Source organism: Skermanella rosea, assembly GCF_016806835.2.
GTDB classification, from domain to species: domain Bacteria; phylum Pseudomonadota; class Alphaproteobacteria; order Azospirillales; family Azospirillaceae; genus Skermanella; species Skermanella rosea.
On sequence record NZ_CP086113.1, the window covers coordinates 285,484 to 343,154 of the forward strand.

Annotated in this window: 45 protein-coding genes and 6 pseudogenes (1 of these 51 running past the window's edge); 30 read left to right on the plus strand and 21 right to left on the minus strand. The window is 66.3% G+C overall.

Annotation, left to right across the window (positions count from 1 at the left end):
- Nucleotides 1-484 precede the first annotated feature (484 nt).
- On the plus strand, nt 485-1,459 hold the full coding sequence (locus tag JL101_RS32695; RefSeq protein WP_203103412.1) for a recombinase family protein: 975 nt from the start codon (nt 485-487) through the stop codon (nt 1,457-1,459).
- A gap of 72 nt (nt 1,460-1,531) precedes the next feature.
- Here JL101_RS32695 and JL101_RS32700 read toward each other — a convergent pair whose 3' ends face one another.
- From JL101_RS32700 to JL101_RS32710, 3 genes are read right to left on the minus strand one after another with little or no spacing between them, the layout of a single operon-like run.
- Nucleotides 1,532-2,989, minus strand: a complete 1,458-nt coding sequence (locus JL101_RS32700) for a TniQ family protein (RefSeq protein WP_203103410.1) — start codon at nt 2,987-2,989, stop codon at nt 1,532-1,534.
- The gene (locus JL101_RS32705; RefSeq protein ID WP_203103408.1) at nt 2,986-3,858 is read right to left on the minus strand and encodes a TniB family NTP-binding protein; all 873 of its coding nucleotides are present in this window, start codon (nt 3,856-3,858) and stop codon (nt 2,986-2,988) included. Before JL101_RS32705 ends, JL101_RS32700 begins: the two co-directional genes overlap by 4 nt.
- The gene (locus JL101_RS32710; protein ID WP_203103407.1) at nt 3,851-5,449 is read right to left on the minus strand and encodes a Mu transposase C-terminal domain-containing protein; all 1,599 of its coding nucleotides are present in this window, start codon (nt 5,447-5,449) and stop codon (nt 3,851-3,853) included. Before JL101_RS32710 ends, JL101_RS32705 begins: the two co-directional genes overlap by 8 nt.
- Nucleotides 5,450-5,948: 499 nt before the next feature.
- On the opposite strand from JL101_RS32710, the gene JL101_RS32715 reads away from it, so the two are divergent.
- Nucleotides 5,949-6,860: a recombinase family protein gene (locus tag JL101_RS32715; protein WP_203103405.1), complete on the plus strand. Its 912-nt coding sequence runs from the start codon at nt 5,949-5,951 to the stop codon at nt 6,858-6,860.
- A gap of 208 nt (nt 6,861-7,068) precedes the next feature.
- Here JL101_RS32715 and JL101_RS32720 read toward each other — a convergent pair whose 3' ends face one another.
- Nucleotides 7,069-8,745, minus strand: coding sequence for an extracellular solute-binding protein (locus JL101_RS32720; RefSeq protein ID WP_203103403.1), 1,677 nt, complete (start codon nt 8,743-8,745; stop codon nt 7,069-7,071).
- Between the two features lie 436 nt (nt 8,746-9,181).
- On the opposite strand from JL101_RS32720, the gene JL101_RS32725 reads away from it, so the two are divergent.
- The 12 genes from JL101_RS32725 (at nt 9,182) to JL101_RS32780 (ending at nt 21,267) form a co-directional block, all read left to right on the plus strand.
- A complete protein-coding gene (locus JL101_RS32725; RefSeq protein WP_228435636.1) occupies nt 9,182-10,117 on the plus strand; it encodes a sugar ABC transporter substrate-binding protein in 936 nt (311 codons plus the stop codon).
- A gap of 123 nt (nt 10,118-10,240) precedes the next feature.
- Nucleotides 10,241-11,029: an SDR family oxidoreductase gene (locus tag JL101_RS32730; protein ID WP_228435601.1), complete on the plus strand. Its 789-nt coding sequence runs from the start codon at nt 10,241-10,243 to the stop codon at nt 11,027-11,029.
- Nucleotides 11,030-11,224: 195 nt separating this feature from the next.
- Entirely contained in the window at nt 11,225-12,163 is a 939-nt protein-coding gene (locus JL101_RS32735) for an ABC transporter permease (protein WP_203103399.1), read from the plus strand.
- Between the two features lie 55 nt (nt 12,164-12,218).
- Nucleotides 12,219-13,178 carry an ABC transporter permease gene (locus JL101_RS32740; RefSeq protein WP_203103397.1) on the plus strand — a complete coding sequence of 320 codons (960 nt, stop codon included), beginning with the start codon at nt 12,219-12,221 and terminating at the stop codon, nt 13,176-13,178.
- A complete protein-coding gene (locus tag JL101_RS32745) occupies nt 13,175-14,755 on the plus strand; it encodes a sugar ABC transporter ATP-binding protein (protein WP_203103395.1) in 1,581 nt (526 codons plus the stop codon). Before JL101_RS32740 ends, JL101_RS32745 begins: the two co-directional genes overlap by 4 nt.
- A complete protein-coding gene (locus JL101_RS32750; RefSeq protein ID WP_203103393.1) occupies nt 14,752-15,480 on the plus strand; it encodes a ThuA domain-containing protein in 729 nt (242 codons plus the stop codon). Before JL101_RS32745 ends, JL101_RS32750 begins: the two co-directional genes overlap by 4 nt.
- Nucleotides 15,477-16,838, plus strand: coding sequence for an amidohydrolase family protein (locus tag JL101_RS32755; protein ID WP_203103391.1), 1,362 nt, complete (start codon nt 15,477-15,479; stop codon nt 16,836-16,838). Before JL101_RS32750 ends, JL101_RS32755 begins: the two co-directional genes overlap by 4 nt.
- Nucleotides 16,839-16,843: 5 nt before the next feature.
- Nucleotides 16,844-17,764 (plus strand): NAD(P)-dependent oxidoreductase, encoded by a 921-nt coding sequence (locus JL101_RS32760; protein ID WP_203103389.1) that lies wholly within the window; start codon nt 16,844-16,846, stop codon nt 17,762-17,764.
- A 19-nt stretch (nt 17,765-17,783) separates the two neighbouring features.
- Nucleotides 17,784-18,644 (plus strand): intradiol ring-cleavage dioxygenase, encoded by an 861-nt coding sequence (locus tag JL101_RS32765; RefSeq protein ID WP_203103387.1) that lies wholly within the window; start codon nt 17,784-17,786, stop codon nt 18,642-18,644.
- A 42-nt stretch (nt 18,645-18,686) separates the two neighbouring features.
- Nucleotides 18,687-19,277: a malonic semialdehyde reductase gene (locus JL101_RS32770; RefSeq protein ID WP_203103385.1), complete on the plus strand. Its 591-nt coding sequence runs from the start codon at nt 18,687-18,689 to the stop codon at nt 19,275-19,277.
- Nucleotides 19,278-19,295: 18 nt separating this feature from the next.
- Nucleotides 19,296-20,384 (plus strand): maleylacetate reductase, encoded by a 1,089-nt coding sequence (locus JL101_RS32775; protein ID WP_203103383.1) that lies wholly within the window; start codon nt 19,296-19,298, stop codon nt 20,382-20,384.
- A 52-nt stretch (nt 20,385-20,436) separates the two neighbouring features.
- On the plus strand, nt 20,437-21,267 hold the full coding sequence (locus JL101_RS32780; protein ID WP_203103381.1) for a BKACE family enzyme: 831 nt from the start codon (nt 20,437-20,439) through the stop codon (nt 21,265-21,267).
- Nucleotides 21,268-21,360: 93 nt separating this feature from the next.
- Here the strand turns inward: JL101_RS32780 and JL101_RS32785 are convergent.
- From JL101_RS32785 to JL101_RS32795, 3 pseudogenes are all read right to left on the minus strand, one after another.
- Nucleotides 21,361-21,681, minus strand: a pseudogene (locus tag JL101_RS32785) (integrase core domain-containing protein); the annotation flags it as partial.
- Between the two features lie 162 nt (nt 21,682-21,843).
- Nucleotides 21,844-22,188, minus strand: a pseudogene (locus JL101_RS32790) (FAD binding domain-containing protein); the annotation flags it as partial.
- 4 nt (nt 22,189-22,192) lie between these two features.
- Nucleotides 22,193-22,429: pseudogene (locus JL101_RS32795) on the minus strand (2Fe-2S iron-sulfur cluster-binding protein); the annotation flags it as partial.
- A 186-nt stretch (nt 22,430-22,615) separates the two neighbouring features.
- Between JL101_RS32795 and JL101_RS32800 the strand changes: the two are divergent.
- Nucleotides 22,616-22,936 (plus strand): MmyB family transcriptional regulator, encoded by a 321-nt coding sequence (locus JL101_RS32800; RefSeq protein WP_203103379.1) that lies wholly within the window; start codon nt 22,616-22,618, stop codon nt 22,934-22,936.
- Between the two features lie 30 nt (nt 22,937-22,966).
- Here the strand turns inward: JL101_RS32800 and JL101_RS32805 are convergent, their stop codons facing one another.
- Together JL101_RS32805 and JL101_RS32810 are read right to left on the minus strand one after the other, a co-directional pair.
- Nucleotides 22,967-25,594 carry an MHYT domain-containing protein gene (locus JL101_RS32805; protein ID WP_203103377.1) on the minus strand — a complete coding sequence of 876 codons (2,628 nt, stop codon included), beginning with the start codon at nt 25,592-25,594 and terminating at the stop codon, nt 22,967-22,969.
- 385 nt (nt 25,595-25,979) lie between these two features.
- Nucleotides 25,980-26,822: a PQQ-dependent sugar dehydrogenase gene (locus JL101_RS32810; RefSeq protein ID WP_323374753.1), complete on the minus strand. Its 843-nt coding sequence runs from the start codon at nt 26,820-26,822 to the stop codon at nt 25,980-25,982.
- Between JL101_RS32810 and JL101_RS32815 the strand changes: the two genes are divergently transcribed.
- Entirely contained in the window at nt 26,815-27,282 is a 468-nt protein-coding gene (locus JL101_RS32815) for a histidine phosphatase family protein (RefSeq protein ID WP_228435602.1), read from the plus strand. The genes JL101_RS32810 and JL101_RS32815 overlap by 8 nt on opposite strands.
- Here the strand turns inward: JL101_RS32815 and JL101_RS32820 are convergent.
- On the minus strand, nt 27,270-28,835 hold the full coding sequence (locus JL101_RS32820; RefSeq protein WP_203103371.1) for a hypothetical protein: 1,566 nt from the start codon (nt 28,833-28,835) through the stop codon (nt 27,270-27,272). The two genes, JL101_RS32815 and JL101_RS32820, sit on opposite strands and share 13 nt — an antisense overlap.
- A 66-nt stretch (nt 28,836-28,901) precedes the next feature.
- A pseudogene (tnpA, locus tag JL101_RS32825) lies at nt 28,902-29,181 on the minus strand (IS200/IS605 family transposase).
- Nucleotides 29,182-29,418: 237 nt separating this feature from the next.
- On the opposite strand from tnpA (JL101_RS32825), the gene JL101_RS32830 reads away from it, so the two are divergent.
- Nucleotides 29,419-29,589, plus strand: coding sequence for a hypothetical protein (locus JL101_RS32830; protein ID WP_203103367.1), 171 nt, complete (start codon nt 29,419-29,421; stop codon nt 29,587-29,589).
- A gap of 152 nt (nt 29,590-29,741) precedes the next feature.
- Here the strand turns inward: JL101_RS32830 and JL101_RS32835 are convergent, their stop codons facing one another.
- From JL101_RS32835 to JL101_RS37060, 4 genes and pseudogenes are all read right to left on the minus strand, one after another.
- Nucleotides 29,742-31,106 (minus strand): Na/Pi cotransporter family protein, encoded by a 1,365-nt coding sequence (locus tag JL101_RS32835; RefSeq protein WP_203103428.1) that lies wholly within the window; start codon nt 31,104-31,106, stop codon nt 29,742-29,744.
- A gap of 70 nt (nt 31,107-31,176) precedes the next feature.
- Nucleotides 31,177-31,443 (minus strand): annotated as a pseudogene (locus tag JL101_RS36670) (Na/Pi symporter); the annotation flags it as partial.
- Nucleotides 31,444-31,487: 44 nt separating this feature from the next.
- Nucleotides 31,488-32,570, minus strand: coding sequence for a phosphate ABC transporter substrate-binding protein PstS (pstS, locus tag JL101_RS32840; protein WP_203103365.1), 1,083 nt, complete (start codon nt 32,568-32,570; stop codon nt 31,488-31,490).
- 260 nt (nt 32,571-32,830) lie between these two features.
- Nucleotides 32,831-33,944 (minus strand): annotated as a pseudogene (locus JL101_RS37060) (ISAs1 family transposase).
- A gap of 433 nt (nt 33,945-34,377) precedes the next feature.
- Between JL101_RS37060 and JL101_RS32850 the strand changes: the two are divergent.
- The 6 genes from JL101_RS32850 to JL101_RS32875 all read left to right on the plus strand — a co-directional run bounded on the left by JL101_RS32850 (nt 34,378) and on the right by JL101_RS32875 (nt 41,857).
- A complete protein-coding gene (locus JL101_RS32850; protein WP_203104457.1) occupies nt 34,378-35,664 on the plus strand; it encodes a nucleoside hydrolase-like domain-containing protein in 1,287 nt (428 codons plus the stop codon).
- A 177-nt stretch (nt 35,665-35,841) separates the two neighbouring features.
- Nucleotides 35,842-37,689: a glycoside hydrolase family 15 protein gene (locus JL101_RS32855; protein WP_228435603.1), complete on the plus strand. Its 1,848-nt coding sequence runs from the start codon at nt 35,842-35,844 to the stop codon at nt 37,687-37,689.
- Nucleotides 37,690-38,080: 391 nt separating this feature from the next.
- The gene (locus JL101_RS32860) at nt 38,081-38,422 is read left to right on the plus strand and encodes a hypothetical protein (protein ID WP_203104461.1); all 342 of its coding nucleotides are present in this window, start codon (nt 38,081-38,083) and stop codon (nt 38,420-38,422) included.
- A gap of 22 nt (nt 38,423-38,444) precedes the next feature.
- On the plus strand, nt 38,445-38,795 hold the full coding sequence (locus JL101_RS32865; protein ID WP_203104463.1) for a BLUF domain-containing protein: 351 nt from the start codon (nt 38,445-38,447) through the stop codon (nt 38,793-38,795).
- Between the two features lie 210 nt (nt 38,796-39,005).
- Nucleotides 39,006-40,733 (plus strand): IlvD/Edd family dehydratase, encoded by a 1,728-nt coding sequence (locus JL101_RS32870; RefSeq protein ID WP_203104466.1) that lies wholly within the window; start codon nt 39,006-39,008, stop codon nt 40,731-40,733.
- Between the two features lie 89 nt (nt 40,734-40,822).
- Nucleotides 40,823-41,857, plus strand: a complete 1,035-nt coding sequence (locus JL101_RS32875) for an alpha/beta hydrolase (protein WP_203104468.1) — start codon at nt 40,823-40,825, stop codon at nt 41,855-41,857.
- A 45-nt stretch (nt 41,858-41,902) separates the two neighbouring features.
- On the opposite strand, the gene JL101_RS32880 is transcribed toward JL101_RS32875, so the two are convergent.
- The 3 genes from JL101_RS32880 to tnpA (JL101_RS32890) form a co-directional block, all read right to left on the minus strand.
- Nucleotides 41,903-42,298, minus strand: a complete 396-nt coding sequence (locus JL101_RS32880) for a PRC-barrel domain-containing protein (RefSeq protein ID WP_203104470.1) — start codon at nt 42,296-42,298, stop codon at nt 41,903-41,905.
- Nucleotides 42,299-42,580: 282 nt separating this feature from the next.
- Nucleotides 42,581-43,330, minus strand: a complete 750-nt coding sequence (locus JL101_RS32885; protein WP_203104472.1) for a FadR/GntR family transcriptional regulator — start codon at nt 43,328-43,330, stop codon at nt 42,581-42,583.
- Nucleotides 43,331-43,891: 561 nt separating this feature from the next.
- Nucleotides 43,892-44,296: an IS200/IS605 family transposase gene (tnpA, locus tag JL101_RS32890; protein WP_228435604.1), complete on the minus strand. Its 405-nt coding sequence runs from the start codon at nt 44,294-44,296 to the stop codon at nt 43,892-43,894.
- Nucleotides 44,297-44,335: 39 nt separating this feature from the next.
- Here tnpA (JL101_RS32890) and JL101_RS32895 point away from each other — a divergent pair, with 39 nt between their 5' ends.
- The 3 genes from JL101_RS32895 (at nt 44,336) to JL101_RS32905 (ending at nt 49,173) form a co-directional block, all read left to right on the plus strand.
- Nucleotides 44,336-45,553 carry an RNA-guided endonuclease InsQ/TnpB family protein gene (locus tag JL101_RS32895; RefSeq protein ID WP_228435605.1) on the plus strand — a complete coding sequence of 406 codons (1,218 nt, stop codon included), beginning with the start codon at nt 44,336-44,338 and terminating at the stop codon, nt 45,551-45,553.
- A gap of 19 nt (nt 45,554-45,572) precedes the next feature.
- Nucleotides 45,573-46,973 (plus strand): glycoside hydrolase family 28 protein, encoded by a 1,401-nt coding sequence (locus JL101_RS32900; RefSeq protein ID WP_203100644.1) that lies wholly within the window; start codon nt 45,573-45,575, stop codon nt 46,971-46,973.
- A gap of 256 nt (nt 46,974-47,229) precedes the next feature.
- Nucleotides 47,230-49,173 carry a hypothetical protein gene (locus JL101_RS32905; RefSeq protein WP_203100646.1) on the plus strand — a complete coding sequence of 648 codons (1,944 nt, stop codon included), beginning with the start codon at nt 47,230-47,232 and terminating at the stop codon, nt 49,171-49,173.
- 94 nt (nt 49,174-49,267) lie between these two features.
- On the opposite strand, the gene JL101_RS32910 is transcribed toward JL101_RS32905, so the two are convergent.
- Both JL101_RS32910 and JL101_RS32915 read right to left on the minus strand, forming a co-directional pair.
- The gene (locus JL101_RS32910) at nt 49,268-50,137 is read right to left on the minus strand and encodes an urea carboxylase-associated family protein (RefSeq protein ID WP_203100648.1); all 870 of its coding nucleotides are present in this window, start codon (nt 50,135-50,137) and stop codon (nt 49,268-49,270) included.
- Between the two features lie 106 nt (nt 50,138-50,243).
- Nucleotides 50,244-51,896 (minus strand): right-handed parallel beta-helix repeat-containing protein, encoded by a 1,653-nt coding sequence (locus JL101_RS32915; RefSeq protein WP_203100650.1) that lies wholly within the window; start codon nt 51,894-51,896, stop codon nt 50,244-50,246.
- A 509-nt stretch (nt 51,897-52,405) separates the two neighbouring features.
- Here JL101_RS32915 and JL101_RS32920 point away from each other — a divergent pair.
- From JL101_RS32920 to JL101_RS32930, 3 genes are read left to right on the plus strand one after another with little or no spacing between them, the layout of a single operon-like run.
- On the plus strand, nt 52,406-53,257 hold the full coding sequence (locus JL101_RS32920) for a class I SAM-dependent methyltransferase (protein WP_203100652.1): 852 nt from the start codon (nt 52,406-52,408) through the stop codon (nt 53,255-53,257).
- A gap of 43 nt (nt 53,258-53,300) precedes the next feature.
- A complete protein-coding gene (locus JL101_RS32925) occupies nt 53,301-54,509 on the plus strand; it encodes a glycosyltransferase family 4 protein (protein WP_203100654.1) in 1,209 nt (402 codons plus the stop codon).
- Nucleotides 54,510-55,973 (plus strand): lipopolysaccharide biosynthesis protein, encoded by a 1,464-nt coding sequence (locus JL101_RS32930; RefSeq protein WP_203100656.1) that lies wholly within the window; start codon nt 54,510-54,512, stop codon nt 55,971-55,973.
- A 36-nt stretch (nt 55,974-56,009) separates the two neighbouring features.
- Here the strand turns inward: JL101_RS32930 and JL101_RS32935 are convergent, their stop codons facing one another.
- A complete protein-coding gene (locus JL101_RS32935) occupies nt 56,010-56,891 on the minus strand; it encodes a LysR family transcriptional regulator (RefSeq protein ID WP_203100817.1) in 882 nt (293 codons plus the stop codon).
- A gap of 115 nt (nt 56,892-57,006) precedes the next feature.
- On the opposite strand from JL101_RS32935, the gene JL101_RS32940 reads away from it, so the two are divergent.
- Nucleotides 57,007-57,671 carry the 5' portion of an MFS transporter gene (locus JL101_RS32940; protein ID WP_203100658.1) on the plus strand. The gene runs 529 nt beyond the window's last position, so only the first 665 of its 1,194 coding nucleotides appear in the window; it begins with the start codon at nt 57,007-57,009; its stop codon lies off the right edge, out of view.

Genomic DNA, 57,671 nt, shown 5'->3' on the forward strand with positions numbered 1-57,671 from the left:
GGTACCATCGCGCCGACTGCCGTCTCCTGTGATGCCTGCGTCCGCCGGTGTCGTTGTCGGGTAGTTCGTGTGAAAAGCCTGATTCTGGTGGGTTGAGCACCCTGTCACGTCCCATTTTGAAGCCCGGATCATGCGAAATCTTCAGGCCGTTCATGCTAAAAGCTCGCCATCCGGATGTGGGGCATCACCGCACGTTGTTGAAAAACAAGCTTTTTTCAAGAAGAGAGGTTCGGGACGCGGCCCGGTCAGGGACCTGACCGTTGCCCGACATCCCGCCGCGTCCGGACGCCGAAACGCCCTCGCGGTTCATCTCGTTCCAATCGGCAATCCCAACCGGCAGCACGGAGCGCAGCCGCCCTCACCACCGCCAGGGCACTTACGTATTTTACCAAACGACCGGTTGCTGGCGGCTGCCAGTTTGGTAAAATAGCCTGACAGGGGGCTTTTCCGGTTCGAAAAGCTCCCATCACCGGAGACTTCCATCATGGCGCTGATCGGTTACGCCCGCGTATCCACCGACGAGCAAACGACCGATCCGCAGATCGACGCCCTGAAGGCTGCAGGTTGCGCCGCCATCCACCGCGAACACGGCTCTGGCGGCGACCGCGCGCGCCCGGAGCTGAAGCGCGCCATCGAGCGCTGCGCTGGAGGCGATGTCCTGGTCGTGGTCCGCATCGACCGGCTGGCCCGCTCGCTCGCCCACCTGCTCGAGATCATCGAGACGCTCGATGCCCGGGGGGCGGGGTTCCGTTCGCTCGGCGACCCGATCGACACCACCAGCCCGCAAGGCCGCTTCACCTTGCAGATCCTCGGCGCCGTCGCCGAGTTCGAGCGCGCCCTGATCCGGGAACGCACGAAGGCCGGCCTGAAGGCGGCCCGCGAGCGCGGCCGTATTGGCGGCAACCCAGGCCTCCGGCTTCGCTCAGACGCGGCCGTGCGTGCTGTTCATAGCGCTCGCGAGGCCCGGCGCGACGCTGACGTGCTGCGGGTCGCCGATGACATCCTGCACCACGTCCGGGAAATGCGCCCGGCCTATCCCTGGGAAACCGTGGCCCGCAGCCTCGACAGGGCAGGGGCGCGCCGCCCGGATGGTGGTCGCTGGACCGGTCCGGCCCTGGGGCGTGCGGTGCGCCGACTGGTCCGCGATGGCTTCGTGGACGCGAGCGTTCTGGAACGTACCCCGCGCCGCCGCGACACCGACGACCTGGTAACACTGGTCGCCATGGCGGTCAGGACGCTGAAGCCACCAACCCTGGCCAACATCGCCCGCCATCTCGAGGGACTTCACTGCCGCACGCCGCGCGGCGAAACCCGCTGGTCGGTGTCGTCGGTGCAGAATCTGCTGGGCCAGGCGGTCGCACAGGGCCTTCTTGAAGACCGGCCGCTTCCCGCACCAGAGGCTCCCCGCCGGCGCGGCCGCCCGCCCAGATCGCTCAAATCCAGCGTGACGCAGGGCTGACCCGTTGCCGGGCGGGAAGCCCTCAGCGCTCCATACCGCGGTCGCTGAGAGAGACCCAGGCGCTGCCAGCGGTTATGTCCCGCCATGCCCCTGGTTCAGACCTTTGATCGCCGTTGCCGAGAGTTTGCGAAGCAGCGCACGCCGTTGGCGGGCACGGAGTCTTTTGGTGGGTAGGGGCCCGTGGGCCTCCAAGGCAAGCCGAACGGACTGGGCGATATGGTCTTCCACCGAAGCCGTTCTCTCTGGCGCTCGCCTTCCTGGCGTTGGATCCGGTTTCGCCATGAACCGCCACAAGCCGGCCCGTGTGCTCCAGGTGCGGCGTCGCCATGCGTCCCGGCGCGCTTGTCCGATCAATCCCGCGGCTTTCGTGCCGGCGGCCACATGCCGGTAGCGAAACGGCCCGGCAATTGGGAACTGGGACATACGTTGAGGATGGCGTTTCCTGATCGCGGCGGAAAACAGGATGCCGGTCCAGGCAGCGTGATTCCAATGCGCCTCGGCCAGTCGCTCCGCGTGGCTTGGATCGTTGCTCCAATGCTTGGTCAGGGCAATGGCGAGTGCGGAGCGGACGCCATCGCTTCCCCAGTCCCGACGCGACAGGGCCTTCCCCGTTAACAGTTGGGCCAGCATCTCCCCCGGCCAGAATTCAAGAAGCAGGTGGATCAGGGCTGTGAATTGCTCAGCATCCTGCGCGGTTTTCTGGTCGACCGGGTTGATGGTGTGCAGACCGGCAAGGAGCGTGTGGAGCGGATTTGCGACGAGGTGCCACGCCAGAACCAGGGAAACGGCCGGATCGTTCCGCGCGTCCGGTGGCAGAGGCAGCGGTTCACCGTCCCCATTCCGGGCGAACGCACGCACGATGCGGAACCCAGCCTGATCGCGCAGCGCATCAAACTCGGCGACACGGACGCTGAGATAGGCATTCAGCAGATGGACGAAACGCACGAAAGCGCCAACGGTGATGGCGGGAGCCAGACGTTTGCCAACGATGCTCGCAAAGGCCGTCGGATCGAAGGCAGCACGGTCGAGAAACGTGATGATTTCCCGCACTTGGCCGTAGAAAGGCGCCAGGGGAACGTCAGCCCCCACCTCCACTGGTTTGAGGCATGGGGGGTGGTCCGGACAGACCACACGCCAGACGGCCCGTGCGTGAAGCAGGCCAACCGGCCGCCCAGCCCGGCGTGAGGCTTCATTCGCACAGGCTGAACAGGGAACACGATGGCGTTGGCAGGCATCCTCCAGATCCTGATCAAGACCGGCGAAGGTCATGCCGAGCAACACGTCTTTGGCGATTCCGGTGTCGGCCTGAAGCCGCTTGATCATGGACGGCAACGGCCGGATCACCAAGTCCCGCTCGATCAGCGGCGAGACCCACCGGCGCGGGATCTCCAAACGCCCGAAATACTCCCGCATGGTCAACCCGTAGGTCTGCGCAATGGCCGCGATCCAGCTGCCCAGCGCCTCCCCCGGGACCGGCAACGGCACGACCGGCAACGCCGGCACCGTAGAGAAGAGCGTCCTTCCCGTCATGCTGGAACCGGCAGGCTGACGTAATCCTTGATCATCTCGGGCGTGATTCGCTCTTCACTGGAGCGGATGGCGTCGATGCCAAGGTCGATGAACGTTTCGAACAGCTTGGCGGTCCCACCGCCGCTGTGGGCCAGCAGAGCCTTGAGAGCCCGTGCTGTCAGAGGCGAGGGGCGGCGCAACGGCAGGGACCGCAGGATGCTGCCGACCAGAGCCTGGAACTCATCACCGGCTCCCCACATCGGCAGTTCGACGAAGCGGAAACGCCGCGTCAGTTGGCGGTCGTGCATCAGGGCTTCGCGGGCGTCCTGGATGCCGAACAGCACGAGCGGAATGCCCAGTTCGTTGGACAGGTTCCGGATCACCGCCAGCATCACGCGCTGCTGCCGGACGCTACCCATCAGCATGTTGTGCGCCTCGTCGATCAGGATCTGGCGGACGCCCACCAGGCGGTAGAGGGCGACCACCCGGTCCGCCATGAGCGGGATGCTGCTGCGGGTTTCCCCGACCGGCGCGTCAATGGCGCCGAGCAGCTTGATGTAGAACCAGCGGACATCGCACATCGGCGGCATCTCCAGACCGACCACCGCCACGCGCCGGACACCGGCTCGCTTGTCGAACACCGCCGGGTGGTCCCGCAGGTGCTTTTCCATGATCGTCGACTTGCCCTGCCCGGACTCGCCCCAGACCAGCAGGTTGGGTTTGATCACGCCGTTCGGTTGGTTGAACTGGTCGCCAAGCAGATCGAGCACCACGCGGCAGCGCGGGTACTCGGTGAAGCGACGGGCCTGAGTCCGGGCGATGCGTTCCTCGGGGGGCAAGGCGATCACCTCCAGCGCCGACTTTCCCAGATGCCCGTAGACTTCAGTCATCCCAGTCCTCGGTTTCGTAGTAGGGCAGTTCAAGCGGGACGTCGTCACCATCGGGCACGACCTGAAAATCCGCGTCGATCGTTCGTGTGGGCTCGGCTGCCGGCAGAGTCGGCCCCGATCCCGGTCGTGCGCCGCGCGCCCGTTCCAGCCGAGCCCGCCGGCTGCGCCCGCTGGCCTCCTCCACCAGCTTGCGCCGGGCCAGCACCATGTCGAAAATCATGGCTTCGTCGACGCCGGCCTGCCCCTGACGGCGCAACGCACGGGCAGCTGCTCTCAGCTCCCACTTGGAAATCGCCGGGCGGCGCAGGTTGCGATATGGGACCTCCAGGTACTCGCCCGACATTCCCCGTATGAAGACCTTGGACAGGTTGGCCGGATCGTAGTGGACTGTGACCTTCCGCTTGTCGTGGAGAAAGGGCGTCAGGGCGTCGTGCCAGTAAGAGATGTTGAACAGATGGACGCCGTCACGCTGTACCGCGCGATCCTCGAACGGTAGAAAATCGCGGTGGAACGTCCGGAGGTCGGCCGGCATCCGGAAGGTCCGACCCTCGGTGTCGGCCGCCCATCTGGCGTTGGGTGACGTGCCGATGCCCTCATGGAAGGACGCGTGGTGTTCAAGGATGATGCTGGCTACCAGCCACTCGATCTCGGCGATGGTCAGGCAGGCATTTCCGGCCGGATCGTAGACGCCCCGCTCCTTGATGTTGGAGAAGGTGGTGCCGGGCAGCAGGTGCAGTTCCTGCATAAGATGGCCGATGCGGCGTTCGACATGCCCGCCCATGTGCGGTGTCGCCGGCGGCCGGTACCGCACCTCGATGCCGTAATCTTCGCAGGCCCGGGTGAACGCCTTGGAGTGAAACTCCTTACCGTTATCGACGTGGATGATCTCGCACAGCCCGGCGACCGGCCAACGGGGCGGAAGGCCGCGCGCCACCAGCCAGTCGTTCTTGTCCATCACCGCGTGGGCGACGCATGCCGCCACACTGGATGCGCCGGGAGGATCGAAGGTCAGGTAGAAGCCGCAGTACATGCGGGTTCGAATGTCGATCGCCAAGGTGATGAAGGGCCGCCCGATGACCTCCAGCGTATCAGGTTCGACAGCCATGATGTCGGTCGGAGTATGGTCGATCTGGACGATCTCCAGGGAGCGTTCGGCCTCCAGCGAGCCGCAGATCGGGGCGAAGTCGTCCCGCGCTCTCTTGCGGCCGTGGCGACGCCTGGTCTGTTCCCGCTTGCTGATCGCCGTCAGCCGACCCTCGACGGTCTCCCGCGCCGGCTTCGGCAATCCCTCCGCCGTGCATCGGGCATGGATGCCCTTCATCAACTTGGACTTCTTCGGTTTCAAAAGCCTCAGGTACTGGGTCTGGATCTCCTCCTCGATGATCGCTTCGACACGGCGGTCGAGGCGTCGCTGCCCAGCCTGCGGGCCAGGGGTCTTCGGCAGCAGGGAGCGGGTTCGGGGATCGGTCCCGTAGGCTTTGAGCAGACGATAGAGATGGTGCGGGCTGAGGCCAAGATCAGCCGCGGCCGTCGTCATCACCTCGCTGCGGGTGCCGTAAACAGGCGGCTCCAGAACAAGCTGCCGGATCACACGCTCACGGTCCCGGGCAGCCTCCCAGACCTCGTCCGGTACGCCCGTCAGCGGCTTGTCACTGCGTGGATGTCCAGCACTTTTCACTCAATCCACCCTCAGCTTTTCACCAGAATAACTCTCCTTTTCTCATGAACCTCTCTGAGGAAAGGGACTAACCACCGCGGAATCCCTGACCAACTTTTCGCATCAACTACTCTGCGGTGACAGCCGGTGTCGCCGTCGGGTGGATCCGTTCAGACAAGAGTGGGTCGGGTTGGAAGCCGTCGCCCGTCGGCCTCCGGCGGTTTTCGCCCGGTCCCGCGGGCCGACGTGACCGCCCCGGGCACCTCCGGGGACGCCAGGGCTTTCGTCGCGCGCTGCGGGCATGCCCACGGGACGGCGGCGGCAGCCGGAACATGCCTCCACATTCATCCGGGTGGATAAGAGCGACTGATATTCTGTACAAAGGCGGCGGGGCGCCCGCCCCGCCACGTAGAACCCGCAGGAGAGGTCTCCGATGGCCCTCATCGCCTACGCCCGCGTCTCCACCGAGGACCAGTCCACGGACTCGCAATTGCTCGCCCTCCGGCAGGCGGGCTGCTCGACCATCTTCGAGGAGCACGCCTCGGGCGGCGACCGCGACCGGCCGGTGCTTGCCAAGGCGCTCGCCAGCCTGAGGAAGGGCGACACCCTGGTGGTCGCCCGGATCGACCGCCTGGCGCGCTCGCTGTTCCACCTGCTCGAGGTGATCGATGGCCTGGAGCGGCGCGGCGTCGCCTTCAAGTCGCTCGGCGACCCGATCGATACCACCAGCCCGCAGGGCCGGTTCGCCCTGCAGGTGCTGGGAGCGGCGGCCGAGCTGGAACGCGCCCTGATCCGCGAGCGCTCGGTCGCCGGGCTCCGGGCCGCCGTGGCCCGGGGCAAGGCTCCCGGCAATCCCGGGCTGCGCCGACGGGACCCGGCGGCGCTCGAAAAGGCGCGCCGGGGCCGCGCCAGCGCCCGCGATGACCTCGTCATCCTGTACGCCCAGGACTTCCTGCCCACCGTGGAGGCGTTGCGCCCGACGGCGCCGTGGGACCGGGTGGTGCGTGCGCTGAAGGGGGCGGGCAGGAGCCGGCCCTGGGACGGCAAGCCGTGGACGCCCAACAGCCTGATTCGTGCCGTACGGCGGCTGGCCGCGGCCGGACTGATCCGCCGGGACGTCCTCGACCCGGCGCCCAAGCGCGTCGACAGCGACGACCTGGTCCTGATGGTGGCGGGCCTGGCGCGGTCCGAGCCCGGCATCACGCTCGACGGCATCGCGCGCCGGATGCAGGCGATGGGGCAGCGCACGCCGCGCGGCGGCCTGCGCTGGAGCCGCTCGTCGGTGAAGAACCTGCTGGACCGTGCCCGGGAACAGGGGCTGATACGTGAGGAGCAGCCGGCCTGACGGGACCGCCCGCCGCGTTCGATGGCGACCGGGCCGGCCCAGGCGCGCACAGAAGCCACCTCAGATTGCTGAACGACGTCGGTAGAAAACACAGCGATGCCGTGGTCGATTTGTATTCTCTAGCGTGTGAACCGGGGGTGCGGAAGAACCCGAAATCGGAGGGCGGATTCCGCCGGAATATTCGAAGCTTATCCACCACGAACGGTTTTCAGTAACGGCCGTTTGCCCGCATCATGGCATCGACACGGGCCTGCGCGGATTCCAACGCTGCCGCGATCGTCTTCGCGCCTGTCAGCATATCGTGGATCTCCTCGCCGGCAATGGAGACGATTCGGGGTAGCTCGGCTATCGGTGGGCGAGGCCACATCTGCAGCAGGCCCGTGCGTGCCATCTGGTCGATGGCCGGAATGATGGGCGAGATGGCCGAAACCTGAGGGTCGCTGCTGACACTGAACCTTGGGCTGACGACGCTGCCGTTCATCAGGTACAGCTTGGTGGCGCTGGGGGAGGTGAGGGTGCGCAACGCGGCCCAGGAGGGCTCGATCCGCTCCGGCGCCAGATTGGCCGGGATCGCCAGCGCATAGCCGCCAAGCGGCGCCACGGGGTGGCCGGCCGGGCCGGGCGGATGGGGCAGGTAGCCGGTGTTCCCACGAGCGGGGGAGGAAGGATTGAGTTCGAACAGCGGCGCCAGGAGGGAGTAGCAATAGGCCATGGCGACCTTGCCCTGGGCGTAGCATTGCGCCCGTTCATACCAGGACATGTTGAGGATGTTCGGTGGTGAATAATCCAGCAGGGCGCGCAGGTATTCCGCCGTTTCCCGCGCCGCGTCGGACAGGAACATCGGCTTGAAGTTCCCGCCTTCGACAGTCTCGCCGTCGAAGCCGTCGCCTGCCCTGCGCAGGTTGATGACGGGCTGGCCGAAGGCCGCCATGATCATGATGAACGAATGGCCGACCGGTGTTCCACGGGCCGCATTCCAGGCGATACCGCTGAAGTTGCGGCCCGGTGCATGCAACTGGCGAGCCGCCTCCAATGTGTCGGCGGCGGTGAGCGGCGCCGGGATGCCGGCTTCCTCGAGCAGGTCCTCGCGATAGCACATCAGTTCGGGCGTGGTCTGGACGGGAATGCCGAACTGCCCGCCGTGATAGCGGGTGCTGGCCACCGCTTCGGGATGGAAATCGGAGATGTCGTGTCGGTCCCGGGCCAGCAGATCGTTGAGCGGCAACAACATTCCCTGAGATGCCAGTTCGCCGAACCAGGGCAGGTCGCACGCGATGATATCGTAACGTGAATTCGGTGCTGCGGCATTCCTGTGGATCTCTTCGCGCAGCCGGTCGATCGTGAGCGCCCGGCTGCCGATCCCGACGCCGAAGATCATCTCGAACTGCTTCTTCAGCGTGTTCATCGCCATGAAGGTGGGGTCCGCATGGACCAGGATGCGAAGGTCCCCCTGCAGGTTCAGCTTCTTCTCCAGGACGGCCGGCGGCGGGATGATCCGCGCCGACATGTAGGAGGCGCCGAAGAAATAGTCATTGCCGTGTCCCGGCCGCGTGTCCATGCCGAACACGGACCCCAGCAGCGTCTTGATGCGCCGCGCATATTCCTCCCATTCCCGGATCAGTTCGGTCGACGGATGGAGCGAGTAGGCCCTGCCGGCTTTCGTGCGGGGCCGCTTGATCACCAGCCCGCGCTCGATGACGCTGGTGACGGCGCGCGATGCCGTTCCGTAGGTCAGGCCGGATGCTGCGGCCAGCGAGGACGGGGTCGTCAGGCGGCCCGCCAAGTGGTTGCGCATCAAATGCACCATCATGCGGACTTCCCGATAGCCGCCGCGCATCGCCAGCGCCTGTTCTGTCTCATCCTCCAGACGCTCGATGAACTCCACGAACCGGGACAGCTCCGAATTCGAGATACGCGGGGGCGGGATATGGCCATTCGTGCCGTATGGCCCTTCCGACAGGGAATCTGGTTTCGCTCCTGCGCCTTGCGCGGTCCTTTTCACGTGTATCGACATGGTCCTGTCCAGTTTGGATGTCGGCCGTCCGGTGCTGCCTCGCGTCGGATTTGGCAAGCATAACAGCCGTCGTGCCGCCGGTGCCGAATCTTCCAGTTCACCTGAATTCATCCATATTGAATTGATATCAAATGGCTTTCTCCAGCTTGTGGGCCACAAGATGTCCAAGATGGATAAATTAGCCGGCGCATTTTTATGCTGCCTGGGATTAGCATTGAAAATCGAAAGGGGCGGTCGGCCGGAAAGAGCACTGCGAAGCCATACCAATCAAGTGCGACAGCCTCCAAATAAACCTGGGAGAAACGTCATGAAGGTCGAGACACTTGCCGTTGCTGCGGCGATCACAATTGCTTCCACCGGCTTCGTTTCCGCTGATACCATACGGATCGGCATTACCCAAAACAATGTGGGTGTTGACAGTTATCAGACAACCTATGAAAAAGCATTTCTGGAAGCGGCGAAGGCCAATCCCGATGTCGAGGCCGTGGTTCTCGACGCTGGCGGCGATGTCGCCCGCCAGATCGGCCAGTTGCGGGACCTGGTCCAGCAACGCGTCGATGTGATCATCATCTGGCCGACCAACGGCCAGGCCGTGGTCCCCGGAATCCGTCAGGCCGATCGCGCCGGCATCCCGGTCGTGGTGACCAATTCCAAGATCGCCGAAGCGGGCAACGAGTTCATCGCGGCATTCTCCGGTCCCGACAATATCGCCCAGGGCCGCCACGCGGCGGAAATGATGTGCGAAGCGCTGGATGGCAAGGGCCAGATCGTGCAGATCGCCGGTCAGCCGGGCTACACCACCGCCATGGAGCGCGCACAAGGTTTCGAGGAGCGGCTGGCGGAGGCTTGCCCCGATGTCGAGCTGATGGAAACCCAGCCGGCCGACTGGAACCGCGAGAAGGCCCAGCGGGTCATGGAGAACTTCCTGACCAAATACGACCGGATCGACGGTGTCTATGCCGGCGACGACAATATGGGCGTCGGCGCGCTGAACGCCGCGAAGGCCGCCGGACGCAAGGACATCGCTTTCATCGGCGCCACCAATTTCGCGGTCGGTTACGAAGCGATGGAGCGGGGCGAATATTACGGATCGGTCTATCAGTCCCCGGTCGAGGATGCCCGCAATGCCTTGAATACCGCTGTCGCCGTTGTCAAAGGCGAGGAAGTTCCGAAGTTCAATTACTTTGACACACCCAAGATCACCAAAGACTCCGTCGCCCAGTTCGATAAGCCGGTGTTCTGATCCGACCGGCCGACAGGCCGCAACAGACAGCCACGACTACTGAAATCACGCGGGGGAGCTGCCCAGCCGGGCGGCTTCCAACCCTCACCACATTCAAAATCAGGCCAAAATCAGGAGCAGCCCATGGGCACGATGTCGAACCGCACATGTATCGTCACAGGATCCGCCAAGGGGATCGGCCGGGCGATCGGCGAAGCCCTGCTTCGCGACGGCGCCAACGTGGTCTTCGCCGACCTGGACGCGAGCGTCACCGAAACTGCCGAGCAGGCGAACCGGCACGCCGACGGCGGCCGCGCCATCGGCATCCGGATGGATGTCACCGACCGCGCCGAGGTGCGCGGGGCGGTCGAGCGCACGGTGGAGGAATTCGGCTCGCTCGACGTGATGTTCAACAATGCCGGCGTCAACAAGCCGATGAACTTCATGGACGTGACTGAGGACAACTGGAACTTCATTATGAAGATCAACGGGCTGGGTGTGCTGATCGGCACCCAGGAGGCGGCCCGCCAGATGATCGCGCAGGGCAAGGGCGGCAAGATCGTCAATACCGCGTCCATCGCCAGCCGCCAGGGCTTCGACAACGTCGCCCCCTACTGCGCGTCCAAATTCGCGGTTCTTTCGCTGACCCAATCGGCCGCCCGCGCGCTCGCCAAGCACAAGATCACGGTCAACGGCTTCGCCCCCGGCGTGGTCGCGACCGAGCTGTGGAAGCAGCTCGACAAGGACCTGATGGAGATCGGCGCCAGCGAGCGGCCGGGTCAGGCCATCGAGGAGTTCTCGACCGGCATTCTGCTTGGCCGGCCGGCACTGCCGGACGACCTGACCGGGACTACGTCGTTCCTCGCCTCTCCGGCATCCGACTACATGACCGGCCAGATCATCATGATCGATGGCGGCATGATCCTGGTCTAGCGAGCCTCGATCGTAGGTCGGCACACGCAAGTCCAGGCAAGTCCAGGCGAAGAAATCGCCACGCCGGGAGCGCGGGTATCCGCTCTCCCGGCGCAGGGAAAACCCGAATGCGGGGGGAAGACGATGGCAACCCAACAAGGTGTCAGCGTACAGAAGACAACAAGCCTTTTCGACCGCGAGAGAATAGCAAGGGTATTGACGCAGCAGGGCATCCTGTTGGCCTTCGTCGTCTTCCTCGCGGCGTTTGCCCTTCTGTCCGACCGTTTCCTGTCGACCGACAACATCATGACGGTGATCCGGCAAGCCTCGATCGTCGGCGTCATCGCCATCGGGGTCACCGTCGTCATCATCGGCGGCAATCTGGATCTCTCGGTGGGATCGATGCTGTCCTTCGCGACCGTCATCGTGGTCGACCTGCACGACAAGGTCGGACCGGAACTGGCGATCGTCGGAATGTTCGCCGCGGTCCTGCTGGCGGGCGCCGTCAACGGCCTGCTGGTCGGGTATTTGCGGTTGAACTCCCTGATCGTCACGCTGGGCATGCTCTCGGTCATCCAGGGCGTCACGCTGATCTATACCGGCGGGCAGAATGTCGATATCGCCAACCAAGCCGACACCTGGTTCGCGGTCTTCGGGCGCGGGTTCGTCCTCGGCGTCGCGGTGCCGGTGGTGATCTTCCTGGGGCTAGCATTGGTGGCCGATCTGGTCATGCGCTACACATCCTACGGCCGCAAGATCTTCGTCGTCGGCGGAAATCCCACGGCGGCCGTCTTCTCCGGGCTGCGGCGCTCGCGGCTGGTCTTCAGCACCTATCTGCTGTCGGCCTTCGCGACCGCCTGCGCGGCCCTGATCCTGGGCTCCCGCGTGATGGGATCGCAGAACAATGTGGGGCAGGGCTATGAACTGCTGGTCCTGGCCGGCATCATCCTGGGCGGAACCAGCCTGCTGGGAGGATCGGGCAGCATCTGGAAGACCGTGATCGGCGTCATGATCCTGGGCTTCATCCAGAACGGCCTGCTGCTGCTGGGATATCCCTACTACACGCAATGGTTGGTCACTTGGGTCGTCATCATCCTGGCGGTTTGGCTCGACCTCGCGTCCCGGCGCCGCCGCCTGTTCACCGCGTTCTCCTGATCCTTCCACCGATGACTCTTCCACCGATCCAAGGGCGAACCCTGGAGGAAACACCATGTCCGCACTTCGCCGTCTACTGACCGGCCGCGGCGCCGTTCAGCCGATCTGGCTCTTCGTCATCCTGATCACGCTGCTGTTCAGCCTGACGGCCGATCATTTCCTCGATTTCAACAATTTCATGAACATCCTGATCCAGACCTCGACCATCGGTCTGATCGCGCTGGGCATGACCTACGTCATGATCAACGGCAACATCGACCTTTCGGTCGGCGCCGTGCTGGCGCTGGCGGCCACCCTGTCGGTCGACCTGCAATCCTACGGCTTGGGCGTGGCGGTGGTCGCCGCCCTGCTCAGCGGGATCGCACTGGGCGCGCTGAACGGCCTGATCGTCTGGAAGACCGGGGTCAGCGCCTTCATCGTCACGCTGGGTGCCATGATCGGCATCCGCGGCCTCGTCTTCATCTATACCGGCGAGCAGTCGTTCTACGCCGAGAACTTCGCCTTCTCCGACTTCGGCGTCAGCACCATCGGCCCGGTCCCCACGCTGGCGGTCATCTTCCTGGGTTTCACGGCCGTGATGCACTGGGTCCTGACCCGCACCGTCCATGGCAGCAACATCTTCGCCGTCGGCGGCAACCGCGAGGCCGCTACCGATGCCGGCATCCGCGTCGGCCGGCACATGGTCATCAACTTCATGATCGTCGGATTCTTCGCGGCGCTGGCCGGCGTCACGCTGGCGACCCAGATGGGCGCCTCGACCCCCAACCTGGGCCGCGACTACGAGCTGTGGACGATCACCGCCGTGGTCCTGGGCGGCACCAAGCTGACCGGCGGCTCCGGCAGCATCACCGGCACGCTGGGCGGCGTTCTCGCCATCGGCATCCTGCGCAACGGGATGAACCTGATGCAGGTCCCCGCCTTCTACGTGCTCGTCATCATGGGGCTGATCCTGATCGCCGTGCTGCTGCTCGACAGCCGGGTCAACCGCCGCTCCGGACAGGAGGTCCAGGCATGACACACGCAATCCAGACCAACTCATCACCTACCGGTGTCCGACAGGCCCAAGACGAACCCGTGCTGATCCTGCAGGGCATCACCAAGCGCTTTCCCGGCGTCGTCGCCCTCAACAAGGTGGACTTCACCGTCCGCGCCGGGGAGGTCCACGCCCTGCTCGGCGAGAACGGCGCCGGCAAATCGACCCTGATGAAGATCCTGGCCGGCAAGCACCATGCCGAGGAGGGCCGGATCCTGCTCGAAGGCGAGGAGGTCAGGCTGGAAAGCCCGATCCAGGCCAAGCAGCGCGGGATCGTGCTGATCCACCAGGAACTGTCCCTGGTGCCGGAAATGACCGTGGCCGAAAACATCTATCTCGGCAGCCTGCCCATGAAGTGGGGCAACCGGATCGACTGGAAAAAGCTGCGCGCCGATGCCGGGGCCATCCTGAAGCGGCTGCAATGCTCCTTCGGTCCCGACGACATCGTCGCCGACCTGTCCATCGCCCGGAAGCAGATGGTCGAGATCGCCCGCGCACTGGCCTTCACCCCGAAGATCGTCATCTTCGACGAGCCGACCGCCTCGCTGACCGACCACGAGAAGCCCGTCCTGTTCGGCATCATCCGGACCTTGCAGGAGCATGGCGTCGGGGTGGTCTACATCTCGCACCGCATGGACGAGATCTTCACCCTGTCCCAGCGCATCAGCGTGCTCCGCGACGGCGAGTACCGCGGCACTGTCGATACCGCGGATACCAACGAGGACGAGGTCACCCGGCTGATGATCGGGCGCAGCCTGGAACTCGACCAGAGCGCCAAGCCGAAGGAATTCGGCGAGACCGTGCTGGACGTGCGCCGTCTCGGCATCGACGGGGTGTTCGAGGACATCAGCTTCAGCGTCGCCAAGGGCGAGATCGTCGGCATGTACGGCCTGATTGGGGCCGGACGGTCGGAGATCGCCGAGACCCTGTTCGGCCTGCGCCGGCCGTCCACGGGCGAAATCCGCCTTGAGGGCGAGGTGGTGACGATCCACTCGCCGACCGATGCGGTGCGGCGCGGCCTCGCCCTGGTGCCGGAAAGCCGCAAGGAGCAGGGGCTGGTCCTGGGCATGAACTGCCGGGACAACATGACCATCGCCCAGATCGACCGGCTGTCCAGCCGCGGCGTGCTGAACCAGAAGAAGGAGTTGGAGGTCTACGAGAAATATGCCCGCGAGCTGAAGGTGAAGACCCCCGGCTGGGCCGAGAAGGTCGGCAATCTCAGCGGCGGCAACCAGCAGAAGATCGTCATCGGCAAATGGCTCAGCACCCATCCGAAGCTGCTGATCCTGGACGAGCCGACCCGCGGCATCGACGTCGGCTCCAAGGCCGAAATCCACAGCTTGATCAAGCAGTTGGCGAAGTCGGGCTACGCGATCCTGGTGATCTCGTCGGAAATGCCGGAGGTGCTGGGCGTCAGCACCCGCGTGCTGGCCCTGTATTCCGGCCGCATCACGGGGGAGTTCGATGCCGACGCGGTGACCGAGGACGACCTTGTCCAGGCCATCACCGGCCAGACGACGCATGGAAAAGCGGCAGGAAACATGGGAGCTGTAGCATGAGGGCGGCACTCTTCGTCGGCGGCTGGGAAGGCCACAATCCCGAGCGGTTCCAGCGCTGGGCGACCGAACTGCTGGAAGCCAACGGCTTCACCGTCGAGACCTTCGACGCGCTGGCCCCGCTGGCCGACCGCGAGAAGATGAAGTCGGTCGATCTGATCGTGCCGATCTGGTCGAGCGCGCGGTCCGCCCACCGGCCGGAGTTCGGCAGCATGGAAAAGGCCGAGGAGGACGGCCTGCTGGCCGCCATCGCCGACGGCTGCGGCATCGCCGGCTGGCACGGCCATATGGGCGACGCCTTCCGCGACCGGCCGACTTACCATTTCCTGATCGGCGGGCAGTTCGTCGCCCATCCGCCGGGCTGGCCGGACAACCCGGTGCCGTCGGACGACTTCATCGACTACGACGTCAACATCGTCTCCGGCCATCCCATCGTCGAGGGCATCGGCGATTTCCGGATACATTCCGAGCAGTACTACATGCTGGTCGATCCGTCCAACGAGGTGCTCGCCACCACGACCTTCAGCGGCGAGCACCTGCACTGGATCGAGGGCGCCGTGATCCCGGTGACCTGGATCCGCCGCTGGGACAAGGGCCGCGTCTTCTACTGCTCCATCGGGCATTCGGTCGAATGCCTGGATGTGCCGCAGGTCCGCGAGATGATCCGCCGCGGGATGATCTGGGCGGCCCGCAAGCGCCAAGGCGAAGCGGGGAGGGTGCCGTCATGACCGGGACCCTGTTCAAAGACGCCACCATCGTCACCATGGACCCCGCGCTCGGGGACTTTCCGGCGGCCGACCTGCTGGTCGAGGACGGGCGCATCGCCGCCATCGGCCGCGAGATACCGGCCGAAGGGCGCGAGGTGGTGGACTGCCGCGGCCGCATCCTGATACCCGGTCTGGTCAACGCCCACATGCACACCTGGCAGACGGCCTTGCGGGCGGTCGCCTCCAACTGGACGCTGCTGGAATATTTCCGGCACGTCCACCGGGGGCTCGCCACCCTGTTCCGGCCCGAGGACATCCATATCGCCACGCTGGCCGGGGGTTGGAACCAGATCAATTGCGGCACCACCACCCTGGGCGACTGGTGCCACAACAACCCGACGCCGGAGCACACCGACGCCGCGGTGGACGCCCTATTCGAATCCGGCATCCGGGCGGTCTTCCTGCACGGCTCGCCCAAGCCGGACCCCAAGCCCGGACAGCCGCATTTCAGCGAGGTACCGCACCCGCGCGGCGAGGTCGAACGCCTGCTGCGCGGGCGGCTCGCCGACCGCGGCGGCCGGGTCACGCTGGCGCTGGCGATCCTTGGGCCGCACTATTCGACCCTGGACGTCTCAATGCACGATTTCCGGCTCGCCCGCGAATTCGGGCTGGTCGCCTCGATGCACCAGGGCGGCGGCGAGGCCCGTACGCCCGGCGGTTGGGACGTGCTGGAGAGCAGCGATCTGGTCGGGCGCGGTATCAACATCGTCCACGGCCATGGCCTGCCGGCGGAGCAACTGGACCGCTTCGCCGACCTGGGCGTCAGCTTTTCGGTCACGCCCGAGAACGAGATGACCCAGGGCCACGGTTTTCCGATCACCGGGGCGGTGCGGCGGGCGGGCGGTACCCTGTCACTGGGCGTCGATCTGGAATCGGTGCTGTCCGGCGACATGTTCACGGTCGCCCGCATGGCGCTCGGCATGCAGCGCGCGCTGGACAATGACGAAAGCCGCCGTTCCACCGGCAGCATCCCGGAAACCTCGACCATCACGACGCGCGAGGCGCTGGGCTGGATCACCATCGACGGGGCGCGGGCGCTCGGCATCGACGACCGGACCGGCAGCCTGACGCCGGGCAAACAGGCCGACCTCGTGCTGCTGCGCGCCGACGACCTGAACATGTGGCCGGTGCACGACCCGGTGTCGTCGGTGGTCATGCAGGCCGGCCTCGCCAACGTGGACAGCGTGATGGTCGGCGGACGCTTCCTCAAGCGCCATGGTCGGCTGCTGGCCGGGGACATCGAGAACAGAAAGCAGGAACTGGCCGAATCCGGTCGCCGCATCGTCGCGGAAATACGCCTGCGCGAACAGACGGGGTAGGAAAGATGAAACAGCAACAGGACAAGCCTGTCGCCTGGATCGGCCTCGGCAAGCTGGGCCTTCCGATGGCGGCCCGACTGGCGGACGCCGGATGGCGGGTCCGCGGCTGCGACAGGGACCCCGGCCGGCTCCGGCTGGGGGCCGAACGCGGCATCGCCATTGCCGACGACATGGCGGCGGCGGTGGCCGGCTGCCCGGTGGTGTTCGCCTCGCTGCCCGACGACCGGGTGTTGCGCGAGGTGGCGCTCGGCGGCGACCTGATCGGCCTCATGGAGCGCGGGTCCGTCCTGGTGGAGACCAGCACGGTCAGCGTCGCGGCCTCGCAGGAGGTGGCATCGGCGGCGGCGGCGCGCGGCGTAGCATATCTTCGATCGCCGGTGTCGGGCAACCCGGTGTCGGCCGAGGCGGGCGCGCTCAGCGCCCTGGTCTCGGGACCGCGTGATGCGTTCGACGCCGTCCGCCCGCTGCTCGCCACCTTCACCCGCGCCCAAAGCTGGCTCGGCGAGGAGGAACAGGGGCGGTTCGCCAAGCTGGCGATCAACCTGATGATCGCGGTCAGCGCCGGCATGATGGGCGAAGCGCTCGCCATCGCGCGGCGCGGCGGCATCGGCTGGGACGACATGCTGGCGGTGATGTCCGACAGCGCGGTCGGCTCGCCGATGGTCAAGTACAAGATCGACCCGCTGGCCCAGCGGGATTTCACCGCGACCTTCTCGTGCCGGCAGATCGCCAAGGACCTCGACCTGATCCTGGCCTGCGCCCGCGATGCCGGGGTGCCGGTCTCGTTGGCCGCCCAGATGCGTGAAGCCTACTCCGCCATCATCGCCATGGGGGAGGGCGGCGACGATTACATCGCCACGGTCCGCCATGTCGAGCGTCTGGCCGGATTGCCCGCCGTGAAGCCCGACGTGAAGGCCGCCGGCTGACGTGTAAAAGGAGAGACCTATGCGCAATCTCAACGAGAACAACATCACCGATGCGGTCATTGCCCGTTTCCAGGGCTGCGACGACCCGCGGCTCAAGGCCGTCCTGACCAGCCTCGTGAAGCACCTGCACGCCTTCGTCCGCGATGTCGAGCCGACCGAGCAGGAATGGGCCTTCGGCATCGATTTTCTGACCCGCACCGGGCACATGTGCGACGACAAACGGCAGGAGTTCATCCTGCTGTCCGACACGCTGGGTGTCACCATGCTGGTCGATGCGATCAATCACCGGATCGCGGGCAAGGCCACCGAGAGCACGGTGCTCGGGCCGTTCTACGTGGCCGATCCGCCCGAGACCCCCATGGGCGGCGGCATCGGCTGGAACGTCGAGGGCGAACCGTTGTTCGTCGAAGGGCAGGTGCGCTCCGCCGAGGGCTCGCCGCTGTCCGGTGTGGTCGTCGATGTCTGGCAGTCCGACGGCGACGGCTTCTACGACGTACAGAAATCCGGCATGGACAGCCCGTCGCTGCGCGCCCGCTTCCGCACCGGCGCGGATGGCCGCTACGCCTTCTGGGCGGTGACGCCGTCGGCCTATCCGATCCCGACCGATGGGCCGGTGGGCCAGATGCTGGAAGCGACCGGTCGCCACCCGTACCGCCCCGCCCACGTCCACTTCATGCTCAAGGCCGACGGCTTCGAGACGCTGGTGACCCAGGTCTTCGCCGAGGGCGACAGCTACCTGGATTCCGACGCCGTGTTCGGGGTCAAGGACTCGCTGGTCAGGACCTACGAGCAGCGGCCACCCGGAAAGGCACCCGACGGCCGGGTGGTGGAGCGCCCTTGGCGCCACCTTTCCTACGATTTCGGCCTCAAGCCTCTGTGAAGGCTCGGCACCCTCAAAACAACCCATGACACAGGAATCATCATGAATACGCTCGACAGCCACGCCCTCGACCTGCTGTTCCACGAAGCCCGCTCCCAGAACGGCTGGCGCGACGAGCCGGTCACCGAAGAGCAACTGCGCCGGCTCTACGAGATCATGCAATGGGGGCCGACCTCGATGAACTGCCAGCCCCTGCGCATCCTGTTCCTCCGCTCGCCCGAGGCCAAGGAGCGGCTGCAACCGGCGCTGATGCCGAACAATGTCGCCAAGACAATGTCGGCCCCGGTGGTCGCGATCCTCGGCTACGACACGAAATTCTACGAGAACCTGCCGCGCACCTTCCCGCACAACCAGAAGGCCAAGTCCCTCTTCGAAGACAAGCCGGACTTCGCCGACACCACCGCGTTCCGCAACAGCTCGATCCAGGGCGGCTACTTCATCATCGCGGCCCGCGCGGTCGGGCTGGACGCCGGCCCCATGTCCGGCTTCGCCAACCCCAAGGTCGATGCCGAGTTCTGGCCCGACGGCCGGGTGAAGAGCAATTTCCTGTGCGGCCTGGGCCAGGGCGATCCGGAAAAGGTCTTCAACCGCAGCCCGCGCCTCGCCTTCGACGAGGTCTGCACCCTGGTTTAGTCAGCAAAGGCAATCACCATGGACTCATTCACATACGAAGGTCTGCCGTCCCGCGTGGTGTTCGGCTGGGATGCGCTGGCAAGCCTGCCCGCCGAGATCGACCGCCTCGGCGTGCGCCGCGTCCTGGTGCTCGCCACCCCGCCCCAGCGGGCCGAGGCGGACCGCATCGCCGGGCTGATCGGGGACCGGGCGGCAGGATTGTTCGCCGGGGCGGTGATGCACACCCCGGTGGAGGTCACGGAGCAGGCGCTGGCGGTGGTCCGGGAATGCGGGGCCGATGCGACGCTGGCGGTCGGCGGCGGCTCGACCACGGGACTCGGCAAGGCGGTCGCGGTGCGCACCGACCTGCCCCAGATCGTCGTTCCGACGACCTATGCCGGGTCGGAAATGACGCCGATCCTCGGCGAGACCGAGAACGGCGTCAAGACGACCCGGCGCGATCCGCGCATCCTGCCCGAACTCGTGGTGTACGATCCGGCGCTCACGCTGTCGCTGCCCCCGGCCCTGTCGGCGACCAGCGGCATGAACGCCATCGCCCACGCGGTCGAGGCGCTTTATGCCCGCGACCGCAACCCGATCGTCTCGCTGATGTCCGAGGAAGGCATCCGCGCGCTGGCCTCGGCACTCCCGGCCATCGTCCGGGACCCGGCGGATTGGAAAGCCCGCGAGCGGGCGCTCTACGGGGCGTGGCTGTGCGGCGTGGCGCTCGGCACCGTGGGCATGGCGCTCCACCACAAGCTCTGCCATGTGCTGGGCGGCAGCTTCGACCTGCCGCACGCCGAGACGCACACGGTGGTGCTGCCCCACGCCGTCGCCTACAACGCCGCCGCGGCGCCCGCGGCCATGGCCGCGGTCGAGCGGGCGCTGGGAGGCAGGCAGGGACACCGGTCGGCGGCCGAGGGGCTGCGCCGGCTCGCCGAGGCGGTCGGCGCGCCGGTCGCGCTGAAGGACATCGGCATGCCCGCCGACGGGATCGACCGCGCCGCCGATCTCGCCACCGCCAACCCCTACTGGAACCCGCGGCCCATAGAACATGCGGCGATCCGCGCCCTGATCGAGGACGCCTGGGAAGGGCGATCCCCCGGCGCCACCGTCCCGCGTGCCTGAAACCACCGCATCACCTTCATGAGGCAAGAAGAATTCCTTGAAAGGGAGAGTCATGCCCAGACCTGTCGTCATCGCCGTGGCGATCACCGGCTCGGTTCCGCGCAAGAGGGACAATCCGGCCTTGCCGGTCACTCCGTCGGAGCAGATCGAATCCACCCACGAGGCCTTCGAGGCCGGGGCCACCCTCGTGCACATCCATGTGCGGAACCCGGATGAGTCCTCGTCCTCCGACCCCAAGCTGTTCGCCCAGGTCCAGGAGGGCGTCCGAAAGCACTGCCCCGGCATGATCGTGCAGTTCTCGACGGGCGGCCGGGGCCGCAGCCAGGAGGAGCGCGGCGCTGCGCTGTCGCTGCGGCCGGAGATGGCGTCTCTGGCGACCGGTTCGGTCAACTTCCTGACCATCGTGTACGAGAACCCGCCCGCGCTGATCGAGCATCTGGCGCGCACCATGCTGGAATACGACATCAAGCCGGAGATCGAGATCTTCGACCTGGCGATGCTCTACAACACCCGCAAGCTGGTTGACCGCGGCCTGCTGAGGGAGCCCGTGCACGTCCAGTTCGTCATGGGCATCCAGAATGCCCTGCCGGCCCGGCGAAACGTGCTGGAGTTCATGGTCTCCGAACTTCAGCACGTGCTGCCGACCGCGACCTGGACGGCGGCCGGCATCGGGCGGCATCAGCTTGAGCTGAGCCGCTGGGCTCTGGAGTTGGGCGGCCATCTCCGCACCGGCCTGGAGGACAACATCCGGGTCAACAAGGAGCGCCTCGCCGCCAGCAACGCCGAACTGGTCAGGATCACCGCCGACCTGTGCGCCGAGTTCGGCGCTCGCCCGGCCACGGCCGCCGAGGCCCGACATTTGTTCGGCATCCAGGCAAGCTGAGGGGGCGACATCGTTCTCATGTTGCGGGCCAAGGATCAAGTCCTCACGTTGGAGTGAACCGCGCGGGGATTTCCGAAGGCCGATTTGGTTGAGTCACGCCGCCCCGGCGACGTCCTCGGTTTGAGCATAGTAGCGTGCTTCGGCCTCGGCGGGCGGAATGTTGCCGATGGGTTCGAGCAGGCGCCGGTGGTTGAACCAGTCCACCCACTCCAGAGTGGCGAACTCGACGGCGTCCAGGGTGCGCCATGGCCCGCGGCGGCGGATTACCTCAGTCTTGTAGAGGCCGTGGATGGTCTCCGCCAAGGCATTATCGTAACTGTCGCCGACGCTGCCGACCGACGGCTCGACACCGGCCTCGGCTGGATGCTCGGTGTACTTTATGGCAACATATTGGGCGGATTCGAACGGTCGTCGCAACAGCCTGACGCAGGAGGTTGCGATGATGAAGCGGAATCGGCAATCGGATCGATCTGGGCGGGCTCCTCTGCGGTCACTTGGCCGGCCCCCCGTAGCGCAACGTGAGGAGCGTCAGCAATTCTGCACTCCTCCAGTGCCGGGGAGAGAAAGTCCGGGCGGTCACGCCGGCGTTCCGGTCAGGTCGCGCAGGCAGGCGACCAGCGTGCGGCGCGCGAGCGGAATCTTGAAGTCGTTGCCGCCGTGCCCGCCGGTGTCGGCCAGCAGGGCGTCCGCCGCCGTCTCGAACACCCCGGTGGCGGGTTTCCGGCCGACGAGGGCCCGCTCCACCGCCGGGTCGCGCCACGGCATGATGCCGAGCCCGCCGAACGCCAGGGCGGCGCCCGCGATACGGCCGTCCCGCACCTCCACCGCACCCGCCACCGACACCAGGGCGAAGGCGTAGGAGGCGTGGTCGCGGACCTTGCGGTAGAGCTGGCCTCCGGGCGGGGGCGGGGGCAGCTCGACCTGCCTCGGCCGAGCCGATCCCCTCGATCGTGGTGATGTCGTCGTCCTGGTGCATGACCGCGAGCGTCAGGCAGGAATTGATCCGCCGCCCGTTCACCAGCACCGTGCAAGCACCGCACTGGCCGTGGTCGCAGCCCTTCTTGCTGCCCGTGAGGTCCAGGTGTTCGCGCAGCACGTCGAGCAGCGAGGTCCGGATGTCCGGATCCAGGTCGTAGGAGCGACCGTTGATCGTGAAATGCATCGGAGTCACCCTTCTGGTGGATGTCCTGGAACGCCGGGCGGCTGCGGTTGGCTCCGCCGCCGGTGTGACAGTCCCGGATTGGTTACGGCGTTCCGCACCTACATTGGGCAACTCCCGCCTGCGTAGAAGGCAGGGTATTATCCTGGGACAGGGCTATCCCATGTTGAGGTCCGCCCTGGTGCCGGCGTGCTCTACATCCTGACCGACCCGGCCGCCCGGCACCTGCTGGGTGCCGCCTGGGCCGACGAGGCAAGGCGCATGGTCGCGCAGTTCCGCGCGACGCACGACCTGCTCGCGGGCGATCCCGCCTTCCTCGACCTGCTGGAGCGCGCGCGGGCAGGCTGCTCCGAGATCGCGGAGTGGTGGCCGGAGCACGACGTCCGCGACGCCGGGGGCGGGCGCAAGGTCATGAGCCATCCCGAGCGGGGGCTGCTGCGCTTCGAGTACGCGACCTTCCAGTCGAGCGACGATCCGGCGCTCAAGCTGATCCTGTACACGCCGGCATGAAACCGTTCGGGCAGATCCGCGGTGAACCGCTCAGGCCGCGTTCAGCGCCTTCCGGAGGATGCTCGCCAGATGGTCCGGCGAGAAGGACCTGACAAGAACGCCTTCCACCGGGTAATCCGTCGGCACTCTGGTAACGCCGGACGAAACCAGGATGATCCTGATTCCGAACTCCCGGTACAGCCTTCTCCCAACGTCGATCCCGTCGAAAGCCTCGGCGCTGCCCGCATCGACCAGGGCGATCAGCGGCCGGTGCCCGGCCTGAAGCTCCGCGATGTCGCCGTAGGAGGACAGGGCCTTGCAGTTGCCGAATCCGGCATTGCCGACCAGGGACGCCAGCGTCTCCCGGCTGGCCGGGTCGGGGTCGACAACGGCGACTGGGCTGGTGTCGGCCGGTTCCGAGGATCCATCCGCGATGATGCGCTGCACCTCGCGGACCAGATCATCCGCCTGGTATGGCCTGTTCAGGGTGCGGAACCGGTTCGGCGGAGCCGGGCCGGGCCTGCTCGAGCCGAGCGGCGCGATAATCCGCAATCCCGGTATGTGGGCAGCCAGGGTTTCCGCAAGCCTCGGGCCGGTGCCCCCTGCCTGGTCGGTCCCGGTAACCAGGACATCCACTTTGTCGAGGTCGGACAGCCGCCGGGCCTCCTCGGCACTGCCCACGTCGAACACCGTGAAGCCGGCTTCGCGCAGCAGGGTCGCCGACGCGTAGCGGACCGCCAGATCATCCTCGACGATCAGGATGGTTCCGGACGGGCTGCCCGGAGCGCCGTCCCATGTCCGGGACGGGACCGGCATCGAGTGGGTCCTCGGGAGCCGGATGCGGACGGTGGTGCCCTGGCCCGGAGCGCTGTCTATATGCATGTCGCCGCCGAACTGGCGGGCGAAGCCGAACACCATGCTGAGCCCGAGGCCTGTGCCCCTGCCGCCCGGCTTCGTCGTGAAGAACGGCTCCGCCGCGCGGGCGACCACGTCGGGCGTCATGCCGATGCCCTCGTCCCGGATCACCAGCGCGACGTAATCCCCGGAAGGCGCGTCGTCCGTACCCACGCTCCCCGCCGCGACGGTCTGGTTCAGGGTACTGATGGTGATCGCTCCGCCATTCGGCATCGCATCGCGCGCATTGACGGCCAGGTTGAGAAGGGCGGCCTCGAGCATGCCGCGATCGGCCATGCAGGGCCACAGCCGGGCTTCGAGATCAAGACTGATCGGAACTTCGCCGCGCAGGGACAGGCTGAGGAAACTCACGATGCCCGTGACCACCGTGTTCAGGTCGACCGGTTCGGGGTCGACTTTCTGCTGACGGGCGAAAGCGAGCAGCTGCCGGGTCAGGCTGTTGCCGTGAGCGAGCGCGGCTTGCGCCAGTCGCAGCCGCTCCAGGATCTCCCTGGACGGCATCTGGCGCTCGATCGATTCCAGGTTGAGGGAAACGGCGGTGATGAGGTTGCTGTAGTCGTGGGCGACGCCGCTCGCCATCTGCCCCAGGGCTTCAAGGCGCTGCGACTGATACAGCCGGGACTCCATGCGCTGCCGTTCGGTCAGGTCGCGCGCGCTGATCACGATGCTCCAGTCGCTGTCAGGGTCCTCCACCCGGACGGCGCTGCATTCACAGGGAATCTCCGCCCCGTCGCTGGCGGTCAGGGCGCACTGCAGCCGGGCTACGGGTTCTCCGCCCTGCGCCTCGCGAAGCCAACCCTGAACTCGGGGCCTGTCATTCTGCGCCACCAGGTCGATGAACTTCCGGCCACTGAGATCGCCCGGAGCGTAGCGGAGCAGGCGATTGGCCGAGAGGACTTCCCCGACCAGCCGTCCCTGGGCATCGAGTGGCGAGATAAGGTCGGACGACAGGCGCAGCAGGTTGCGGAACCTGCGGATGCTCTCGGTCGCCTTGACCGCCCGGGTCTCGACCTCGTCGGTATATCGGCGGTCGAGCCGGGACGCGAGCATGACGATCAGCAGCGCCGTGGAGAGCGTGATGAATATCGCGAACGCCAGGAGGGAAACGGGTATCGGCGCTGCGTCATGGGAAGTCTGCCCGGGCGCCATGACCATGCGGCAGGAGGCTATGGCCGTGTAATGCATGCTGCTGATCGCGATGCCCATGACCACGGCGCCGACGGCGGCCAGCCTGAGACTGGGGCTCGGTTTGAAGGCGATGAACAGCGCCGCGGTGGAGAGTGCCATCGCGAGAAACACCGACAGGGCCGCCAGGAAGGGATCATGGGTCATGACGGCGTCCATGCGCATCGCCGCCATCCCCATGAAATGCATGACGATGATGCCGGAGCCCATGATGAAGCCGCCGAGGAGAAGGGTGGGCGCTGACCGCTGCCGGACCACTGCCAATCTCAGGCCGACCCAGGTCACCAGGATCGGCAGGACCAGGGACGCGAAGGTCCACCAGAAATCATAGGTCACCATCATCGGCATGCGCAGGGCCAACATGCCGATGAAATGCATCGACCAGATACCGCCCCCAGCGGCAATCGCGGCGGCGCTCAGCCAGACTGACCGCATGGATCCGGAGGCTGAACGCGCTCGCAGACAGATGTCGTAGGAGATGAGCGATGCCAGGATCGCGATGGCGATCGAGATAGCGACGATGCCGTAGTCGTAATCGAACACGACGATCTGGTTTGCTGGCAGGGCTTCGGATTGCATTCTTTTGGCTTTGTTATTCTCCCAAGACCCGCTCGAAACAATCCTGAAGCCTCAAAGTTTCCAAGTTTATTTGATTGCAATTGAGTAAAGTCATGATTCGATCGCATCGAGGCGCTTAAGCGATCTTTGTCTACACCGACTCGGATCTTCACGCCCTCGATCTTCTTGCGGCCATCCAAACCGCGCCCGAAGCAGTTCGGCGCCGACCTTCGGGAACTCTCATACGGCAGCTGTCCGCTTGCGGACGGCGGAAGGGGCTGGGACCACGGCAATCGGCACCGTGGTCCCAGCCGGCCCGGCCGCCTGCCGGGGTCTCACGGATGCCGTGCCGTTCCCGAGGTTTGGTTCCGGCGGTCACCCGCCGAAGCTCCCGGGTTTCGTCGCATCAGTTCCCGCTGGCCTCGCTACCGGTGTCCATCGGTGAAATACGCCATACGGCTCCCTCGGTGCTGTCGTTGATGACGTAGACGGCGCCGTCCGGTCCTTGCGCCACGTCGCGGATTCGGCCACCCAGGGGAATGCGTTCAGCCTCGCGCGCCGTGTTCCCTTCGAAGGTCACGCGGACCATGGCCGTACCGCTCAGGGAGCCGATCAGGGCGCTGCCCTGCCACTCCGGGAAGAGGCCGGCATCGTAGAACACCATGCCGGACGGGGAGATCACCGGCGTCCACCGCATCACGGCGTCGGCGAACTCCGGTCGGGTCGACGGGTCGGGAATGTCGCGGCCGTCGTAATGCCGACCCCAGCTGACCACCGGCCAACCATAGTTCCCGCCAGCCCGCGGCCGGTTCAGTTCGTCTCCGCCGAGCGGCCCTATCTCGGCCACCCAGAGGATGCCGGTGGAGGGGTCGATCGCCGAGGCCTCGATGTTGCGATGGCCATAGGACCAGATGGCCTCATCCGCGCCGGCTTTGCCGACGAAGGGATTGTCGTCCGGGATCGTGCCGTCGCGGTTGAGGCGGACGACGGCGCCCAGCGTGTTCGAGAGGTCCTGCGCCGGCTCGAACTTGAAGCGCTCGCCCAGCGTCAGGAAAATGTGACCGTCGGAAGAGAAGACGATGCGATTCCCGAAATGGTTGGAGCCGTCGACCTTGGGCGTCTGCCGGAAGATAACCTGGAAATCTTCGATCCGGTTCTCCGACAACAGGACGGAAACAGGAACGCTGCGTTGTGAGGCGCGGAAGCTCGGCCCTTCAGGGCCGAGAGTAGTCACCAAGCCGATGCTCACCCAGAAACGCCACCCCCCGGACTCCCTCCCGAAAGCCCCGTGGAACGCCCTGCGGAACATCATCTTCCCGCTGTTCCTGGTGATCGCGGCTGGCACGGCGTCATCCGCCCCGGCACAGCAGCTGCGCCCATCCACAGTGGATGAGGTGACCGGGAAATCCCTGGTCGAACGACTGCGCCGCGGCGGGCTGACCCTGTTCTTCCGGCACGCCGACACCAGCGGCATGCCCTGCGACAGGTCCTACGAGATCGGAGACCGCCCGGGCCAGCGCAATCTCTCGGCGGCGGGCCGGGACCAGGCCGAACGGATCGGGCAGGCCCTGCGGGACCTCGGTATCCCGATAGCCGATCCCGTTCTTGCCGGGCCGGTATTCCGGGCCCGCGACACGGCCGAGATCGCCTTCGGCAGCGCGGCCGTCGAAATTACCGACGGCCTGCTTGCGGACGATTATGCCGGCTGAACCTCCCCACGGCCAAAGCCGGGGGTTCTGAGGGTGCCATCGCCCGAACTCTCCGCGGCTCTCGCTTGCGCTACAGCATCCGCGGCCTTGTCCCGGCGGCCATTCCTCTGTGACGGACGATCCGCTCCGACGCCACCTCCGTTGCCGGGGCGGACGTGGGGACGGGCAAAGCCCGCCCCGCTCGCGGATTGCCTGAAGCCCGACGCCGCCCGTCCCAGCAGCGGTTCCGCAGCCGCCCAATGCAACGCGCATTGGGATGCGTCGAGCCTGTCCCGGTCGACGAAGCGTGCCAGCCACGCCGAGTACAGGTCGCGCTGCACCCGGCTGCCGTCGGCGAACACGTGCCACCGCTGGGACAGCGGCTTCCTCACGTACCCGCCCGTGTCGTGGCTGAACTGCGACAGCCGCGTCGTCCGCGTCGCGAACTCGACCACCGAAGCGCCGGCACTCGCAGCCTTGCGCTTCAGCGTCGAGACGAACAGGGACGGCGCGCGCCGCCTCACGCTCCGGCCGAAATTCTTCTGGAAGCTCCGGTAGCTCACTTTCTCCGTTTTGATGAGGTTGCCCTGCGCCAGCACCCGGTTGGCGAGTTCGCCATGGGCACGCTTGCGCTCGGCGGCAAGACGCCGCTCCAGGTCGGCCTTGGTCGCGCACAGGACGCGATATCGCCCGGAGCGCATTTTGATCCGCACTCCCTTGCGATAGGTGCCGTTGGCGTTGAAGGCGTCGGGGTTCGTCGCCCGGCGGGACCGGTCCATGGCGCGCTGCAGGCGGCGGATCACCGCGTCCATGTCGGCCACGCCGGGGCAGAACGGCTCCAGCGTGGCGTCCGTGTCCGACACGGCGGCGATGGTGCCGGGCCCGAGGTCCAGGCCGACGACGCCGTCGCCGACCGGCAGGCGCTCCTTGCGCGGTGCCAACCCTTCCTGCACCAGCTGGGCGTACCACCGCACCTTTCCGCGAATGGTCCGCCGCAGGACCCGGACGTACTTGGTGCGGCACGACAGCGCCTGCTCCTGCCAGCGGTCGCGGTCGCGCGGGTCGAGCATCAGCGGCAGCACGAGGCCGTCCCACAGCACGACCGGCTTCTCGTCCTGCCAGCGCAGGCGGATCACGGCGTCGCCCTTGCCCTCGACCGAGTGCAGGCGGTTCCGGCCCTTGAAGCGGGGCCGTCCGCGCTTGCCGAAGGCGTGCATCTGCACCGCCTTGAAGGCGCGCAAGGACGTGGTCTGCGTGTCGTGGCTGCCGAGGTGCCGGCCGATCCAGCAGGCGTCGCGGCACGCCTCGGCGTGCTTCTGGATGGACCCCGAGGAGAAGTCGAAGCGTTCCATCGTCGCCTTGAACAGCGCCGTGCGCTCCTTGCCCTTCGGCAGGGTGCGGGCGGCCTGCCAGTCCATGGACTGGCGCATCAGGGCAAGGCGCTTCAGCGTCTCGCCCAGGCAGGCGTTGTAGACGTGGCGGGCCGCCTCCAGGCGCACCTCCAGCGCGCGCTCGTCCGCGGCACTGGTGCATAGCGGGAACTCGGCGATAAAGGAGGGGGTGGCGGCGCGCATGGTTCAGACGTTCTTCTGGCTCTCGATGTACTGCTTGATGGCGGCGAGCGGAGCGCTGCCGACGGTTCAGACGAAGTAGGAGTTGGTCCACAGGCTCGGCAGACGGGACTTCAGCCGGAGGAACTCCTCGCGCCACAGACCCGACGGGCGGCCCTTGACGGCGCGCACCAGCCGGCGGATTCCGAACTGCGGGTCGCAGCCGACGAGCAGATGACCGTGATCCGGCATGATCTCCATCTCGATCAATTCAACGCCAGCTTCTTCGCACACTCCAGCGATGATGCTTCAGGCGGGCGTCGATGAGCGGTTCAAGAACCTTGCGACGGTACTTGGGGCACCAGATCACATGGTCCTTGCAGGACTATACGACGCCGGCGTTCATGAGGCACGCATCCATGCAGGTTCAATGGCATGGCGCTGATAACGATCAGGGGATTTCGCCTACTGCGAAGACGCCGCTGTCCCCACGGCTGAGGCCAAGGCCTTGCGCGGCGTCAGGTCGCGGTTTCGGTCACGCCTCGACTGGGTTCTCTCGGAGCATCGGCGGCTGTTCTCCGCGCCGGTGGCTCCGGGAACGAACCGCGTGCTGGTCGGGCATCGGACACCCGCCATCATGGTGCTCGGCAGCGTCGCCGCCGGGGAGGCTTTCCCGGAGGGATCCGCGATCATCCTGGAGCCGGAGCGCGGCGGAGCCGGTGTTCTCGGCATCCTGATGCTGGCCCCGCCGGTCGGAACCGGCTTTCACACCTGCTGATCCGGGGGGCCCCGCTCCATGCGTAGCGGTTACGATCGCTTCCGTCCGGGTGCGGCAGCGAGAGGCCGAGCGTGGCGCCGGCCGTCCCGGCCTCCGGTCCCCGAGCCGTCCCGATCCTGCCGTACCCTGGCCGGACCGTTGTCCGCCGCAGGTCACGCCGTCGCCGGTTTCGGCTCCAGTCCTGGAACGACATCGGCTTGGTGCTCGACCACGATGTCGCGGTCGACCGAGCGCCGCTCGCCGTCGATGCGCTCGATCAGCAGGAACGCCCGTTCGGCGCTTCCGAGGATCGCCAGCAGCGACCCTCTCTCCGTCGGGGCCAGTTCATCCAGTTTCAGGCATTTCCGGCGCAGTTCCGCGAGCCCGGATATGCGCTGATCCGCGGCGACGGCGGTCGCGCTCCGGGCCGAGCCCGGCAGCACGATCCCCATGGCGTCGGAGACCTGATCGAGGATGCCGTTGACCACTTCCCGGCCCGACGGCGAGAACTCCTCGCGCTTGACCCGCTGGGCAATCTGATGAAGGGTTTCACCCAGGCTTTCGGTGAAATCGGCCTCCTCGATCAGGCTTGCGACCAGATCGGCCTGCCCGTAGGGCTGGCCCGGCGTCAGCAGCGAGGATGCGAACACGCCGATGTCCCGGCTCAGATTGCCGAGATTGGCATGGTGGGCCTGGGGATCCTTCAAGGCGTCCGGCATGCCCCGCGCAATGTCCAGGTAAAGGGTGCCGGCCTCCAGATGCCGCTCAATCTCCTTACGAAGCGCAGGAACGCCTTGGACGATGTCACCCCGCAGGTTGGCGGCAAGGTACTTCGGCAGGGAATAATCCTCGATGTCCTCGGACGCGTCATGCCCGATGCGGCACAGTACCCGCTCGAACACGCCGACGAAGGGGAACAGCAGCAACGTGTTGAAGATGTTGAAGAAGGTCGAATACAAACCGATCGCGACCGGCACGAGCGGGTAGGTTTCCCTGCCGTTCACCATCATCGGGATCCCGGGGTCGCCGCCGAACCACTGCATGGCGAAACGGAGCACGTCCATGGAGAGGAAGAACAGCGGGATGGTCACCAGGACGCCGATGATGTTGAACGATATGTGGGCATACGCGGCGCGCTTGGCGTTCTTGGACAGGTTCAGCGACGCTATCCAGGAGGTGATGGTCGTTCCCAGATCGGCACCGAGCGAGAAGGCCACGGCGGTCTGCCAGTCGAGAATACCGGACGCTCCGAGGCCCATCACGATGCCGATGGTCGCCGAGGAGGAATGGATCATCGCGGTGACCAGCGCCGCCGTTCCGACGCAGGTGAGCAGGCCGATGAAATCGTCCGCCCGCAGCGAGGAGATCGCCAACATCACCTCCGGCATGGCGCGGAGCGGTTTCAGGCCCCCGGTCATCAGGTTGAGGCCGTAGAAGATCAGGGAGAACCCTATGCAGGCCAGGGCGATGTTCTTCGTCCTGTCCGACTTCGAGAAAATGTAGATGAGGGCGAAGAAGCCGGCCAGCAGCAGGCCCAGCGGGCCAAGGGGGCAGGGCGATCAGGCCGTTTCCCAACGTCGTCCCGATGTTCGCTCCCATGATCACGCTGATCGCCGGGCGCAGGCCGACGACTCCGGCATTGACCATGCCGACGACCATGACCGTCATCGCCGTCGAGGATTGGATCACGCCGGTGATGATGGTGCCGGCGAATACGCCTTTGAGCGGAGTTCCCGCCAACTTGGCGAGCAGCGCACGCATCCGGTTGGCGGCGACGGCCTGGATGCCGTTCGACATGAACTCGAGGCCAAGCATGAAGATGCCCAGACCACCGATCACGGGAACGATGATCTGGGTGAAGATATCGACCTGCATGAGCTGTCCTTTTCGGGGCCCGTCCTGACGGGGGCCGGTTGCTCTTACTTGGAACTGGCTTCCCAGTAGGATTTGATCTGGCCGACGAGGGAGTCCGGCAGCGGCACGTAATCCAGATCGACGGCATCCTGCTGCCAGTGCGCCAAGGCTCCGCCGAAGAAGCGCAGGGTGCGGTCGGTACCGGAACGGGGCTCCCGGGGCATCAGCGCGTAGACGGTGGCCGCGATCGGGTAGGCCTCGGCGTCGGCGGTTTCGGTGAGAAGAAGGCTGAAATGGCGCGAGCCCGCCCAGTCCGCGCCGGCGACGGCCGCGGCGATGCTCCGGCGCGATGGTGCCCTGAACTGCCCCGCGCGGTTCTCGACCAGGGCCGAGGGCAGCCCGACCCGCAAGGCCTGGCCGAGTTCGACATAACCGATGGAGTTCGGGTCGTCCGACACGGCCTCGACGATGCCGCCACTGCCTCTGACCCCGGCGCCGACTGGCCATTTCAGCTCGGTATCGATCCCGACCCGCTCCCGCCAGTCCGTGCTGGCATGGGCGAGATATGCCGCGAAGTTGTAAGTGGTGCCGGATCCGTCGCTCCGGTGGACGACCTTGATCGGCGCGTCCGGCAGCGTGAGCTCCGGGTTGAGCGCGCGCAGGGCCGGGTGCGACCATCTATCGACCGTTCCCATGTAGATGTCGGCCAGCACCGCCCCGGAAAGGCGCAGGGCGCCGCTTTCGATCCCTGGCAGATTGAAGACGACCGCGATGCCGCCCGTGGTGATGGGGAACTGCATGAGCCCGTGCCGGTCCACCTCCTCGGCCGGCATGGGCCTTTCGGATGCGCCGAAATCCACGGCCCGGGCGATGACCCGCATGGTGCCGCCCAGTGAACCGACCGGCTCGTAGTCGATGCCGCCGGCCATGACGCCGAACAGCGAGCCCAGGCCGCCCTCTGGAGCGGCCGGTCGATTTGGCAGGGCGGCGACATAGCCGCCGTTCTCCTCGGATGCCTGGAAGTTCTGGCTCCAACGGCTGAGCAGCGGAAAAACGAACGTCGATCCTGCCCCCGTCAAGGGTTCGGCTTGGGTCGGGGAGACTGCGGCCAGGCAGGCGAATAAGGCGGCGATGAGGAGGCGACCCATGAAATCACCGGCATGTAACGGGACGCAGAATATCCCGGGTCATCGATTACCGGCGCAGCATAGTTTTCAGGCATGACATTTGGATGACGGGTGCAGCGTTTCATGAAACCTGCTCCATCTGCGCCAGGAGCCGACGAAATTTCGGGAAGACGGAATCAACGCCGGTTCTCTTCTTCGTATGTGCCAGCGCCGGACCTTTCGAGCCGTTCCTGCCGCAAGATTTCTGTCTGTCATATGTAGTCAGGGCTGTTCAGTTCTCGCTATGAGAGGCGATATGCGAGCGCATTGTCGAAGTTGAGCGCGTTGACGTAGAGTTCGCGGGCGATGTTCTGGACGCCGTTGGCCCGCAGGATGTTGATCGCGAAGCTGCGGAACCGGGCGACGTGGGTGGGCTTGACGCGGGTTCGGCTGGCGTCCTCGCCGAACGTGACGTCGCGGACCCAATGGCTCCGGTTTTCAATCGCCCAGTGCCCCCGGACCGCCCGTCCGAACGCCTCGGCGCCGAGCGCGACCTGGCAGGCGTAGAACGAGACGTCCTCGGTGGCGTGCCACAGGCCTGACCTGGTGTCCTTGTGCCAGGTCAGGCGGGCGACGCGGGCGGCGCAGACGATTAGGCCGTCCCATTCGGCGTCGAGTTTGCCCCGGACATCGAAGGTCTCGACCGTGCGGGTCTCGTGGCGGCCGTGGCCCTTGGGATCAACGCTCCTGTGGCTTTCGGCCGGGGGCTGGGTGGCGGCGATGGCCTCGAGCGTGGCCAGCAGGGTCGGCTGGTTGGCCTTGACCTGGGCGAGCAACGCGTTGCCGGTGTCGCGGGCCGCCTCAAAGGTTTTTTTGACAGTGCAGCGCGTCGGCGGTGAACAGCACGCCGCTCAGGCCGAGCTCCGCGATCAGGCGCTGGGCCGCCGGGATCTCGTTGCTCTTGTCGTCGATCTCGCTGTGCGCCAGCAGGATCGCCGCCTCCGAGGCGAACGCGCTGAGCGCCTGGGCCGCCTTGCGGTCGTTGAGGTGGTCGAAGCTGCCCTTGAGCGTCTTGCCGTCGAGCGCGATCGCCGGCATCCCGCCCTCGGGGCGCGCCAGCAGGCTGGCGGCGTGCCGGCGGAACGCCCGCTCCAGGGCGTCGGCGTCGAGGTCCTGGAGCACGGTGCGCAGGGTGTTGACCGATGGCGCCCGCCTCAGGGCGACGCCGAACAGCTCGTTGAGCAACTCCCGGCGCTGCTCCAGGAAGACGATGATGCGGCGGTACGAGGTCGCGCCGGACAGCAGCGCCAGCACGGTGAACAGCAGCAGCGGCGCCAGCGGGTAGCGCTTGCCCGCCGCGCGCCGCGGATCGGGAACCTCGCCCAGGGCCGCGAGAAGCCGGCCGAACGGTACCATGGCAACCCCCAAGTCCAGGAATTGCCGAGCAAGGATTCACACATTCGCGCGAGATGGTAGACTCTTTCTACGCTGCTTCACACCCCGCCAGGACTCGCTGCGCGCGAGTCAGGCGCGCAACGGGGAGAACTGAACAGCCCTGCATATGTAGTACGTAATATGGGGTCGAGATCAGGAAGAGTCATGATGCTCCGCCAAACTGATTTCATCTCATCTTAGAAAGTGAAAAATCATAGATGGATGATGATTCAGCCCAATCGTCAAGATAGGAATCAAAAACGTTTCATTGGAAGCCTGGATTTGCGCTTTATACAATCGCAAATTTGCCTCTGCATCATTAATCGTCTGTTAACCATATGAATACACTTTTTAAACACTGCTGGATTACTTGTCATTCCGGTGGACATATTGAACTTATCCGGAGAGCACAGACATGGCTTTGCCCAGAGTTTTCATCTCGACCGACCTGAGGCTTGAAGCGCAGGAGAAGGACGATGTCCAGTCCCTTGTCCACGCGCTGATGTATCAGGACAAGATGAACATCGTCGGCATCGCCGGAACGGCGTCCAAGTTCAACACCCAGGACGGTCTGGTCAGGGACATCGATGCCGTGATCGACGTCTACGGCAAGGACCTTGCCAAGCTGCGCGAGCACGGCTCCGGCTTCAAGTCCGTCGAAGCCCTGAAGAAGGTGAGCCATCAGGGCGCCACGGACACTGCGCCGCCCAAGGGATATTCCAAGCCGACGGACTCGTCCGAGGCCATCATCGCGGAAGCCAGGAAGGCCGCCGCCGCGGGCGAGAAGCTGAACGTGCTCACCTGGGGAGGGGAGGCGGACATCGCGCAGGCGCTGCACGATTCTCCCGGCATCGCCAAGCACGTCCGGCTGTTCAGCATCGACACCCAGGACATCCACGCCAAGAAGTACCTGCTGGACAATTTCAAGGGCAAGCTGGACCTGTGGGTCGACAACATGACCACGTTCCGGGGCACCTACGGCACGCCGGAAAGCGGCTCCATGATCAAGGGCTGGCACGAGGCGAACGCCAAGGGCCACGGCGCCCTGGGGGACTTCTTCTCGAAGGTCTCGAGCAACATCTTCAACAAGTCCGGCGTCAAGATGGGGGACAGCCCGACCGTTCTCCGCTTCCTCGACGGGGACCAGGACGACCCGACCCAGGAAAGCTGGGGCGGGGAGTTCCGCAAGGTGTCCGACGGCTACTATACGGACCTTCATGGGCAGGGTTTCGACCGCCCCGGCACCCAAGGGGCCAGGACGGTCTACGAGAACCGCGAGGAGTGGCTCGAAGACTTCGCCGGGCGCTTCGACTGGTTGAAGGACAAGGGTCCGATCCCGCTCCCCCGTCCCGGAGGGGATGACGTGATCACCGTCAAGGCGTCGGGCGATCACTACAAAGGGAATCCGAATTTCGTCATCCAGGTGGACGGGAAAACGCTGGATCTCACGAACCGGGTCACGGCTGTCCATGACAAGGACCAGTGGCAGACCTTCACTTACAAGGGCGACCTGGACGCCCCGGGAATCCAGGAGCGGGAGGTCGAGATCATCTTCAACAACGATGCCTGGAACGGAAGGAAGGGGGCCAATGGATCCGACCGGAACCTCTATATCGACGAGGTTTCGTTCAACGGCCAGGTCGACGACACGGACGCCGTATTCAAATGGAACAGCACGAAGTCATGGCTGTTCGAGGTTTGATATCGAAACCGGATGCGCTTCCGGGGCGCATCCCCCCGGCGGGAGGGAACGGCCTCCGTCCTGTTGGCATGGGTGCGCCCACGGATTGGCCGCGGGCGACCAGCGGCAGGATCGGGCGGGAAAAGACGGCGGCACGGCACCGCCGATGATCCCGTCCGAAGGCGAAAGGCACGGGATTTGGCCGGGACCGACACACCTCACCGTATCGAGGACTATGCCCTGATCGGCGACTGCGAGACGGCGGCGCTCGTCTCGAACCGGGGCTCCATCGACTGGCTTTGTTTTCCCCGGTTCGATTCCGCGGCCTGTTTCGCGGCCTTGCTGGGATCTCCGGAGAACGGCCGGTGGAGCATCGGGCCGAAGGACGACCGGGCGCGGGCAACCCGGCGTTATCGCGACGGCACGCTCATCCTGGAGACGACGTTCGAGACGCCCGAAGGCTCGGCGACGCTGATAGACTTCATGCCGCCGCGGGACGGCTTCGCCGATCTGATCCGGATCGTGGTCGGCAACCGGGGCCGGGTCGAGTTCGACCTCGATCTCGTGATCCGGTTCGACTACGGCCGCAGCATCCCCTGGGTCAGCCGTCTCGACGACGCCACGCTGACCGCCGTGGCCGGCCCCGATCTCCTGCTGCTGCGGACGGCCGCGGAACTGCGCGGTGCCGACATGCACACCGTGGGATCGTTCACCGTGACGGCGGGCCAGCGCATCCCGTTCACGCTGATCCATGCTCCGTCCCACCTGCCGCCTCCGGCTCCCCGGGACCCCGAAGCCGAATTGAGGCGGACGGAAGCGTTCTGGACGGACTTCTCGGGTCGCTGCCCGCCGGTCGGGCCGTGGACGGACCAGGTGAAGCGGTCGCTGATCACGCTCAAGGCTCTGACATACATGCCGACCGGCGGCATCGTCGCCGCGGCGACGACGTCGCTCCCGGAACATCCCGGCGGTCCCCGCAACTGGGATTACCGCTTCTGCTGGCTGCGCGACGCCACGATGACGCTGCAGGCCTTCATGAAGCTGAGCTACTACGAGGAGGCGTCGTCGTGGCGCGAGTGGCTTCTGCGCAGCGTGGCCGGCGACCCCTCCCAGATGCAGATCATGTACGGGCTGGCCGGCGAGCGGCGCCTGCCCGAATGGGAGGTCCCGTGGCTGGGCGGCTTCCTGGATTCCCGTCCCGTGCGTGTCGGCAACGCCGCGGCCGGGCAGTTCCAACTCGACATCTACGGCGAGGTCGCCGACGCGATGGCGCAGGCCCTGAAGGGCGGATTGCCGCCGCACCCGAGATCCCGGGCGCTGAGCGAGACCATCATGCCGTTCCTGGAGCAGGCATGGCGGCGTCCGGACGAGGGAATCTGGGAGACCCGCGGCGGACCCCGGCATTTCACGCATTCCAAGGTCCTGGCCTGGGTGGCCTTCGACCGGGTGGCCTCGATAGCGCTCGCCGGTGATCCGGCCAGTGAACGGGCGGCCCGGTGGCGCCGGGTGGCGGATCTCATCCACGAGGACGTGTGCCGGCACGCCTACGACCCGGACCTCGGCAGCTTCGTGCAATCCTACGGATCCAGGCAACTGGACGCGAGCCTGCTGGCCATTCCTCTGGTCGGTTTCCTGCCGCCCGAGGATCCCCGCGTCGTCGGTACGGTGGCCGCCATAGAGCGGCATCTCATGCATGATGGCCTCGTGCTGCGCTACGACACGGGAACCGGGGAAGACGGACTGCCTCCCGGCGAGGGCGCGTTCCTCGCCTGCAGCTTCTGGCTCGCCGACGTCCTCGTTCTCCTCGGGCGCCATGCCGACGCGAGACGGCTTTTCGAACGGCTGTGCACCCTGTGCAACGACGTCGGGCTGCTCGCCGAGGAGTATGACCCGGCGGGACGACGCATGCTGGGCAATTTTCCCCAGGCGTTCAGCCATATCGGGCTGATCAATACCGCCCTGAACCTCACGCGCATCCAGGGACCCGCCGACGAGCGGTCCGAGCACGACGACGACGCCGAACCAGGGCACCGGCCGGAACCGTAAGGCGGCATCTGAGCCGCCATCGTCCGCCCGTCCAACTGTCCGTCCCCCGATGTAGGTCGGAAAGCCTGTCCGGAACCTGCCGAGAACTCGGGATGAGAAAGTGTTTTCCGCCAATCCCATAATAATGACTGGCCAAAAAGGATAGGACAAAAGACGCCCGATTTCTTAAACGGGGTCTTAATCAACAAGATCCAGAGTGTAGGCAGCAAACCTCCTGAGTGCATTTATTATGCAAGAGAGCATCAAGGAAGAACTGATTGGGACCGTGATCGGCGGAGATGGCCCTCCTCCAAGCCTGATTGCCGCCATCGCCCCTGATGCCCTTCTGGAGGCTTGCGACCGGCTTCCCTGCGCCTTCGCGACCCTTGAGCCGGACGCCCGGCCGTCCTTGATGAATTCCGCGTTCCGGACCCTGTTCAATCCATCGACGCCGTACACCGCGAGCGCCCCGGATCTGGCCCGCCTCGCCGGAGGCGACGCCCGCTCGCTCAGGTCGGTGGACGGCCAGGTATGGCCGGTCAGCACCATCCGTCTCGGCGGTGGACGCATCCTGGTGACGGTGGAGGACCGGTCGGCCCCGACCGGCATGGACCTGACGGAGCGCAGGGATGCCCTGACGGGATTGGCGAACCGGGTCGTCCTCAAGGAGCGGATCGTCCAGATGCTTGCCGAGCCCGGGAAGGATCTCCAGGCCGCGCTCTTCCTGCTCGACCTGGACCGTATCCCCAAGTGAGCATCGAGCAGGCCGTCAAACCATGTCCGAACAGATCCACCGCCTCGTCTATTTCAGCCGCAACGCCATGCCCGGGACCGAAGACGAGATCGTCGCGGGCGTCCAGCAGATCCTGGCAAGCTCCCGCAGCAACAACGCCCGGGCCGGCGTGACCGGCGCCCTGCTGTTCAACAGCGGGTGCTTCGCCCAGGTGCTGGAAGGCCCCACGCCGGCGGTCACCGAGACCTTCGAGCGCATCCAGTGGGATGAGCGCCACAGCGAGGTCCTGGTGCTTGAATATGCCCCGTGGCTGCCCGTTCCTTCCCCAACTGGTCGATGTCCTTCGTCGGCGCCGACCGGTCCGATCAGCAGCTGTTCGGCGACGTCTCCGTGACGAGCGGCTTCAACCCGATCCACCTGAAGGCGGACCAGATCTTCGGGACGCTCGAACGCCTGGTGCGGGAAGAAGAGAAGCAGACCGCCTGACCGCCCAGCCGTCGGCCACGGGTGCATTCCCCGATCCGCGCGGCCATGCCGTCTGATGACCGGGCCTGGATTACGCGTTAGGCTGGTCCCGGACGGCAGCGAGAGAAAGGATGCACCCATGGCGCAGAAGTTCCCCAGGCCGCTGCGGTCACAGGCCTGGTTCGGCGGCGACAGCAAGGACAGCTTCATCCATCGGAGCTGGATGAAGAACAGCGGACTGCCGGACGATGCCTTCGATGGCCGCCCGGTGATCGGCATCTGCAACACCTTCTCCGAGTTCACGCCGTGCAACGCGCATTTCCGCGGCCTGGCGGAGCAGGTGAAGCTGGGCGTGCTGGAGGCGGGCGGCCTTCCGCTGGAGTTTCCGGTCTTCTCCTGCGGCGAGTCCAACCTCAGGCCGACGGCCATGCTGTTCCGCAATCTCGCCTCGATGGATGTCGAGGAGGCGATCCGCGGAAACCCGATGGACGGGGTGGTCCTGATGGCCGGCTGCGACAAGACCACGCCGTCGCTTCTGATGGGAGCGGCGAGCTGCGACCTGCCGTCGATCGTCATTTCCGGCGGGCCGATGCTGAACGGCAAGTTCCGCGGGGCTGACATCGGGTCGGGTACCGATGTCTGGAGGTTCTCCGAGGATGTCCGGGCGGGCCGCATGCCGCGCGAGCATTTCATGGCGGCGGAAAGCGCCATGTCGCGCTCGCCCGGCCACTGCATGACCATGGGGACGGCATCGACCATGGCCTCCATGGCCGAATCCCTGGGGCTGACCCTGCCCGGCAACGCCGCCTATCCGGCGGTGGATGCGCACCGCGCGCGGCTTGCCCGCCTGACCGGCCGGCGCATCGTCGGGATGGTCGGCGAGGACCTGCGCCTGTCCAAGGTCCTGACCCGCAGGGCCTTTCTCAATGCGATCCGGATGAACGGCGCGATCGGTGGTTCGACCAACGCGGTCGTCCACCTGCTGGCGATCGCCGGACGCGTCGGGGTCGACCTGACGCTCGACGACTGGGATGCAGCCGGGCGGAATGTGCCGACGATCGTCAACCTGATGCCGTCGGGGCGCTACCTGATGGAGGATTTCTGCTATGCCGGCGGGATACCGGCGGTGATGAAGGAACTGTCGGACCTGCTGGACCTGGACGTGCCGACCGTGACGGGAGGGACCCTGGGCGACAACATCCGCTCCGCCGAGAATTTCGATCCCGACGTGATCCTGCCCCGCGACCGGGCCCTGGTGCGGGACGGAGGCATCGCCGTGCTGCGCGGCAACCTGGCGGCCGCAGGCGCGATCCTGAAGCCGTCGGCCGCGTCGCCCGAACTGATGCGCCATCGCGGCCGGGCCGTCGTCTTCGAGAGCATCGAGCATTACAAGGCGACGGTCGATGACCCCTCCCTGGAGATCGACGAGACCTGCGTGATGGTGCTGAAGAACTGCGGCCCGAAGGGTTATCCGGGAATGGCCGAGGTGGGGAACATGGCGCTGCCGAAGAAGCTGCTGGAACGCGGCGTGCGGGACATGGTGCGCCTCTCCGACGCCCGCATGTCGGGCACTGCCTATGGCACCGTCGTCCTCCACTGCGCACCCGAGGCTGCGGTCGGCGGTACGCTCGCGCTGGTGCGGACGGGCGATTTCATCGAGCTGGACGTGGAAGCGCGGCGCCTTCACCTGGATGTGCCGGATGAGGAACTGGCACGCCGCGCCGCCGCCTGGTCGCCGCCCGAACCGTCGATGCGGGGCGGCTACCAGAGCCTCTACGTGGAACATGTCCTGCAGGCCGACCGGGGCGCCGACCTGGATTTCCTGGTCGGCTGCCGGGGCCACGACGTCCCGCGCGAGAGCCATTGATCCGGACCCCGCCGGCTTCGCCCGGTATTGCGCAAGCGCTCCGAACCCGTGATCCTTAGGCGACGCATTAATCAGGAAAGAGGAACGCCGTGACAGACAAGCTTCCGGAGCTCCGGCTGACGGCCGAGCATCTTCATCTGGCCGAGGCGGACGCGGAACGGCTGCTGGACGGGTACCGGATCCGGCGCGGCGACCGGGTGATGGATCCCAAGGCGCAGGTGGTCGGCGAGGTGATCAAGCAGCTGCGCTCCCCCGACAGCCTGCCGACGCCGCAGGAATCGCGCGGCCAGTTCCGGAAGATGGTCGAACTGCTCGACGAGCCGCCGCCGGCCTCGATCAAGGTTTCCGACCTGGCCTGCCCCGGCCCGATAGGACAGGTCCCGTTGCGGCTCTACGCGCCCGAGGGCACGGGAGCCCGGCCCCTGCTGCTGTATTTCCATGGCGGAGGATGGATCCAGGGGGACCTGGAGACCCATCACGGCGCCTGCGGCAAGCTCGCCGCCTGGTCAGGATGCCTGGTGCTCGCCGTCGACTACCGGCTGGCGCCCGAGCACAAGTTTCCCGCCGGGCTGGAGGACTGCCTGGCGGCGTGGCGCTGGCTTGCCGCCAACGCGGCCACGCTCGGCGCCGATCCCGCGCGGCTGGCGGTCGGCGGCGATTCCGCGGGCGGCAATCTCGCTGCGGCGGTCTGCCAGATCCTGGCGGCCGGCGGCGAGCCCGGACCCGCCGCCCAGCTGCTGATCTATCCCTCGCTGGACCTGGGCTGGCAGCTGCCGTCGCACCGGGAACTGGCGGATGCCTATATCCTGCCCAGGATCCGGGTCCGCTGGTACACCGAACTCTATCTGTCCTCCCCGGAGCAGGCGGCCGACATCCGCGTCTCCCCCCTGTGGGCGGAGGACCTGCGCGGCCAGCCCCCCGCGATGATCGTCACCGCCGGCTTCGACCCGCTGCTCGACGACGGACGACGCTATGCCGACCGGCTCGAGGCGTCAGGCGTGCCGGTCGCCTACCGCGAGTACACCGGGCAGATCCACGCCTTCATCTCGCTCACCCGCGTCATTCCCCAGGGCAACGAGTGCCTGCGGGAGATGGCCGGCTGGCTGAAGTCGAGGCTGGGCTGAGGTCGAGGCCGGCCGGAGCTGGTGGCCCGGCCGGCTGCGGCCCGGTCAGTCTTCCCATTCCTGCAATTGGGCAAGGTCCTCCTCGACCATGTCGGTGACCAGGCGCCCGTCCTGGCCCAGCTGGAGCCGGTCCAACGGCACGACGACCTGCTTGTCGCCGATGCCCAGCGTGCCGCCGAATTCCACGGCGACGGCGGTGATCCGGCCGCTGGCATCGCCAAGGACCTCCTCGACTTCGCCGATCTTGTCGCCGCCGGTGTTGTAGAGGTCCATGTCCTCCAGCTCATCGATCGAGCGGCCCTGCCAGTTGACGTCCGTCCGGTCATCGTCGAGCTCGACGAGACCGCCGGGATTGGTGTTCGGAGCCGCCGTCTGGGCGATGGCGGCGGCCGGCATGGTTAGCGCGGCGGCGACGGTCAAGATGGCGAAACGCTTCAACATGGTGAATTCCTCCTGAACTTGGTCTGGCCGACCCTATCGTCGTGAAAAGTAGAATCGGCGCCGTGTTCCCTGAACTTCCTGAAGGTTCAGGAACTGATTGATTCAACACAGAATTCGGCTGTTGGTTCCGAAACAGAGGCCACGTGACTGCTGTCCGGAAATCAGGTGTATTTCAAGAGTGACGGGCCGGGAGCGCCCCCGCTCGACCCATGATTACATGCGGTCCCGGCTATTGTTCCGGATAGGCCTGGATGCGGCACCTTTGTATCGATCGAAGCCGCCTCACGTGCCGTCGAACATCCGCTTCCGGGCATTGGAGATGTGCAGGCGCATGGCTTCCGAAGCCTGTTCGGGCGAACCGCTCTCGATCGCGGCCAGGATCGCCCGGTGCTCGGACTGCACCTTCTCCCGCCGCACCCGGCTTTTCATGAGCGAGAGGCTGCGCGACAGCTGCATGCATTGGCGGATCGGCTCGACGATGGATTCGATGGCCGAGACGAAGAACCGGTTGTGGGATGCCGTCGCGATGGCAGCGTGGAAACCCAGGTCCTCCTCGACGCCGAGAGCATCGCCTTCCAGCACTTTCTCGATGTTCCCGTAAGCCGCTTCGATCGCGTCGAGGTCGCGCCGGGTGCGCATCTCGGCGGCGAGTCCCGCGGCTCCGGCCTCGACCCATTCGCGGAACGTGAAGCAACGCTGGATGTCGGCGATGCTTTCGATGGGGGCCAGCCGAAGCAGGGCGGCATCCGGCTTGCGGACGACGTAGCTCCCGGAACCGCGGCGCGACGCGATGATGCCGTCGGAGCGCAGCCTCGAGAGCGCTTCGCGCACGGTCGGGCGCGAGGCGCCGAAGCGCTCCCCCAGCTCGATTTCGGTCGGCAGCCTGCCGTTCTCCGGAAAAGCGCCCTGGACGATCGAATCGATGATCTGCGTATAGATCCTGTCGCGCAGGTTCGCCCGATTTCCCCCCGGCGCGGGCTTCGCGCCGACGGTGCCGTCACGGAGATTAAGCGCGCGGTCGATCGGGGCCATGTGACAATTCCTGCAACGCGCTTCCACTGGCATGGTCAGGTCCGCGTTCCGCAGGTCCCGCTCCTCCCGCAGGAGAACCCGCCTCCCGAAACCACTGAACCAATTTGTCTCAACATGGCATGGGTCCGGCGCCGGGGCAATGCGCTTCCGGTCTGACAAATCCGGTCCGCTGACCAGGGTCCGTTCCGGGGTGGCCCCGGAAAGCCTGCGGGGACCCGTGCCCTTGCGGGACTGCGGGCGCTCATCTCATGACGTCGGGACCGGCTTGTTCGAAAGATCGGTGGCCGCCTGCCCATTGGTAAGACAGAGGGAATCAGGCTTGACGAAATGTCAGGCATAACCGAATAAGTCAGACAACTATACGACCCAGCAGGGCCCGATGCCGTCCCGGCTCCGGCGCCCCGGGCATTGGCCCAGGAGGAAACGCCTTGAAACGGATCGTGAGTCCCCCTGCGCCCGGCCTGTCCCAAGTCCCATCCGGATTGATCCCACTACTTGGTGCCGCAAACCCGGCATCTTCAGGGCCGGGATAGGCGCCCTTGGCGCGTCCGCGCCGAAGTCCTACTGGCGCTGTTGCTCGATGTACTGCTTGACGATCTCCAACGGCGCGCCGCCGCAGGATGCCGCGAAGTAGGATGGGCTCCAGAGATGTCCACCCCAGAGCCTTTGCGCCACTTCAGGGAAGTCGTGCTGACGCAGCAGGCGGCTCGATGCACCCTTGAGGCTGTTGACCAGTTTGGAAAGCTGAACCGTGGGTGGGTACTCGATCAGCAGGTGGACGTGGTCGTCCTCGCCGTTCGCCTCCTTCAGCCGCGCGCCGAACTCGGCACAGACACCCAGGAAGACGTCGCGCAGCACTTCGTGGGCGCGGTCGCTGAGAACGCCGCGACGATACTTCGTGACGAAGACCAAATGAACATGCAGCGAACACACGACGCTACGACCTCCGCGATATTCAATACTCATGAGCTTGCCTCCGAATGAGAGACCGAATACTCTCATGCCATGATCAGGCTCAAGGCATACCGCTATCGCGTGTATCCGACCGTCGAGCAGGAGGCCCTGTTCAGGCAGACAGCGGGGGCGTGCCGGTTTGTCTACAACCTGTGTCTCGAGCAGCGGAAACTGGAGTATCACCGCAGCCATCCGAGAAGATTGACCGCTTACGCCCAGATCGCTGAACTGCCGGCGCTGAAGGCCGAGGCGCCCTGGCTGCGGGAGGTGCCGAACCATCCGTTGCAGCAGGCCATCATCGATCTCGACAAGGCTTTCAAGAACTTCTTCGAAGGCCGCGCCGGTTGTCCGCAGTTTCGCAGGCGGGGAGATCGCGATAGTTTCCGGTATCCCGATCCCAAGCAGTTCAAACCGGAGGCGGATCGCATCTTCCTGCCCAAGGCTGGATGGGTCGCCTGGGTCCGGCATCGTCCGATGGAAGGCCGGATGAAGACTGCGACGGTCAGTCGTGAAGCCGACTGCTGGTATGTCTCCATCCAGTGCGAGATCGAGATGCCGGAGCCGATGGCGAACCTGGGGCCGGCGGTCGGGGTAGACATGGGCGTCGCGAAGCCGATGGTGCTGTCCACGGGGCAGGTGATCCAGCTTCCGCGAACCACGGACAGGGAAAGGCATAAGCTGGCGACGCTTCAGCGCAAGGTCGCCAGGAAGACGAAGGGGTCGAGAAATCAGGCCAGGGCGCGTCTTGCCGTCGCCCGGTTCCAGGCCCGTCTCGCGCGGCGGCGGAAGGATGCCGCGCACAAGGCGACGACAGCGATAGCCAAGAACCACGGCGTCATTGTCGTCGAAGACCTGAAGGTGCGGAACATGACGGCGAGTGCGGCCGGAACGATCGAGCAGCCGGGGAGTAACGTCAGGGCCAAGTCAGGGCTGAACAGGTCGATACTGGACGTGGCGCCCCATCAGATCAGGCTGATGCTGGAGTACAAGGCCGCGTGGTACGGCGGAGAACTCAGGACCACGCCGGCGCCGAACACCAGCCGGGAATGCAGCGTCTGCGGCTGCATCCATGCCGACAATCGGCGTTCCCAGGCGGAGTTTCTGTGTGTCGCTTGCGGTCACCACGAAAACGCCGATTTCAATGCGTCAAAGGTTATCAAGGCCCGAGGACTTCGGGTGTCGGCCTGTGGATCGAGCCGGGCTGCCGGACGGAAACAGGAACGCTGCGTTGTGAGGCGCGGAAGCTCGGCCCTTCAGGGCCGAGAGTAGTCACGAGGGTACACGAACCATGACATCGACTCTGTTCCGCACCGCCGCGACGGCATTGACGTTCGGCGTCGCGGTTGCGCTTGGAGCCGGCTCCGGTCCGGCCGGTGCCGCGGAAGCATCCGCGCAATCCACACCTGCGGACTGGACCATGGCCGGGGAGATCGTGGGCAAGATCCGGCCCCCGTCCATTCCCGACCGCGACTATGCCGTGACCGCGTTCGGCGCGTCGGGGGACGGCAAGCAGGATGCGCGTCCCGCGATCCTCGCCGCCATCGAGCAGGCTTCCCGGGAAGGCGGCGGCCGCGTGGTCCTGCCGAAGGGCGTCTGGCTTTCCAAGGGGCCGATCCACCTGAAGAGTCGGATCGACCTTCACCTCGCCGAGGGCGCCACGCTTCTGTTCGGCCCGGACGCCGCGAACTACCTGCCGGAGGTCAAGACCCGGTGGGAAGGGACCGAGCTCATGGGCTACTCGCCCCTGATCTACGCCCGCGATGTCGAGGACGTGGCCATCACGGGCAAGGGCACCATCGACGGCAACGCCGCCAGCGAGTTCCACGGCTGGAAGGCCAAGGAGAAGCCTGACCAGCTGGCGCTTCGCCAGATGGGCATCTCCGGCGTTCCCGTGGAGCAGCGCCGCTTCGGCGGGGGCCATTTCCTCCGCCCCAGCATGATCCAGTTCTTCGGGGCCAAGAGGGTCCTTCTCGAGGACTACACGCTGAAGAACTCCCCGTTCTGGGTCAACCACCTGGTCTATACCGACCATGCCATCGTCCGCGGCCTGAACGTGGACAGCCACATGGCGAACAACGACGGCATCGACGTCGACTCCAGCACCTACGTGCTGATCGAGAAGAACGTCTTCCGGACCGGGGACGACTCCGTCGTCGTCAAGTCCGGCCGCGACCTGGACGGGCGGCAGATCGGCAGGCCCAGCGAGTACGTGGTGGTCCGCAACAACGACCTCGGCGGGGAGGACGGCATCGCGCTGGGCAGCGAAATGTCCGGGGACATCCGTCACGTGTTCTTCGACGACAACGTGCTGCGCAAGGGCGCATCGGCCATCCGCTTCAAGGGAAACCTGGACCGCGGGGGCGTCGTCGAGCATATCCGGGTGCGGAACATGGCGGTCGAATCCTTCGACACCCTGTTCTGGTTCCAGCTGAACTATCCGGGGGAGCTGGGCGGCAACTTCCCGCCGGTCTACCGTGACATCGTCTTCGAGAACTTCACGGTGGAGAAGGTCGGCACGGTGTTCGACGCTCACGGTCCGGAAGCCGCCCCGCTGCGCGACGTCCTGCTGAAGAACGTGACCATCGCGGCGGCGGAGAAGCCGCTGGTGGTGGAAAATGTCGAAGGGCTGCGTTTCGAGAATGTCCTGATCGGCAAGCAGCGGGTCGACGGCACGCTGGACTGGCGCTGACCCGAGCCGGCCGCCATGGACCGCCCGGCGGGCGGTTTATGGCGGTCAACGCACCTGCGCCCTGAAAGTAACGACGCCCAAATCAATCCCTTCGCCCGGACGCCATCAAGCTTTCAGTCCGGTATGCCGGATAGTGATCCCCGTGTCGTGACCAGCGAATTTCCCTCTGGCGGGCGGGTATGACCCGCTGAGATGACGAAGCGCTTCTTGCATCGAGCTAGGCTGGAGGTCAGGAAAGCGCACCAAGGGTGGATTCATGACCGGGTTTACTGCTTTCACCGAGATCGCGGGAACAGCCGGCGACGACAAGCTGACCGGTACGCCCGGGCCGGACCGCATCCACGGACTGTCCGGCCAGGACATGATCGGGGGCTTGGCGGGGAACGACGGGCTGTGGGGCGGGGCAGGCAGGGATCTGCTGCTGGGGCAGGGCAACGACGATTATCTTTCCGGAGGCTCCGAAGCCGACATCGCCAATGGCGGAGCCGGGTCGGACATGGCGGTCGGACGGGAAGGGGACGATATCCTGCTCGGCGGTCAAGGCGGCGATCGGCTGATCGGAAGCCAGGGTGACGACCATGCGGACGGCGGCGGAGGCGACGACCGTCTTAACGGAGGGCCCGGCAGCGATACCCTGTTCGGCCGCAGAGGAAGCGACAGGCTGATCGCGGGCGATGGCGATGACCGCTTGTTCGGCGAGGGTGCCCCAAGCCTGGAGTTGGTGGAGAGGTTTGCCGGACCCCCGCCCGATCCGAACACAGACGTCTTCGGGCAGGCCTTCGCCATCGCCGGAGAGACGCTTGCCGTGCTCCCGCCCGGTGCTTCTGAAATCACCCTCCATGACGTCAGCACGGGAGCGCTGCTCGGGTCGATACAACCGCCTCCCGGTGCCGGCCCCTTCGATTACCGGACCACGTTGGCAGCAGGAACGGACCGGATCCTGGTCGGTGAGCCCGGGGCCGATATCGATGGCAACGACGCCGGACAGGCTTACCTCCATGATGCGTCCGGGCGGTTCATAGCCACGCTCGAAAGCCCCGAGCCATCCGACAGCGGTCGTTTCGGGCAAGAGACCGCTGTCGGTTCGCAGGCGATCGCCGTGGCCGAGACCGACGCGATCCGCTTCGACGTCCATGTTTTCGATCCGGAAACGGGAGCCTACCGGACCAGCCTTGATATCCCGGGAAGTGACGATCTTCAGGTCGACAGCATCTCGCTTGCCGCGGACGACGGACTCATCGCGGTCGGAGTGAATTACCTGCACGCCTGGGAACTGGGTTATTCGGGCGCGGTGCACGTGTACGATGCCGAAACCGGCGCCCTCCGGCAGACGCTCACCATCCCCACCGACCAGGATTACTTCGCCTATGATGTCGCCATCTCGGGAAACCGCGTGGCGGCCGGTTCACCAAACGAGGGCGGCACCGGTCGAGCCTACCTGTTCAATGCGGGATCCGGCGATCTGCTCCGCACGATCGACCACCCGGCGCCAGACCCCGGATACGTCCCGATCCTGCCGGGCAATTTCGGCTCATCCGTCGCGATCACCGAAGACCGCATCGTGATCGGCGATATTCAAAGCAGCATCGCCGCCTTGTCGGGGGCGGGCTCGGTCTTCGTCTTCGACGCCGAAGGCGACGATCTGCTCGAGATCCTCACCGAAACCGATCCCAGGGGCGGAAACTACTTTGGCGACGATGTCGCGGCGGTTGGAGACGCCGTGGTGACGTCCGCGACCAACACTCAGCAAGGGCCGACTTCCGGCGCCACCGGGGTCACCTATCTCTACCGGAGCGAACCGGAAAACTCCGGTGGCGCCGATAACTTGCACGGAGACGCCGGCGATGACGAGCTGGACGGAGCCGGCGGATGCGACCTTCTCTACGGCGGTGCGGGCGCCGACGTCATGCGGGGCGGGGCCGGAGGCGATTGGATTTCCGGAGACGCGGGGAATGATCGGCTGAGCGGCGGGAGTGGCAACGACGGATTCGTTCTGCGAAACGATTGGGGCGACGATGTGATAAGTGACTTCGCACAGGGTGACCGTGTCTTCTTCCGCGACGCCGGGGTAACGGACTTGGAGGGGTTGGATCTGGACGAGGTCGATGGAAATGCCGTGTTGAGCCACGGCGGCGACAGCCTCACCCTTCAGGGGATAGCGGCCGGCGACGTGCAGGATGACTGGATGATCTTCATCTGAACCGCGCCCCGTTCGGCGATGGCTGGTGCCCGTATTCGGCGGCGCCTCGCGCGGGCGGCGCGCCAGCGGTGGAGTAACGATGTGCCGGAGCGGTTTACCGGGAAGCGGGTCCGTGGGTCCGGTCGTATCCGCTGATCGCGGGGGAGGTCCAGCCGCGCGGCGGCGCGGCCGGCCTGAAGACCTCCACGAGCAGGGGATGGCACGCGGCCGCGTCGCTCGAATGCTCGGCGCCGCAGTCCCCGCCGGGGCAGGCGGACAGGGCGCCGAGCAGGTCGATCTCGGCGAAGAACTCCAGGAAGTCGCCCGGCCGCACGGGGCTCGCCTTCATGAAGTACTGGCCGGTATCGCGGGTGAATCCCGTGCACATGAAGACGTTCAGCACGTCGTGCACGGCCGGCTCGACGCTCTCGCGGGGGCGGTCCAGCCGGCCGGCGAGGGCGCGCGTCAGGTTCGAGTGGCAGCAGTGGTGATAATCCCCGCCGGCGAGCAGCCGATGGGTGTAGGGATCGCACCGCGTCCCGATCACGTCGTGCACCGATCCGCCCCAGTCGTCGAAGCCGTACCAGTCGAGGGTGTCTTCCGTGATCGTCGCCATCGGCCGCAGGTAGGGCAGGGACGACCACAGCCGGTCCCCGGTCGAAAGATGCGTGCCGTGCAGTGCCCGCGTCTTGCCCGAGAAGAAGCGTTCCTGAAGGTCGTCCGCAGACCAGAGATTGAGATCCCCGACCTGCGGGCCCTCGATGCTGACGATGCGGAAGAAGCATCCCGCGGGAACGTCGAAGCATCGGGCGTCGCGCGGCGGGACGACGGTCTCGGACAGCTTCTCCCAGCCTTCCCGCGCGGCGCGATAGGATTCCAGGTCCGGCGGAACCAGGCTGTCCACCGGGTAGCAGATCACGGGCCGGATCGTCCGGCGGGCGTCCGCGTCGCCGGGTTCCGGGTGCTCGGGCTTTTCGAGCTTCATCAAGGCTCTCCAGGGTCCTGCGTCTGATCGATACGGGAGCACCATGGCATGTCCGAAGGGCCTCCGGAACCCTGGATCGACGATCTTCCGGGATCCGGGACGCCGATCAGAACAGGCTGGCCGTCGGGGTGTCCGGGTCTACTCCCAATAGGGTGATCGACTGGGTCCCGTGCTGGAGCACCATGTCGCCGGCAGGGGTCTGGGCCACCCTCAGGTCGCCTGGGGCGATCGAGGCATCCAGCTTGATGTGGTCGGTGCCCGGCTTGAACCCGACGATCAGGTCGTTGCCGTGGTTCGCCACGAAGGTGAAGGTATCTGCACCGGCGCCGCCGGTCAGCCTGTTGTCCAGGCCGTTGTCGACCACCACCGAACCCGCCGATGTCGAGATCACCAGGTTCTCGACATTGGCGGCCAGGGTGTAGCCGGTGGCGTAGACCTGGGCCGTGTCCCGGCCTTCGCCGGCCTTCTCGACCACCACGTCGAGCCTGGATCCGATGACGTAGTGGTCGTCGCCCGCCAGGCCGGTCATGGTATCGGCTCCCGATCCGCCGTCGATGCGGTCATGGCCGGAGGTGCCGGTCAGCCTGTCAGCCGAGGCGGTGCCGGTGACGGTCCCGGTGGGGACCGCCCCGGCCTTCCAGTCGAAGGTGCGGCTGTCGACCGGGATTCCGGACGGGGCGGGTGCGGGCTGGGCCGCGCCGTACATCACCAGTCCTTCCGGACCGACCTTGGACCCGTCGAAGGTGCCGCCGACCTTGTTGCCGGTATTGACGCTGACCGCGCCCGCCTTGGCCGACAGCCAGGAGGATTTGGAAACGATGTTGTCGATCAGCTGGACGTTCCTGCTGGCATAACCCAGGTTGTCCGTGCTGACATTGACCACCGAGCCCGGACCGCTGGACGCCAGATAGTTGCCCTTGATGACGCTGTCGATGGCGCCATAGGCGTTGACGGCGTGCTTGGAGGCGGCATCCACCTTGTTGCCGGAGACGGTGAAGCCCTTGGCCTGGTAGCGGAGCGTGCCGGGCCAGGTCGAGCCCTGGTTGCCGGCGAAGCCGCCGACCAGGATGCCGTCGGGCACCTGGTAGAGATGGTTGTCCAGGATCCTGACGTTTTCCGACCCGGCCTTGGCGACGATGCCCGAGAGCCCGACGATGTCGTAGACCCTGTTGTGGGCGATAATGCCGTTCCGCATGTAGACGTCGTCGATGCCTTCCTCGCCGCGCACCCCGTAGACGGTGTTGCCGGTGACCGCCGAATTGACGGTCTGGGCCGTCTTGATGCCGTCCGTGGTCTGGCCGTGGACGATGTTCTGCTCGATCACGATGTTGTTGGCGAAGTTCGTCAGGGTGTTGCCGCCCTGGGTGATCTTGACGCCCTCGGTGCCGCCGATCAGCTCGAAGCCCTTGATGACGATGTTGTCCGGCCCGTAGCCGTAGATCGCGGGCAGGCCGGCGTTGGCCGCCTTGATGTCGGCCTTTCCCTGCCCGTCGGCCGAGACGATCCAGATCGGCTTGTCGGTGGTGCCGCTGACGCCGATCTTGACGTTCTCGGCATAGACCCCTTCCCTGACCATCACGGCGGTGCCGGGCTTCGCCTTGGACACGGCGGCCTGGATGGTCTTGAGCGGGGAGGACGCGGTTCCGGTCCCGGCATCGCTGCCGGTCGGGGAGACCCACAGGAAGGCGGTGGGCTTGGCCGTCTCGTAGGGGACCACGCTGGCCGCCGCGGTGGAGATGGACGTGGCACTGTAAGGCATGGGAGCGATCCGCGCAAACTAATGAGGTAACTCATTAGAGTGTACGGGGGGACGGATCGTGCCCAAAGCCGAAAACGGCGCGGCATCAGGTCAATTCTGTGACATTGAAACAAATAACGGGATTTTACTTCTTGTTTACTTGGGGCTTTGTTGGGGTTCGGTCCGGGGAATGGTTCGGGAAGGCCGCAGGGCCGCCGCCGGCGTGATGGTGAAAGACGGCTGAACCGGCCTCCGGACAGGCCGTCTCCAGTAGGCCCGGCTTCCCGGAAGCCCCCTTGTCCTGGTGTTAACTCGTTTCAGGCCGGCCGGAATCGGCTGCGCCCTTTGCGGTCCCGGGACCTCCTCATTAGGTTGAGTCCGAGCATCCTCTATGGATAGTTTTTAGGCTAATCCACCCTAATTCCGGCCAGCCGGTTCCGGTGGATAAAATCTTGCAGGTGGACGCCGAGGCAATGGAAGCACAGATCTCCGCTCGCGATCATATCGATTTGCACGCCAGTCAGCATCCGATGGAGTTTTTCGACGAATTCAGGACGGCGGAGGCGTATTGCCTGCACCTCATGCACAGCCATGCCTACAAGGAGGCCGCCAGGCTGGTGGCTGCCGGCCGGGTCCTCGACCTGGGCTGCAACAACGGTTACGGCTCCTACGAGTTGAGCCGGCATGGCCACCGGGTCGTCGGCGTTGACGTCTCCGCCGAGGCGCTCGACGACGCGCGGAGGCGCTTCAGCGCCGACAATCTCGAATACAGGCAGGTGAGCGGGCAGGACCTGCCGTTCGAGGCCGACAGCTTCGACCTGATCACCAGCTTCCAGGTGATCGAGCACATCGTCGAGATGGAGCCCTACCTGCGCGAGATCCGCCGCGTCCTGAAGCCGGGCGGCCTCGCGGTCTTCACGACGCCGAACGCCCGGATCAGGCTCGACCCCGGGATGCGGCCCTGGAACCGGTTCCATGTCCAGGAGTTCACGCCGGAACACCTGAAGGAAACCGTGGCGCCCTTCTTCGCCGACGTGACGATCAGGGGCCTGTATGCGTCGGAGGAGCTCTACGCGACGGAGTTCAATCGCTGCCAGCGGGCCCTGAAGCAGGCGCGCGAGGCACAGCACGCCGCCCCGACCGCCGCCCAGCCGGTTCACGAGCCGATCCGCGACGCGATCGCCGCCGCGGTGAAGGCGGTCCTGCCGGCGAGGGCCGTCGAGTATATCCGCAACAGGCGCGACGGTGCTCCGGCCGGGAGCGGTCCCGCCAAGGGCACCCTGGCTTCGGCCGACAAGGAGAGGCTGGCGCGCGGAAGCATCTTCTACCGCGAGGACGGCCTGGACGGGGCGCTGGACCTGATGGCGGTCTGCCGGCGGTGACGTGCCTTCGACCGGAGCCCGCTCCGATCCGACCGGAGATGACATGAAGATCGGCATGATATCCACCGAGTTCCCGCCGGCGATCGGCGGCATGCAGGTGATGGCGTTCAACCTGGCGCAGGGCCTGTCCCGGCGCCACGACCTCGTCGTGTACACGCGCAGGGACCAGGGTACCCCGGCGTCGGGCCTCGCCACCGAGCCGGTCCTCGCCGCCGACATCAGGCACGACCTGCGGCCCCTGGCATCGGCCGACGTCGATGTCTGGCTGGCGATGAATGCCGGATACGGTGCGCTGGCGGGGCGCTTGCCCAAGCCGATGGCGGTGGTCTGCAACGGCAACGACTTCCTGACGCCCTGGGTGATCGACTATCCGCGCCAGATCGATCTCCTGGAGGGAAAGACCCATGTCTGGCGGTATGCCCATCCCCTCCGGCAGGCGTGGCGCCGCCGGGTCCTCGGCCGGGGGCTTTCCCGGGCCGCGGCCGTACTGCCGATCAGCGAGCATTCCAGGGACCTGGTCGTCCGCAGGTTCGGCCTCGACGGCGACCGGACCGTCATCCTCCATCCCGGGGTGGAGGACAAATTCTTCCAGACCCGGACGCCTGCCGCGGCCGGGACGCTCAGGCTGCTGACGGTATCGAGGCTGGACATCCATAACCGTCGCAAGAACGTCGACGGCGTCCTGCGCGCGGTCGCCGAACTCGGGCGCGGGATGGATGTCCGCTACACGGTGGTCGGCGACGGAAACGACAGGCCCCGCCTCGAGGCCCTGGCTGGCGAACTCGGCATCGCCGGCCTCGTGAGGTTCACCGGGAAGTTGGGCGAGGCCGAACTCCTCGCCGCGTACCGGGAAGCCGACCTCTTCGTCCTGGCGGGCCAGGCCTCGGAAACCGATGTCGAGGGGTTCGGGATCGTCTATATCGAGGCCATCGCGGGCGGGGTCCCGGTGCTGTGCAGCCGGAGCGGCGGAGCCGTCGACGCCGTGCGGGACGGCGAGACCGGGATCCTGATCGAGCGGTCAGACACCGCGTCCATCGCCCAGGGGATCAGGCGCTTCCAGGCGGCCCGATCCGCGTTCGACCCCGCCCGGATCAGCGCCCATGCGGAGAAGTTCAGATGGGGTGCCGCGATCGACAGGGTCGATGCGGTACTGGCGTCCGTGCTCCGCGGCGGCGTCCCGCGGGGTGCCGCGTTTCCCGCGGAAATGCCGGCCGGCGATGCGCGCCGGGCGGACAGCGTGGGGATGACCTGAATGTCCGTCCGCCGTTCGCTCTTCATCCAGTTCCTCAACAGCTACAGCGCCGCCGGCATCTCCTTCGTCTCGATCATCATCCTGGCGCGCCTGCTCACGCCGCAGGAGATCGGCATCTTCTCGGTGTGCATGGCGTTCGTAGGATTCCTGCATACGCTGCGGGATTTCGGGATCGGGGCCTACCTCCTCCAGGAGAGGAATCTCGATGCCGAGATCCTCCGGAGCGCCTACGGGCTGGCGCTCCTGTTCGGCTGGACGGCCGCCGCCGTGCTGGCCCTGTCCAGCGGGCTGGTGGCCGATTTCTTCAACGAGCCGGGCGTCAGGTCCGTTACCCTGGTCCTGGCGGTCAATTTCCTGCTGATCCCGCTGGGCAGCCTGGCTATCCCGCTGCTGAAGCGCGACATGCACTTCGTGAGCATCATGAAGATCAATGTCGCGGTGAGCTTCGCCTACGCCGTGTCCACGATCCTCTTCGCCCTGCTCGGAGCGGGGTACATGAGCATGGCGTGGGGCACCCTGGTCAGCACCGTGGTGAACGTGGCGGGCAGCCTGGCGGCCCGTCGGGACCTGATCGGGATACGCCCGAGCCTGCGGTATGCGCGGCGCATCATCTCGTTCGGCGCCTACTCCGTCGGCTCGAACTTCATCGTGGCCTTCGGTCCCAACGGCACCGAGATCGTCATCGGCCGCATGCTGGGGCTCAGCGCCGTGGCCCTGCTGGGCAAGGGGCGCAGCCTGATCACGCTGTTCCAGCAGGCCATCATGGCCTTCATCATGCCGGTGGCGGGCGCAATGTTCGCCCGCCAGTCGCGCGACGGAAGCGATGTCGGGAAGTCCTTCCTGCAGGTGATCGGCTACCTGACGGCGATCGGCTGGCCGAGCTACATCTTCATGGGCTTCATGGCTTTCCCGATCATCGACATCCTGTTCGGGGACCAGTGGTACGCCGCGGTGCCGGTGGCCCAGATCTTCTGCGTCGCCTACAGCATCGCGCTGCTGCACAGCATGAACAACATGACGATGGAAGCCTGCGGGCACGCCAGGGCGGCTTTCCGCTACCAGATCATCCTGTATCCGCCGACCGTGCTTCTGGTCATCGCCGCCGCTCCCTTCGGCCTCGTGGCCGTGGCCGGCACGACGATCATCTCCGCCACGGCCGGCCTGATCCTGTCGTACATGTTCCTGGGAAAGGTGATCAACATCCGGGCAGGACAGGTCGCCCGGGCGGTGCGCAAGAGCGCGCTGGTCGCCGCCATCACCTCCGTCCCTCCGGCGGCGGTCTATTTCTGGGGCGGGATCGGCCCGGGGAACACCGTCATTCCGCTGCTCGCCGCCGCCGTCATGACGGGCTTGGTCTGGCTGGCCGCCGTCTTCGCCACGGACCACGAGATCAAGCAGGAGATCCTGAGGCTGATGCGCAGCATCATCGAACAGATGCGCAGGGTGGTGGGCTCGGCCGCTTGAGGGTGCCGGCCTCCCGCGGGGGCCGCCCCTGCCGTTTCACGGTGCCCGGCGGAGCGCTTCGGCGAGCGCCGCCGTGAACAGGCGGACCTTGGGCGGCACGAACCTGGAAGAGGGATGAACCGCCCAGATCGCCAGCGGCTCAGGCTCGCCATCGGTGAGCCTGAGCGGGACGATCTGGCCGCGGGCGACCTCCTCCCGCACGTCCCAGTCGGACAGGATCGCGATGCCGAGGCCGGCGAGGCAGATCTCGCGCAGACCTTCTATGGAATTCGCGGAGAAACGTGCCTGGACCCGGACACGATTGCCCCGGGCCCCGCCGGCGAGCGGCCAGTGCGTGGCGCCGGAAAAACCGAGGCACTGGTGCCGGACGAGGTCCGCAACGGCGCCGGGCGTGCCGTGCTCCTCCAGGTAGGACGGCGTCGCGTACAGGTGGCGCGGGTTGTTGGCCAGGCGCCGCGCTATCAGGCTGCTGTCCTTCAGCGGCGCTATGCGGATGGCGAGGTCGACGCCCTGGGCCACCATGTCGACGAGGGCGTCGGTGAGCAGCAGGTCCACGGAGACCTGCGGGTTCGCCTTCAGGAAACCCGCGATCACCGGCGCCACCACCTTTCGCCCGAAAGCCGCCGACGCGGTCAGGCGCAGCAGTCCCGAGGCGCCGGCCGCGGCAGGGCGAACGCTGGCGCGCGCCGCGGCCTCGTTCTCCAGCATCGCCTGCGCGAAAGGCAGCAGCCCTTCGCCCTCCGGGGTCAGCGCCAGCGCGCGCGTGGTCCGGTGCATCAGGCGCGCGCCGACCTCCGCCTCCAGCGCCGCGAGCCGCCGCGTCGCCATCAGCGGGGAGATGCCGAGCCGGCGCGCGGCGGCGGCCAGGCTTCCGGCGTTCGCGGCTTCGACCAGGACGGCCACGGCGGCAAGGTCCATCGGGCGAGGGTTCATTGCATCGCTTTCTGAAGCACAGGCACATCATCCTGCCCGACTGATGCGGATCATGAAAGGGGATTAGGGTGCATCCATCGCACGGAACGAGGATCCCCCCATGAACCTGACCGACACGATGCCCTCCCGCGCCGCGGCGACGCCGCCGCTCGGCCGTGGCCTGACCTTCGCCATGGCCGCCGCCGCGGGCGTGGCCGTCGCCAACATCTATTACAATCAGCCCATGCTGGGCCTGATCGAGCGCGACCTGCCCGGCCCGCTGACCGGGATGATCCCGACCGCGACGCAGCTGGGATATGCCGCCGGTCTCGTCCTGCTGGTGCCGCTGGGCGACCTGATGGAGCGGCGCCGGCTGATCGTGGCGCAGTTCCTGATGCTGGCGGCGGCCCTGGCGATGATCGCGCTGGCGGACGGCGCCGCCCTCGTGATCGCCGCGTCCCTGCTGGTCGGCATCTCCGCGACCGTCGCGCAGCAGGTCGTGCCCTTCGCCGCGCACCTTGCGGCCCCGGAGCGGCGCGGCGCGGTCCTCGGCACCGTGATGTCGGGACTGCTCGCCGGCATCCTGCTCAGCCGCACGGTGGCGGGATTCGTGGCGACCCATGCCGGCTGGCGCGAGATGTTCTGGCTCGGCGTGCCGCTGGCGCTGGGCGCCGGCGCGGTGATGGCCGTCAGCCTGCCGCGCAGCCATCCGGACGCCGGCCTGCGCTACCCGGCGCTGATGCGCTCCCTGCTCCATCTGTGGCGCGAATTCCCTGCGCTGCGCCG

Coding starts and splice junctions, on each gene's coding strand:
- tnpA (WP_228435604.1), bottom strand. CDS start 44,296: ATGAGTATTGAATATCGCGGAGGTCGTAGCGTCGTGTGTTCGCTGCAT.
- JL101_RS32865 (WP_203104463.1), top strand. CDS start 38,445: ATGTCCGAACAGATCCACCGCCTCGTCTATTTCAGCCGCAACGCCATG.
- JL101_RS32885 (WP_203104472.1), bottom strand. CDS start 43,330: ATGGCCCCGATCGACCGCGCGCTTAATCTCCGTGACGGCACCGTCGGC.
- JL101_RS32745 (WP_203103395.1), top strand. CDS start 13,175: ATGACACACGCAATCCAGACCAACTCATCACCTACCGGTGTCCGACAG.
- JL101_RS32870 (WP_203104466.1), top strand. CDS start 39,006: ATGGCGCAGAAGTTCCCCAGGCCGCTGCGGTCACAGGCCTGGTTCGGC.
- JL101_RS32705 (WP_203103408.1), bottom strand. CDS start 3,858: ATGACTGAAGTCTACGGGCATCTGGGAAAGTCGGCGCTGGAGGTGATC.
- JL101_RS32715 (WP_203103405.1), top strand. CDS start 5,949: ATGGCCCTCATCGCCTACGCCCGCGTCTCCACCGAGGACCAGTCCACG.
- JL101_RS32910 (WP_203100648.1), bottom strand. CDS start 50,137: ATGAAGCTCGAAAAGCCCGAGCACCCGGAACCCGGCGACGCGGACGCC.
- JL101_RS32905 (WP_203100646.1), top strand. CDS start 47,230: ATGACCGGGTTTACTGCTTTCACCGAGATCGCGGGAACAGCCGGCGAC.
- JL101_RS32700 (WP_203103410.1), bottom strand. CDS start 2,989: ATGACGGGAAGGACGCTCTTCTCTACGGTGCCGGCGTTGCCGGTCGTG.
- JL101_RS32750 (WP_203103393.1), top strand. CDS start 14,752: ATGAGGGCGGCACTCTTCGTCGGCGGCTGGGAAGGCCACAATCCCGAG.
- JL101_RS32880 (WP_203104470.1), bottom strand. CDS start 42,298: ATGTTGAAGCGTTTCGCCATCTTGACCGTCGCCGCCGCGCTAACCATG.
- JL101_RS32805 (WP_203103377.1), bottom strand. CDS start 25,594: ATGCAATCCGAAGCCCTGCCAGCAAACCAGATCGTCGTGTTCGATTAC.
- pstS (WP_203103365.1), bottom strand. CDS start 32,570: ATGGGTCGCCTCCTCATCGCCGCCTTATTCGCCTGCCTGGCCGCAGTC.
- JL101_RS32775 (WP_203103383.1), top strand. CDS start 19,296: ATGGACTCATTCACATACGAAGGTCTGCCGTCCCGCGTGGTGTTCGGC.
- JL101_RS32920 (WP_203100652.1), top strand. CDS start 52,406: ATGGAGTTTTTCGACGAATTCAGGACGGCGGAGGCGTATTGCCTGCAC.
- JL101_RS32695 (WP_203103412.1), top strand. CDS start 485: ATGGCGCTGATCGGTTACGCCCGCGTATCCACCGACGAGCAAACGACC.
- JL101_RS32770 (WP_203103385.1), top strand. CDS start 18,687: ATGAATACGCTCGACAGCCACGCCCTCGACCTGCTGTTCCACGAAGCC.
- JL101_RS32850 (WP_203104457.1), top strand. CDS start 34,378: ATGGCTTTGCCCAGAGTTTTCATCTCGACCGACCTGAGGCTTGAAGCG.
- JL101_RS32930 (WP_203100656.1), top strand. CDS start 54,510: ATGTCCGTCCGCCGTTCGCTCTTCATCCAGTTCCTCAACAGCTACAGC.
- JL101_RS32895 (WP_228435605.1), top strand. CDS start 44,336: ATGATCAGGCTCAAGGCATACCGCTATCGCGTGTATCCGACCGTCGAG.
- JL101_RS32935 (WP_203100817.1), bottom strand. CDS start 56,891: ATGGACCTTGCCGCCGTGGCCGTCCTGGTCGAAGCCGCGAACGCCGGA.
- JL101_RS32815 (WP_228435602.1), top strand. CDS start 26,815: ATGCTCACCCAGAAACGCCACCCCCCGGACTCCCTCCCGAAAGCCCCG.
- JL101_RS32780 (WP_203103381.1), top strand. CDS start 20,437: ATGCCCAGACCTGTCGTCATCGCCGTGGCGATCACCGGCTCGGTTCCG.
- JL101_RS32925 (WP_203100654.1), top strand. CDS start 53,301: ATGAAGATCGGCATGATATCCACCGAGTTCCCGCCGGCGATCGGCGGC.
- JL101_RS32740 (WP_203103397.1), top strand. CDS start 12,219: ATGTCCGCACTTCGCCGTCTACTGACCGGCCGCGGCGCCGTTCAGCCG.
- JL101_RS32820 (WP_203103371.1), bottom strand. CDS start 28,835: ATGCGCGCCGCCACCCCCTCCTTTATCGCCGAGTTCCCGCTATGCACC.
- JL101_RS32915 (WP_203100650.1), bottom strand. CDS start 51,896: ATGCCTTACAGTGCCACGTCCATCTCCACCGCGGCGGCCAGCGTGGTC.
- JL101_RS32760 (WP_203103389.1), top strand. CDS start 16,844: ATGAAACAGCAACAGGACAAGCCTGTCGCCTGGATCGGCCTCGGCAAG.
- JL101_RS32765 (WP_203103387.1), top strand. CDS start 17,784: ATGCGCAATCTCAACGAGAACAACATCACCGATGCGGTCATTGCCCGT.
- JL101_RS32860 (WP_203104461.1), top strand. CDS start 38,081: ATGAATTCCGCGTTCCGGACCCTGTTCAATCCATCGACGCCGTACACC.
- JL101_RS32755 (WP_203103391.1), top strand. CDS start 15,477: ATGACCGGGACCCTGTTCAAAGACGCCACCATCGTCACCATGGACCCC.
- JL101_RS32730 (WP_228435601.1), top strand. CDS start 10,241: ATGGGCACGATGTCGAACCGCACATGTATCGTCACAGGATCCGCCAAG.
- JL101_RS32900 (WP_203100644.1), top strand. CDS start 45,573: ATGACATCGACTCTGTTCCGCACCGCCGCGACGGCATTGACGTTCGGC.
- JL101_RS32725 (WP_228435636.1), top strand. CDS start 9,182: ATGAAGGTCGAGACACTTGCCGTTGCTGCGGCGATCACAATTGCTTCC.